Source organism: Phyllobacterium sp. UNC302MFCol5.2 (assembly GCF_000686005.1).
Lineage (GTDB): Bacteria > Pseudomonadota > Alphaproteobacteria > Rhizobiales > Rhizobiaceae > Phyllobacterium > Phyllobacterium pellucidum.
This window is the reverse complement of the sequence record NZ_JMLL01000010.1, coordinates 224,306-278,727: the sequence shown is the minus strand read 5'-3', so window position 1 is coordinate 278,727 and position 54,422 is coordinate 224,306. Positions and strand designations below refer to the sequence as shown.

The window sequence follows — 54,422 nt, the reverse complement described above, 5'->3', positions numbered from 1 at the left end:
GAAACGGTCGAAAGCCTGATCGTCAAGGCCGCGATCGGAGCGCTCGAGCATGCCGGGATCGGTCCCGAGGATGTCGACGAGATCGTGCTTGGGCACTTCAACGCGGGGTTCTCGCCGCAGGATTTCACGGCCAGCCTCGTCCTCCAGGCCAGCGATTCGCTGCGTTTCAAGCCCGCGACCCGCGTGGAAAATGCCTGCGCCACGGGTTCGGCGGCGGTTCATCAGGGGATCAAGACCATTCGGGCGGGCGCGGCCAAGGTTGTACTCGTCGTCGGCGTCGAGAAGATGACCTCTACACCCGGCCCGGAGATCGGCAAGAATCTGCTGAAAGCATCTTACCTTCCCGAGGAAGGCGATATCCCCGCGGGTTTTGCCGGCGTTTTCGGCCAGATCGCCGCCGCCTATTTCCAGAAATATGGCGATCAGTCCGATGCGCTGGCCATGATCGCCGCGAAGAATCACAAGAACGGCGTCGGCAATCCCTATGCGCAGATGCGTAAGGATCTCGGCTATGAATTCTGCCGGCAGGAGAGCGAAAAGAACCCATTCGTGGCCGGCCCGCTCAAGCGCACCGATTGTTCCCTCGTCTCCGACGGCGCTGCGGCGCTTATCCTAACCGATACAGAAACCGCGCTCAAAATGCAGCGCGCCGTCGCATTCCGTGCCGCCCAGCATGTTCAGGATTTCCTGCCCATCTCGAAGCGTGACATCCTCTCATTTGAAGGATGCGCATTAGGGTGGAAGCGCGCCTTGGCGCAGGCCGGGGTTACAATCGACGATCTCTCCTTCGTCGAGACTCATGACTGCTTCACGATTGCCGAACTAATTGAATATGAGGCAATGGGTCTGGCGAAACCGGGCGAGGGCGCCAAGGTCGCGCTTGAGGGCGAGACTGCCATGGATGGCCGCCTTCCGGTCAATCCGTCAGGGGGACTCAAGGCGAAGGGGCATCCGATTGGTGCAAGTGGCGTGTCGATGCACGTTCTGTCGGCGATGCAGCTTACCGGTGAAGCAGGAGGCATCCAGGTCCCCGGCGCAAAGCTTGGCGGCATCTTCAACATGGGCGGTGCAGCGGTCGCCAATTACGTTTCCGTTCTCGAACGGATCAAATAGGTTCGGCCACAGGTTGAATTGGCGCTTGAAGGCGCTGATTCAACCTTTCAGCTTCGCGCGCCAACCCCATGCAATGATTCCGCTTGGCCGAGCTTGGTATCGATGGCGGGACGGCCTATAAATCGGCAAGGCGCAAGATTTTCGACCCAATTTGAAAGATGATCTCCATGACTAATCCGGTTCTCGTTGAGGTTTTCCGCGGTGAAACGGTCGAAAGCCGTCATCGCGGCTCGGTAGTTGTCACCGATGGCGACGGCAAGATCGTCTATTCGCTCGGAGATATCGAGCGCCCGACATTTCCGCGCTCCGCGATCAAGGCGATCCAGGCGCTGCCGCTTATCGAAAGCGGCGCAGCCGATGCTTATGGTTTCGGTAATGAGGAGCTTGCCATGGCATGCGCATCGCATTCCGGCGAGCCCCAGCATGTGAGCCGGGCAGCCGACATGTTGGTACGGGCAGGCCTTGATGTTTCGGCGCTCGAATGCGGCGCCCATTGGCCGACACAGCAGCCGGTACTCATTGCGCTGGCCAAGAGCGGGCAGGAGCCGACGGCGCTCCACAACAATTGCTCGGGCAAGCATGCGGGGTTTCTTTGCACCTGCCGGCACCTTGGCGTCGAGACGCGCGGCTACTCGGCGCTGGGCTCGCCTGAACAGGATATGGTGCGCGAAGCGATGGAAAGCGTTACCGGCGCTCCCCACACGCTGGACTATTGCGGCACCGACGGCTGCTCCATACCGACCTATGCTATTCCCCTCAAGAACCTCGCGCATGGCTTTGCGCGCATGGCGACGGGGACCGACCTTGCGCCAGAGCGCGCGAAGGCGGCACGGCGCTTGATGGACGCGGCGATGGCCGCTCCCTTCTATGTCGCCGGCACACATCGCGCCTGCACCGAACTTATGGAAATGGCTCCGGGCCGCATATTCGTGAAGACGGGTGCGGAGGGTGTATTTGTCGGTGCCGTCCCCGAGCTTGGACTCGGCATCGCCGTCAAGTGCGACGATGGCGCGACGCGAGCTTCCGAGGCAATGATTGCGACGGTTCTGGCGCGTATTTTCCGCAATGAAGCGGAGCTTGAATCGAAGCTCGACAGGTTTGCCGATCGCGAAATGCGCAATTGGAACGGCATCACCTATGGGGTCATCAGCCCGACGGAAGAACTGACTGAGGCGGATATTAACTGACGATATTTCGCTCGACGACGAGGTTGGGATAGGCCGAGCCCTTCTGGGTAAGATCCTTTATCGCAACCTCTTCCCACTTGTGGCCGACAATCGCGCCTTTGGCTGCACCCTGAATGATATTGTCGGTGATGATGGCCGGTCCAACCCCATCGACGACCGTTACATAGATGCCTTCGCCGGAATTGCGGACGATGTTGCCGCTGGCAACGAGATTGCGCATGTAGGGTCCCCAGCCGAGCTGGAGGCCGTAGGTCGGCGCGCCCTCAACAAGATTTCCGGTAATGGTACTGTCCGCTTCCGCCGAAATCCCGATGCCGAATGTGCCTGCGTATGGGCCCCTCACCGACAGGTTACGTACGATATTGCCGGTGCAGGTACCGAGGCGCCCGCCATCGTCGAAGTTCACGATCGATATGCCATTGGCGGCGCCGTCGACGATATTGTTGGCGATGATGGCGCCCTCGAACGCAAACTCGGAGTAAATCGCCGTCTCGCCGCTGCCCGTGCAATTGTTGCCGGTGATCTGGATGTTTCCGGCGCTGTTGCCGCGCACGGCCGTGAAGGCGCAGTCGCTGACGACATTGTCTGCGACGATGACATTATCGGCCTTGTAGACATTGATGCCATTGCCGTTCTGGCCCGTTCCGCCAGAATCGGCCCGGATCTTTTGCACGCGATTGCCGCTGATGATGGTTCCGTCGCGGCCTTTGTCGTAACGATGAACAAGGATGCCGCCATTGCCGCAATCGCTGATCGTGTTGCGGGTGATCGCAAGGCCCGTAGAACTGGCGGCAAATATCGCGGCGTCGGCTACGCCCGAAATTCGGTTGCCGTCGATTGCGCCGCCCGATTGAAAGAGCGAAAGCCCGTTCTGCGCCGATCCAACGATTGTGCAATCGCGGATCAACAAGGTGCTGACATTGTTGGCCTCGATGAGCCCCTTCACCTTGTCGCCGAGGTCTTTTCCGTTGCCGTCAAAAACGAGTCCGGTGAACTGGATCAGCTTGGAGTCGCTTGCCTGGACAAAGCCGCTTGTGCCCGCATAGACGATGCGGCTTTGGCCGGTCACGCCGAGAATATTGACATAGGACGGGCATAGGATGGCGGAAACGATATAGGTCCCGGCGGGCAGGAAAACCTGATTGCCTTTGGCGCTTGCGCTCTCGAGAAGCGCGTTGAATTTCGCCGTTTGATCCTGTGTCGATCCCGGTTGAAGACCGTAATCGACGGCGTTGAGCGGCGCAGACGCGTTGGATGCTGCTTGCGCAACCTGCTGGAAGCCGTGGTTGAAGGCGACCCCGGTCAGACCGGCGAGGACAAGTCGTCTGCTGATCATGATTGTTCCTTGGAGTTGCAGGCAGAATAGAGCGAGGGTCTGGATACATCAAAGGATTGCACTTGCTGTTGGGGCGGGCAATCCCTACTTTGGAGTAATGAGCAGTGCTTTTACCAAACAGGACGACAGCAATGCCTCGATTGATTTTGGCGAACGTCCGATCAGTCCGCATCGCAATCTCGTAACCGAACGCGGCCTTGCCATGATCGATGCCGAGATCGCCGCGCTGCACGAGGAATTGGCCAAGGGCAACGCGGAGGCGGATCGCGAGTTGATCGCCCGGGCGTCGCGCGACCTGCGCTATTGGACGGCGCGTCGCGAAACGGCCGAAGTCTCGCATCCCGATCCGAAGAGTGATGTTGTGCGTTTCGGCATGAGCGTAACCATCGCCGATGATGCGGGAAAGACTCAGACCTGGCAGATTGTCGGTGAGGATGAGGTCGATGCCAGCCACGGCAAGATCTCGCACGTGGCGCCGATGGCGAAGGTGATGTTCGGAAAATCAGTCGGTGATACGTTCGAGTTGAACGGTCACGAATGGGAAATCACGAAAATAGCCGTCTCGCCTTGAAGTTGAATCACAACTGAAGACAACTAAGCCAGCCGACTCAAATCATTGAACTTTAGATCGCTTCTATGTGGTCGCGGAAAAACATCGCCGCGCCGGTTTCGTCGATTTCGCCGGCGGCGACACTTAAAACCAGTTGGATGATGTCCTGAGCCGGTGCTTCGATGCTGAACCCATTGAAAACAAGAAAAAGATCGGCTGCCGCGAATCCGGTGCGTTTGTTGCCGTCAATGAACGGATGATTTTTGACGATGCCATAGAGATAGGCCGCGGCAAGCTCGCAAAGATCGGGGTCGCCGTAAGCTTCCTTCTGCAGCGGCCGATTTAGAGCTGATTCAAGCATTCCGACGTCGCGCACACCCGGAGCGCCGCCATGCAGGCGCAGTTGCTCCGCGTGAAGCGACTCCACGAATTCGCGAGAATGGAACTCGATCATTTGGCGAGAGCGCGATAGGCGGTCTCGTACTTCTTCATACGCTCGCGTGCGATCTGCATTTTTTTCTCAAACGCTTCGGGATCATCGTGCAAAGCCCGAAGAGTAAGGCCATCGGCGTCTTCAGTCAGAACCAACTGATCGCCTGCCTTGAGGTTGTGGCGATCGAGAACGTCCTTTGGCAGGATCACGCCTTCGGAATTGCCGATCTTTCGTAACGTGACATTCATGGCTCAGCTCCAATGTTATAACAAAAATTATAACACAGCAAATCGCCAATCTTCAAGTAAAACCTTCGTAGGGTGCGCTACAGCCAGCCCTTCTTGCGGAATATCAGGAGCGGAACCACCGCCGAAGCAATCATAATACAAAGGGCCATTGGATAGCCCCAGCGATAGTCGAGTTCCGGCATCAGATGGAAATTCATGCCGTAAATCGAGGCGACAAGGGTGGGCGGCATGAAGGCAACGGCGGCCACCGAGAATATCTTGATGATGGCATTTTGCTCGATCGAGATCAGGCCGACCACGGTGTCGAGCAGGAACGTCACCTTGTTTGAAAGGAAGTCAACATAGGTGCTCAGCGATTGCGTGTCGCGCTCGAGGGACTTGATCCAGCCGCGCGTATCCTTCTTGTACGGCTCCTGGTTGGTGAAGGCGGTCATATAGACGAGGAGGCGGCTGACGCCGGTGATGCTTTCACGTACTTTCGACAGGAACGCCCCCGTTATGCCGATCTGGTTGAGGCTGTCCCTGAAATTCTTGGTGGTCATCGGCTTGTCGGTTTCCGAGCGCCGGAAGATTGCGTGCGAGTTCAGATCAATTCGGCCGGCAACGTCTTCGAGGATGTCGGCGAGACGATCGGTCACTGCTTCGATAAGACCGAGAAGGATGCTGACGCCCGTGCATTTTTCGTTGATCAAGCCGTTGCCGGGCTTTGTTGCGCGGCTGATGTAGAGGTTGAACGATTTTGGCTCGGTATAGCGAACCGTAACCAGGCGCTGACCCGTCAGGATGAAGGAAATCGGGCCGATGCCATGGCTGTTTTCGCCTGTGGAGTACAGGACTGGAGCAGTCAGATATTGCGCACCATTCTCGGCGTAGAAGCGGCTCGATTCCTCGATCTCATGCATGTCGTCACGGGTCGGGATCGACGCCTTCATCCAGCTTTCGACGTGATGATCTTCCTCGTGCGTCGGGTTGAGGAGGTCAACCCAAACGGCGTTTGCCGGCAGCTCAGCGCCCGCAAGTGCGGCGCTCGCCATCAGGTAATCGTCTTCGAGCGTATAAACAAAGATCATGTCACAATGAATCCAGCAATTTATCGATCAACTTTTCGGCGGCCTCGCCAATGACGGTGCCGGGCGGAAAGATCGCGGTCGCGCCGGCCTCGAGAACCGCGTTGAAATCCTGCGGCGGGATGACACCGCCGACGATGATCAGGATGTCATTGCGGCCGTGACGTTTCAAAGCTGCCTTGAGTTCCGGCACCAGGGTAAGGTGGCCTGCCGCAAGCGATGATACGCCGACGATGCGCACGTTGCTTTCAACGGCCAGATCGGCGACTTCCTCAGGTGTCTGGAACATGGCGCCAACGATGACCTCGAAGCCGAGATCGCCGAATGCGGTTGCGATAACCTTCTGGCCGCGGTCATGGCCGTCCTGTCCCATCTTGGCGACGAGGATGCGCGGCTTCTCTCCGGTGCGTTTCTCGAAGGCGGCTGCCTTCGCCTGCACCCGGTCGGCCGCATCGCTCTTGCCGATCTCCTTGCGATAGACGCCGGAGATCGTGTGAATTTCCGCCACGTGACGGCCGTAAGCCTTTTCGAGCGCGAGGGAAATCTCGCCAACTGTCGCGCGGGCGCGCGCCGCCTTGATGGCAAAATCAAGGAGATTGCCGGTTCCGGCCTTCGCGGCGCTTGTCAGCGCGGAAAGTGCGGCGTCGACCGCAGCAACATCGCGCGTGCCCTTGAGCTGCTGGAGCTTGGCAAGCTGGCGGGCACGGACCTCCGCATTATCGACCTTGAGGACGTCCACTTCGACGTCTTTTGTCGGGCGATAGGAATTGACACCGACGACGGGCTGCTGGCCGCTGTCGATCCGGGCCTGCGTGCGCGCCGCCGCAGCCTCGATCCGCATTTTGGGAATGCCTTTTTCGATTGCCTTCGCCATGCCGCCGAGCGCTTCGATTTCTTCGATATGCGCCAGGGCCCGCGCCGCAAGATCGTGCGTCAGGCGCTCGACATAGGCCGATCCACCCCAAGGATCGATGATCCGCGTGGTGCCGGATTCTTTTTGCAGGATCAGCTGCGTATTGCGCGCAATACGGGCCGAGTGATCGGTCGGCAGGGCCAGCGCTTCATCGAAGGAGTTGGTGTGCAACGACTGGGTGTGCCCCTGCGTAGACGCCATCGCCTCGATCATCGTGCGCATGATGTTATTGTGCGGATCCTGCGCGGTCAGCGACCACCCGGAGGTCTGGGAATGGGTGCGCAGCGACAGCGAGCGCTCGTCCCTCGGATTGAAGTTCTTCTTCATCAGCGCTGCCCAGAGCAGGCGTGCCGCGCGCAGCTTGGCGACTTCCATGAAGAAATTCATGCCGATCGCCCAGAAGAAGGAGAGGCGCGGTGCAAAACTGTCGATGTCCTGGCCGGCCGCGACACCGGCGCGGGCATATTCGATGCCATCGGCAATCGTATAGGCGAGTTCGAGATCGGCGGTCGCACCGGCCTCCTGCATATGATAGCCGGAGATCGAGATCGAGTTGAACTTCGGCATGTTCTCCGACGTATAGGAGAAGATGTCGGAGACGATCCGCATCGATGGTTGCGGCGGATAAATATAGGTGTTGCGAACCATGAACTCCTTCAGAATGTCGTTCTGAATGGTTCCCGCAAGCTGCTTCTGCGCGACCCCCTGCTCCTCGGCCGCAACGATATAGAGCGCAAGGATCGGCAAGACGGCGCCGTTCATGGTCATCGACACCGTCATCTCGCCGAGCGGGATGCCGTCGAACAATTGCTGCATGTCGAGAATGGAGTCGATGGCGACGCCGGCCATGCCGACATCCCCGGCAACACGCGGATGGTCGCTGTCATAGCCGCGATGCGTTGCAAGGTCGAACGCAACGGACAAGCCCTTCTGGCCAGCACCAAGATTGCGCCGGTAGAATGCATTGGATTCTTCGGCGGTCGAGAAGCCCGCATATTGGCGAATCGTCCAGGGCTGCTGCACATACATGGTCGGGTAGGGCCCGCGAATAAAGGGCGCGGCGCCGGGATAGCTGTCGAGATGCGGAAGATTTTTAACGGCTGCGTCGCCATAGCTGCGCTTGACCTTGATCCCTTCAGGCGTCTTCCAACTTGACCTGTCGAGCCTGGATGTCAGCGGTTTCGGCTCTTGCCAATCGATGGTGGTGAAATCCGGAATTCTCATTTTACTCGGCGGCCTGGAAGGTTTCGTCTATGCGCGGAAAGCTCAGCGGTTCGCAATGTACAACACCGTCGGTCGGCAGCGGCATGTGCGGTGCGTCGATTACCTGTACCGGCCTTTCCTTTTTCGGCGGAAAGATGGTGGTGCCGACGATGGCCCGTTTGCCCGTCGCATATTCGGCGGCGCGCCGGTTGCGGGCCTCAACGATGCGCGCCTGGAATTTGCCGTCGACGAGGCTTTGCAGAATACCGCCGTCGCGCTCAAGCGCCTGGAACTCCTTCCATGCCGCCTTGCACAGCGCTTCGGTGAGCCCCTCGACAGCCCCGGACCCGCAACCCGGATCGGCGACGAAGGCGAGATTGCTTTCGTCGGCGAGAATAAGCTGGGTGTTACGGGCGAGGCGGCGGGCAAACGGATCAGGCAGGCCATGGGTGATCGTATGCGGCAGGATTGCGATCGAGTCCGCGCCGCCGACAGCGCCGGCGAAAGCGGCAATCGTCGTGCGCAGGATGTTGGTTTCCGGGTCGCGCTTCGTCATCATGCGCATGGAAGTTTCGGCATGGATCACAGCGGGAGCAGGGCGAACGCTGCCGCAGACTTGCTGGAGCCGCGCCCACAGCCGGCGCAACGCCCTGATCTTGGCGATAGACAGAAACTGGTCCTGATCGAGCGAAAGCGCAAAGCCGAGATGCGGCGCCGCATAGACGATGGGCTGGCGTGCTTCTTCGAATAGCCGGAAATGCCCGGCGGCGATCGACAGCATGGCGCCGAGTTCCTGCGCCTCGGTAGCGCCGGCATTGTGATAGACGCGGCCATCGGCTTCGAGAACGATGCCGGGCAGGTCGGGCGAAAAGAAACCCGAGAGGGACTGCGGCAGCGATGCTTTCAAGGCTGCAAGCGTCATGCGAAGCCGGCCCGTACCGGCAAGCGTCGCCGCCGGATCGATGCCGAGCGAAAAGCTCAGCGTCTTGGGGTTGACGTCGCGCGGGCGCATATAGTCGACGAACCAGTCGGCACAGGCGCGGCTGCGCGGGTGCACATCCATGCGCAGGTGGATCATGTCGAGATGAACGCCGTAGAGCACTTCGTCGACAGCCTCGCGGGTCGAGGGAAGGCCGTAGCCGAAGGCGTTTGGCGCGCCTTCGAAGACGAGTGCGATGCCGGTAGCGCCGTTCTCAAGATCCTCAAGCAGCTGTTTGTTGGCGCGCGCCGGATCTGGATCGTCGATGCGCTGGACGATACGCCACGGCTGCGCAGGGTTCTTGCGCGGCGTGAGCTGCGCCTTGCGCTTGCGCTGGTAAAGCGGCTCGATCTTGATGTTATCGTCGGTCCTGGATGTCAGGGATTCATCGAAATCGGCGCCTTTCAAGGCCTTTTGCGCAAGCTTGACCCAAATATCCCGGTCAATTGCCGCAAACTCCGTTTCCTTAATCAGTGACGAATCCATGCTTACTCCCGGTCGGCGCATTTTTGTCGGCGACTTTAGGAGGACTCATGCTGCTTCGCAACAAAGCAAAGTGCCGTTTGGCCAACATATTGAGAAAGCGGGCTTTTTTGCCACGTTTGCTCAGTGTTGGACAACGCGCAGGTTTCGGGTGGCTGGCGCTGCGCGGTTGTGAAATTTCTGCATCAGGATCGAAACCTGAAAGGCAGCGAAAATGGACAGACTTAAAGGCAAGACGGCACTCATCGTCGGTGCAAGTTCCGGGATAGGCCGTGCAACGGCGCTGCTATTTGCGAACGAGGGTGCAAACGTGGTCGTGACGGCACGGCGTCGGGATAAACTCGAACAGCTTGTCGATGCCATCGAGAGCAACGGGGGCAGGGCGGCCGCACTTGTTGGGGATGTCCACGACGAAGAATTTGCTGCTGCGTCGGTTGCATTGGCGGAGAGCCGTTTCGGGGGGCTCGACATCGCCTTCAACAATGCCGGAATAAACGGTGAGATGGGACCCAGCGCCGCAATATCGCTCGAAGGCTGGCGCAACGCACTCGACGTCAATCTGACGGGCGCTTTTCTGGGCGCAAAACATCAAATACCGGCTTTGCAGCGTCGCGGTGGCGGTTCGCTGATATTCACGTCCACTTTCGTCGGCTACACGGCGGGAATGCCGGGCGCTGCTGCCTATGCAGCGAGCAAGGCGGGCATCATCGGCCTCATGAAAACGCTCGCGGCCGAGTTGGGGCCGAGCGGCATAAGAGTAAATGCGATCCTGCCGGGCGGTACTGCGACGCGCTTGGCGGATGCCTGGACCGATACTCCCGAGAAGCGCGCATTCGTCGAGGGAATGCACGCGCTGAAGCGGATTGCGACCCCGGACGAGATTGCCCAGTCGGTGCTTTACCTCGCCTCGGATGAAGCAAGCTTCACGACAGGATCGGCCATGCTCGTGGATGGTGGTGTTTCGATCAATCGCACCTGAAAAAGGTAAAGCGCGCGCCAGGCGGCGCGCGCTTTTATAAAAATGGCATAAAATCAGACGAACTGGCTGAGGCCGGGTATCGAATTGACCACTTCGTCAACCGGGCCGCTGCCGGCCTTTTCGCGGGCAAACGCGATGGTTTCCTTGGAAATGCCGCTGATTTCGCCCATTCCGAGCCCAAGCCCCATAAGCTTCGAGCCAAGGCCCATCACACCCGGCATCAAGCCGGAAAGCAGGCCGCCGCCTGACTGAGCCTCAGCAATGGCGGCTTCGGCACCGGGAAAGCCTGCAATGAGTTCGCCGACCTTGTCCGCCGGACCTTCCTTCTGCAGGAAAGCGAGGATCAGGCCGACGGCCTTGGTGGCGGTTGCCGGATCGGTGCCGACATTGGCGGAAATCCGCGCGATGAGTTCTTCCATGAGCCTAATCTCCCGTCTCGTCATGAATTACGTTTACGTAATATGCGCGAAATCCGCGCCACACAAGTCTATTTCAGCTTGGATGACAGCTCTAAAACGCACCTCGGCAAATTATCGTAGAAGGTTGGAAAATTTACCGCTGGACCTTGCGACGCAGGCAATAAAAATCACGCAAATCTGCGTGAACGGTCCCGTCACACATGCTCAAGCTGGCTTGCCCTCGCCATTATTCCCAAGCAACCATTGTCGCATCCAGATTGGCTGTCTATACCGTGTAGTGAGTGACTTCCTGCGAGGATCGAACGACATGGCCGCTGACAGCATTTTTCTTGGTGCAAGCCGCAAACCCGACGACAGCTACCAGCAGGCAGAATCGCTGCTGCTGAAATTCGGCAACCGGCACGGCCTTATCACCGGCGCGACCGGCACCGGCAAAACGGTGACACTGCAGGTGCTGGCAGAGGGTTTCTCCCAGGCGGGCGTCCCGGTGTTCTGCGCCGACATCAAGGGCGATCTTTCCGGCATCGCAGCCAAAGGCGAGGCGAAGGATTTTCTCATGAAGCGCGCCGCCGATGTGAAGCTCGATCCCTATGAGCTCAGCGCATCGCCGGTTATTTTCTGGGATATTTTCGGCGAGCAGGGGCATCCTATCCGTGCCACCATCTCGGAAATGGGCCCATTGCTGCTCGCACGCCTCATGAACCTGACCGACGCGCAAGAGGGGGTGCTGAATATCGCCTTCAAGATCGCCGACGAGGACGGATTGCTGCTCCTCGACATGAAGGATCTGCAGGCCTTGCTGGTCAACGTCGCCGAGCGGGCCGAAGAGCTTTCTACCAAATATGGCAACGTCACCAAGCCGTCCGTGGGGGCGATCCAGCGCTCGCTGCTCGTCCTCGAGCAGCAGGGCGGCACGAAATTCTTTGGCGAACCGGCCCTGAAAATCTCCGACATCATGCGCACCGGCACCAATGGTCGCGGCGTTGTCAGCGTTCTTGCCGCTGACAAGCTGATGAACAATCCGCGCCTCTATTCGACATTCCTGCTCTGGCTCCTGTCGGAGCTTTTCGAGGAATTGCCGGAAGTGGGCGATCCGGAAAAGCCGCGTCTGGTGTTCTTTTTCGATGAAGCGCATCTGCTTTTCAACGAAGCGCCGAAGGCGCTGCTCACCCGTGTCGAACAAGTCGTTCGCCTCATTCGTTCGAAGGGCGTCGGCGTCTACTTCATTTCGCAAAATCCGCTGGATGTGCCGGAAACCGTGCTTTCACAGCTTGGCAACAGGCTGCAGCATGCACTGCGCGCCTATACGCCGCGCGAGCAGAATGCGGTGAAAACGGCCGCCGATACGTTCCGGCCGAACCCCGACTTCAATACATTCGCGGCAATCACCAACCTCGCCACGGGCGAGGCGCTGGTTTCGACGCTCGCTGACAAGGGGGTGCCATCCATGGTTCAGCGCACGCTGATCCGGCCGCCATCCGGCCGCATCGGACCGCTGACCAGCGACGAACGCCAGCGCCTGATCAATGCCAGCCCCGTTGCCGGCCAATATGACGAGATGGTCGATCGCGAATCCGCCTACGAACTCCTGCAGAAGAAGGCCGAACAGGCCAAGACCGAAGCCGACGCAGCCAAACAGGTCGAGGAAGCGGACAGCACGAGTGGCTGGACGCTTCCGGATATCCTCGGCGGCAGCAGCAAGCCCGGCCCGCGCGGTGGCCAGCCACGCGGCCGGCAGACGGTAGCCGAGGCGGCGATGAAGTCCGTCGTCCGTTCGGTCGGAAGCTCGCTCGGGCGTGCTCTGGTGCGGGGCATCCTCGGAAGCCTGAGCCGGCGATAGGCACCGTTATTTTAGCATTGATCAGCATTGCGAAAGGCCGGCGGGTTGCTGCCGGCCCTTTTCGTCAGTTCGCTAGATCACCAGCACCGGCGTCTTGTTCGGAACGCGATCGTACAGATCGATCACATCCTGATTGATGAGTCGGACGCAGCCGGACGAGACCGCCTTGCCGATCGACCACCATTCCGGCGAGCCGTGTATTCGATAAAGCGTATCGACACCGTTCTGGAATAGGTAAAGCGCGCGTGCGCCGAGCGGGTTCTTGAGACCGGGCTCCATGCCGCCATTCCGGGCGCTGTACTTTACGAGGTCCGGCTGGCGGGCGATCATTTCGTCCGGTGGCGTCCAGGTCGGCCAATGGCGCTTCCACTGGACCACCGCGCGGCCGGACCATGAAAAGCCCTGCTTGCCGATGCCGACGCCGTAGCGAACAGCCTGGCCGTCTTCGCGTACGAGATAGAGGAACTTGTCGTTGGTGTCGACAACAAGCGTTCCGGGGCGCTCACCGGTCGGATCGGGGACGATCTGGCGCAGATAGCGCTTGTCCATCTTGGCGATCGGTATGGCCGGCAGAGAATGTCCGCCGTCTTCCCGGGCGGAGTACATTTCCGCGTAGGAGGCAAATGCCGGGTCCACATCCATTTGCGGTTGCATGAGCGGATTGCCGGCGTCGTCCACCTGGATGACAGGAAGATCGTCGCGGATTGTAGCGCAACCGGAGAGGCCGGCGGCGGCCGTCGCAGTCAACGCCGCAAGAAAGCCGCGACGTGATATTGTATTTTGCATGATTGAACCAAATTCGTGGAAGGATGGGTTTGAACAAACGCTTGTGGTTGCTCTAGACGCACAATGATTATGGCCGCGAGCCGATTACAATAGGGCGCAATGAAGGCGGCGGCGCCACTGTTGCTGCCAAGCAACAAAACGGCGCGGGAACGACTGAAAGTGCGTTCACCGGCGGATAAACACTTCGTGAAAGATCGTTTTGCTCGCTGCCAACGAGCCAAATTGTTCGATCGGATCGACATAAAAAAACAGACCCTGGCGGGTCTGTTAAGATACCCTCGCCAAAGGGGAGAAACGGCGAGGAGCAGGAACACTGTAATTTTATAATCCTGGAGTCCGCGCATTTTGGCAATTAGACCTTCGTCTAAGAACATGAAGAGCCAATAGGTACTTGGCGTTCGAAGCCGAAACTGCCATTGATTTTGAAGGCAATTGGCCGTTCGATAGGAAAAGCAGATCAGAGGGAATGGAAGCAGCATCATGGCCGTCAGTACGCAAGCCCAGACATTGACATGGACCTATGTCGATGGCGACTGGTATGAAGGAAATGTGCCACTCATCGGCCCCCGCAGCCATGTGATGTGGCTGGGATCATCGGTCTTCGATGGAGCGCGCTGGTTCGAGGGCGTTGCTCCCGATCTCGACCGTCATGCGGCGCGCGTGAATGCCTCAGCGGTTGCGCTCGGGCTCAATCCGACGATGAGCGTCGACGAAATCATCGGGCTGACCCATGATGGATTAAAGAAGTTCGACGGCAATACCGCCGTTTATATCCGGCCGATGTATTGGGCCGAGCATGGCGGCTATATGGGCGTACCCGCGGATCCGGAATCGACGCGGTTTTGCCTGTGCCTCTATGAGGCGCCGATGATTGCGCCGAGCGGTTTCTCGGTCACTGTCTCGCCATTCCGGCGCCCGACCTTCGAGACGATGCCGACCAACGCCAAGGCAGGCTGCCTTTATCCCAACAATGCACGGGCGATTACGGAAGCGAAATCGCGGGGCTTCGACAACGCGCTCGTCCTCGACATGCTCGGCAATGTCGCGGAAACCGGCACCTCCAATATCTTCCTCGTCAAAGACGGTCACATCTTCACGCCTGCGCCCAACGGGACGTTCCTTTCCGGAATCACGCGCGCCCGCACGATAGATGTGCTTGCCGACTACGGTTTCCGCACGACACAGGCGACGTTGAGCGTTCACGATTTCCTCAGGGCCGACGAGATTTTCTCGACGGGGAACCATTCGAAGGTCGTTCCCGTTACCCGCATCGAGGATCGCGACCTTCAACCGGGTCCCATCGCCAAGAAGGCACGGGAGCTTTATTGGGAGTTTGCGCATTCCACGCCGAAAATTTAACCCGCCGAAAGGCAACGGCCGGAAATATTGATCCGTTTTGCATTGCTCCTGAAGTAATTGGGACCTATGTAACGAAGGCAGGTTTTGTCAGGATTGGCGACCAACGCACCGGTACCCAACCGGGCGGCCAATCCAGTCACAGAATTAATCGAAGAGGAGACTTCCATGGCTTTCGAATTGCCCGCACTGCCGTATGATTACGACGCGCTTGCGCCCTTTATGTCGCGTGAAACGCTCGAATACCATCACGACAAGCACCACAAGGCTTACGTTGACAACGGCAACAAACTGGCTGCCGAAGCTGGTCTCGAAAATCTTTCGCTCGAAGAGATCGTCAAGCAGTCCTTCGGCAAGAATCCCGGCCTCTTCAACAATGCCGGCCAGCATTACAACCATTTGCATTTCTGGCACTGGCTCAAGAAGGGCGGCGGCGGCAAGAAACTGCCGGGCGCGCTCGAAAAGGCCGTGGAATCCGATCTTGGCGGCTACGACAAGTTCCGCACGGATTTCATCAACGCCGGCACCACGCAGTTCGGTTCAGGCTGGGCCTGGTTGTCTGTAAAGGACGGCAAGCTCGAAATCACGAAGACGCCGAATGGCGAGAATCCGCTCGTTCATGGCGGCACGCCGATCCTCGGTGTCGACGTGTGGGAGCACTCCTATTACATCGACTATCGTAACGCCCGTCCCAAGTACCTCGAAGCGTTCGTCGACAATCTCATCAACTGGGATTATGTGCTCGAGCTCTACGAAAAGGCCAAGTAGGGGCTGTTTCTCGAAGTAAAGCGGCCCCGTCCTTGCGGGGCCGTTTTTGTTTGCAGCTTAGCCCAAGCAATGCCCGCCACGCTGACATTTCGCGCCCTCGCATAATAGCAATGATCTCGTCCGGTGCTCAGATCGGGTAGAATATACGAACTTCCGTTCCGACGAACGGCGTCGATTGTATCTGAAGTTTCCCACCCATTGACTTAATTAATTCAACTGAATTGGTCAGCCCGAGCCCGACATGGACCCCAGCCTTGGTCGAGAAGAATGGTTCGCGCGCTTTGGCAAGCAGGCCGGCGCTCATACCCTTACCGTTGTCCTTGACAGCAAGGACAAGGCGAGCCGCTCCCATGAAGGTGCGATGGATGTCGGCCCCTATCGTGATCTGCGGCTGTTTGGATGCTGGTATCGCGTTGATAGCGTTGCGAACCAGCTCATCGATAAGCAGATGAAATTGCGCTGCAGGAACGCGGATGGCGAAGGCTTCTTCGCTGGCTCGAATTATCAGAGTCTGCTTGTTTTTGCCGGCGATCTCGGCAACGACATCGCCAAGCGGCATTGAGCGCGCGTCGGAACGCCTGTGGCCAATCAGCATGAGCCCTTCATTGATTGAATCGAGTTCGAGAATGGTGGCAAGAGCAGCCTCCGTCATTTCCGCGGATGGTTGAACTTTCCCATCGATATAGGTGAGGAACAGGCGCAGCGCTGCAATGCGCGTGCGGGTCATATGGGCGAAAAGCAGAGAAAACGACCTTATGTGCTGATCCTCGCGGCTCTTGTCCCTGTTGTGCTGGTAAATCGCTATGGCGCTCAAGATGATCACCGAAAGCGCCGCGAAAAACGTCAGGCGATTCCGGGCCGCGTCAATTCCAATGCGCGTTGTAGCGCTTATCGCCTGACTATGGTCCACCGTCGCGCCCAGAAGGCCGGCCAGGTAGAGGTCGATGAGGGCGACGTCATGCAGAACCTCGTTATAATTTGTCTGAGCCAATACGTTGGGTAGAACGACCGTATCGAGCATTCCTATCGAGCGGTCGAGGCCGTTGGGGTCGTTTGGTGGCATGAAATCTTTGGCATATTCGAGGGCTGCGAGTGATTTGAGGTTGAATCGCAGCATCCGGATCTCCGTGAGCAAACGCGGGTCACGCTGCCCTGTCTGGACTGCGATGTTCAGATAGCCAACAATCCGCGCCACCTTGTCGCGCGATTGCGATGCTCGCCACTGCACCTCCGAACTCTGCCCGAAAACGATTTCAGTCTCTCGCCTGTAGACATCTGTTCGCAGGAGCACCCAAATCGTCAAGCCTACCGACGTCAGGAGGCCGGCGTAAAGAAGAAACGAGCAAATTTGCGACAGATACCTTTTCATGAAAGAGCCTTGATCGATATGACGAACCAAACCCAAATAGCGTTGCGGCTGGGGAGATATCTTGGCGGTAAGTCGTGGAGCGGCCAGATGAGATAAAGTGGCCCGCCATCGTCAATTGACAAGAGCCGATACGTTTGGCCGGGGCTGCAAGCGCCGCTGTACTTGTCTTCGTCCGTGCATTTCTTTTCTGTCGCGAGAATGGGCGCGTAGCGCTCGATCTCCTCTGAACTGATCTTGGCTACGAAACTGTCGGCGCCGCTAATTTCAAATGAGCCGCCGAGGAGGTTGTTCTTCGCCAATATGTCTTTGAGGAAGGGCCCGCGAAAGCCGACAGGTACACCTAGGCTCCAGGGCGTATCGGTGGTTCGTTCCCGAGGCGTGAATTCTTCCCGGAATTGATCACGCGTGTAACTCCTGACAATCTGACCTGACGTATCTTTGAGAACTAATGCCGCGTCGTCCGACTGTTGGGCTACGGCACATCCTGCAACGAGACAAAGGCCGACGGAAACAACAAGCGACCAAGCCTTGAGCAACCTATACGCTGGCAAGAGCGAAAGCATCGTCAAATGCCCGTGGCGTCAGATCGCGGGTAAACAATGCGCATGCTCCGCTGGAGCCGCGCGGATCAAAAGCAAAACCGTTCGCCGCCATCGCCGCTATGATCTGCATAACACCATCCAGCCCGTAAAGATGGTCGTGCAACTCCAGGAAGACGCGCTCGACACCTGGTAATTGCGCGCCGCGGAGTAACTCGTATTCACCACCCTCGATGTCCATCACGAGGATCGTTATCCCTGCGGCGGCTATGATCTCGTCAATTTCCACTGACCGGATAGTGATGACGTGCTCATAGGGGCCCTGGTCTGCGAATGTCGAAGACATCCAGAAATCTTTGCGCAGATAGAATGGTACCTCGCGCGGTTTGCCGGCCATGAGAAGGCCGTGGCTGATGGTCACATTATCGAAGCCATTTGTATCGATCACCCTCCGCGCCAGCGCGACGACTTCAGGATTGGCGTCGAACGCCAGAATGCGAACGTCATCGGTTGCCGCCATTACCGACGCAATGATGCCGAGACCCGTGCCGAGCTCCAGAATTCGATCGCCGGGACGGACGGCGCGCTTCACCCAAAAAGCTTCCTTGGCCTCATAGGTACCGTTCTGCAGTGCGGACCAGATTTTCTCCGATACGTCGCCGGGAAGAATTGGCACGATTATTTCGTGCGCATCGAAAGTAATTCTCATAATATCCATCGAACAACATTGTCCGCGGGCGGCAAAAGAATAACGGTGAAGGCCCAGCGATTTGCCAGAGGTCGTGACCGCTTAGAATTCCCTGACCGGTGCGGAAAAAGCTAAAATAAACAGAATCAAACAACGAACAGACATTAGCACATATCAAAACAGATTCGACAACACACCGATCTTCAAAAGCTTTGCCTTCGCCCGCTTGTAATAGCGCTCGGCCGAAGCCGCGTCGATGTTGAGATGCGATCCCAGTTGATCGTAAATTTCCTTTCTGCTGACGCCGGACGGCCTTTGCCGCATCCAGACAAGTACCTCCTGCTCGCGCGGGGACAGGGCCGAATGATAGACCTCCGGCTCGGTGCTTTCATCGTGGTCAAGGCCGACCGATTTTCCCGCTTCGGCGATTTCCTGCACGATATCCGCCATGGCGCCGGGCCTGAGATTGTTCTTCGCGATGTACCCGGCAACGCCGAGCCGTTGGCACGCCTCCCATTCTTCCAGGCTGTCCGAGCCGGTGATGACGACATGGATGGCCGCCGGTGTCTGCTCCACGATCGACCTGATGACGTGCAGGCGGTCGCGCGCTGAATGGGGATCGTAGCCGGGAAGGCCCGGGTCGATGAGTACAAGCGCGAAAGGGATCAATTCGGCCAGTTCAATTACCGTACTTATGCTCCCCGCTGCATGAACTACCGAGGCAGGAAATGCGGTTTGGAGTTCGTGGACCAAGGCGAGTCGCATCAAGTGTTGATCTTCGACGACCAGGAGATCAGCCCCGAAACTGGATGGCGGCATGCAAATATCTTTCAAAAATTACTCAATCCGACCAATGGGATAATTATAAACAAACTCGATAGGGGCAAATAGGGACAACGTTGTCACTTTTCCCAAAAAGTTCCAACGCTATAACGAACACATTCAAGAAAATGCCTTTGAGATTTTAGTCACTTAATACGGAAGCAGTTAATGAAACGATATATTGCCACCCTTCTGCGGTCGAAAGCTAAAAAAATCTGCTGAGCGAACATGCATATCGAACTGTACCGATGCAGGGCGTTGCTGCCCTTAACGGACGGTCTCAAGGGCTCAAAGTCTTCAACACATCAGCTGCCAAGGCCGTGCTTCTTTTACCGTGCCTTATGTTCCTACCGACTAGCGAAGCGGGTGAGCGCTCCTCAAACCATCGTCAATAAAAAACTTTCAACAAGCGATGATTCTCACAACTATCCAGGCAGCAAGATCGCTAGTCACACAAACGGCCCCGTTCTCACGGGGCCGTCTTGTTTGTCATGGCCGCTTCAATCAGTGCAAAATCACCAGCGCTGATCTGAAGCAGGCCGAAGCGCAGTTGGGCGCCCCAGTTTGGCCTGCCCGCAGTGAATTCAAGCTTGTCGAGCAGAGGACGTATCGACGCTGTGTGTGCTTCGTCCCAATCGACGTCACGCCGGGACGGGACGAAGCCATTTCCCATATCGAAATTGTAGGGATCGCCGGTTTTTACAGTACCAATGGCCGTGAATGATTGCAGCCCGTCCTTGCTGCCGAGTATTTCAGTTGGCGAATAATAGGCGACATGATCCCCGGCCTCGATACGATTCAATGGTGCAATCTTGCCGTGGCAAACCTGCATGAAGCCGCCCTTGAGCCCCCTGCGGACGTGGTCGGCCGATGCGACGGCGATCCAGTGCCGGGTCATTGGGTAGCGTCCTCCGCCGGCGCATAGACGCGCAGACGGTGTCCGTCCGGATCAAGCGCGACGAAACTATATCCAAAATCCAGCCGTGTCGGTTGTTGAGCAATGGCGAGATCGCGGTCTATCCATTCACTATACAGCGCTTCCAGCGCCGCATCGCTATCGACGCCGAAAACCAGTTCGCTCCCGCCAGCCTGTTCGGTGGGTGCCGGCAGGACCTTTTCGCGCGACCACATTGCGAATTTGAGGCCCGAATCGAGGACAAACATCGCAAAGTAGGAAGACTCCTCTACAGGGTCTCGATCGAACAATTCGGCATAGAAATGCCGGCTGCGTTTTGCATCCTTCACATAAATCAGCATGAAATTGGGATTTAACACTCTTGCCTCCTGTTTGACGGGAGCACTCTAGCCTCAACTACTGTCAGTTTTTGGCAGTAGCAGACGCTCAATCCAGCGGTTGTATGCCTTCGGCCTCCCGCCACTGTTTGATGAGCGCATGGCGGCGTTTGGGATAGCGTGTATCCGTGGTCTGAAGGGCCAAAATCCGGTCGGCGCGGAAATGGCGATTGTCCTGACGCAATTCGCACCAGGCGACAACGACACGGACGCGATCAAAGAAACCGAGAGCGAAAGGCCAGATCAAACGGCGCGACTGTGTTCCATTGCCATCGCTGTAGGTGATTTCAAGTTTGCGTTCTGAACGCATCGCTTTCCTGACCGCGGCGAGGTCGATCGTATCCGGCGAAGAACCCGGTGGGCCGACGAGTAGGGCCGAGGAATTGACATCGCTGCGCAAGTCATCCGGAAGAACAGCGACGATCTTCGATAGTGCGTCTCGCGCGGCAAGCGCCAGTCGTTTGTCTGGCTGCTTTTCGACCCAGCGGGAGCCGAGGACCAGCGCTTCAAGTTCGTCTTCGGAAAACATAAGCGGCGGCAACATGAAGCCCGGACGCAACATATAACCGAGACCCGGCTCGCCTTCGATATGCGCGCCCTGCGCCTGAAGCGTAGCGATGTCGCGATAGAGCGTACGAATACTCACGCCGGTCTCATCGGCGAGCACCTTACCACTTACCGGACGGCGGTGGCGGCGCATGATCTGGATAAGGTCGAGCAGGCGTTTTGATCGGGACATTGCAAAATCTCTCTGAAATATCATGCCATATTTTGTCAGTATCCGCACCAGATGGCGTTTGACGCGCGCCGACACGCTTAAAACTCTATTAACCCTAACATTCCGGCGCACAATGGCTGAGCGAGTTATCACTCTGAAAACATTAGGATATTCGCGAATTGGACGAGAAATTGTAACAGTCTCAAAATAACGACTAGCAACTAATTGGGAAAGCAAGCCACAAACCGCTCTGATCTAGTAAAAATAATAAAAATAATCGGCGTAAACGGAGGTTAACCATGAAAAAGTGTGCATATATTGTTATTGTGGGGTTGTTGAATTGCGTTGCATTTTATTCAAATTCTTTTGCTGCTACGCAAGCTCTGTCGGTTTCGCTTGAAATATTACCGTCAAAGAAAATAATCAAAAGAACGTCTGAAGGTTCGCTTCGAAACCGTCCGAACGTCGTCACTTACTATTCGCCCAATTGGAAGCGTGGCCGCCCAGGGATAGCAGGGTTGAGCGCGCGGCATGGCCGAGACAATGTCACATATGTGAGCAAATTGACTCGATAAGTGATCGCGGCGGATCGATCCAATCTCTGACACATTCGTTATTCATCCAGCGTTCAGGAGCTATGCCTAAAGTCTTAGGCTCCACATATTGAACACGTTGAAGCCAACTGAAGCGGCTTTCACTGGAGGAATGATGCGAAAATTGATTTCGGCCATATGTGCCACGCTTATTTCGTTTGGAACGGTCGGTGGGACCGGAATCGCAAGCGCTGCGCCAGTCGCTATTGAACGGCCGGTCGATGCCACTCGTGCCGGTGTTCCAAACCCGAATGTACAACCGGTCCATGATCGCTGGGACCGCCGAAACTATCGTTGGGAAAGGCGTCATCATCGTTGGGATCGCCGGTGGGATAGACGCTGGGATCGCCGTTGGGACCGTCGGCACTATGGCCGTTGGGATCGTCCATACCATCGCCGCTGGGATCGCCCGCACTATCGCGGGTGGGATGATCGGCGATACAATCGCGGGCGTTACTATCGTACCGGCGTCTACTTTTCACTCTGAGACGCACAAACCCCGGCCAAGTGCCGGGGTCTTTTCAACAAACGAAAAGTTGATCGAGCGGTACGGGTGATTTTCGCTGCCGTTGATCTAGAGTGCCAACCGGAAACCCTTGAAGCCAAACCATATTTAGCCACAAGAGTTGGGAGACACCCATGAATAGACTGATCGCTTTGACTGCGACGCCGCTGTTTGCCGTCGCTGTTTTTTCGATGTCAGCGCATGCAGATCCGATCGCCGACCGACAGGCACTGATGAAGGATCAGGGCAAGACCGTGGGTAGCATCACACCGATCATCAAGGGCGAAAAGCCTTTTGACGCCCAATTGGTCATGACCGCGCTGAAGCATCTGAACGAGGATGCGCAGAAAATCGATATCGCGACACTATTCCCGAAAGGCTCCGAGACGGGCGGCAAGACAACAGCCTCGCCGAAAATCTGGGAAGACAGCGCTGGTTTTGAAGCGGCCATGACCAAGTACAAGGCCGACGCCGCCAAGGCAGCAGCCGCCGAGCCAAAGGATCTCGACAGCTTCAAGGTCGTCTTTAATCAGGTGACCGAGAATTGCGGTACGTGCCACAAGGCATTTCGAATCAAGAAAGACTGAGACCGTATCGATGATGCGCAGGGCCGCGCTCATCGTCATCTTGCTCGCGGTCATCGCTGGAGCGGGTTTCTGGTATCTTACGGCGCCCGTCCGGCTTGATCCGTCACAACTTGCCGAGGTGACACCCGGCGATGTTCAGCGCGGTGTAAAAGTGTTTTGGCAGGGCGGCTGTGCTTCTTGCCATGCAGCACCGGGCTCAAAGGGTGATGGACGGCTGGTCCTGGCCGGCGGCGTCAACCTGGTCACCCCGTTCGGGACCTTCGTGACGCCGAATATATCCCCCTCAAAACAGGGTATCGGCGATTGGTCGTTCGAGGACCTCGCCAATGCAATGATGGCTGGCGTTGCGCCCGATGGCCGGCATTTCTACCCAGCGTTCCCCTATACGTCCTACGCGCGCATGCAGCCACAGGACGTTGCCGATCTTTACGCCTACCTCAAGACTTTGCCGCCTTCGGACAATGTTTCCGGTCCGCACAAACTCGGCTTCCCCTTTAATGTCCGGCGTGGTCTGGGGCTCTGGAAGCGGCTTTATCTTTCGCCGAAACCCGTCCTTGCCATTGCCGAGGCGACGGATGCGGTGAAGCGCGGCCAGTATCTTGTTGAGGGTCCCGGACATTGTGGCGAGTGTCACACACCGCGCAACGCCATAGGCGGGCTCGACAAGGGCAGATGGCTTGCGGGGGCCAAGGCGGCAGAAGGCAAGGGCGTCGTCCCCAACATTACGGACGGGGAGGGCGGCATCAGCGATTGGTCGGAGAAGGACATCGCTTACGCCCTCGAGAGCGGTTTCACGCCGGAATTCGATTCGCTTGGAAGTTCCATGGCCGACGTCATCCAGAACATGGCCCAGATCGATGCGTCCGATCGTGAGGCAATCGCCGCCTACTTGAAGGCAGTGCCGCCGCACCCGAATGGCTATCCGGCTCCGGCGCCACAGTGAATACCAGCGATCAGCGCCGTTCGCAGCGGATCAGAACAGATGGGCCATCATTATATTTGCTGCGCATCGTATAGAGCCAGCCCTGGCATTCCTGTAACGAAGTGAAACAACGGACCGCAAAGACGGGCGCTTCATCGCCGCCAAACGAGATGATCGGATTGTCGGTCGTGCCTGAATAATAGCCGATGATGATGCCGGAGCCGCGCGGCGGCGTATTGCATCGCCGCCCGGCATATTCGCTTACATTCTTGAGTACGGCCGCCGCACGATCAATGTGGGCAACGGCGAGAAAAGGTTGGGCGGCGAGCCCCATAGCAGCCAATAGCATGAGCCTGCTTTGTAACATTGCAAGAAACCTCCGTGGCCAACACAGCAATTATACTCAATCTGCCGCAACATTGCGCGGTCGTTTCATTGAGCAACGGCACGGGGCACTCGGAAGTTTCTGCGATGGTGTTCACATTTGTGTTTTTCCGGCGAGCTTCAGCGCGTAGGCGTACACATAGGCCACCTCTTCCAGACGTGAGAAACGCCCCGAAGCCCCCGCATGCCCGGCTTCCATATTGATGCGGAAGAGTACTGGGTTGTCGTCGGTCTTGAGCTCACGAAGTTTGGCCACCCACTTCGCTGGTTCCCAATAGGTAACGCGCGGATCAGTCAGGCCCGCGACGGCCAGAATTGGCGGGTAGGCCTTGGCTTCAACGTTGTCGTAGGGCGAATAGGAGGCCATATATTCATAGTCGGTGGCCGAAGTGATCGGATTGCCCCATTCCGTCCACTCGGGCGGAGTCAGTGGCAGCGTATCGTCGAGCATGGTGTTGATTACGTCGACGAATGGCACCTCGGCGATGATGCCGCCGAATGTATCCGGCGCCATGTTAGCGATAGCGCCCATCAGCATGCCGCCGGCCGAACCGCCTTGCGCGACGATGCGGTCGTGGCTCGTGTACCCTCCGGCTACGAGGTGCTGTGCAGCGGCAATGAAATCGGTAAACGTGTTTTTCTTGTTGAGCCGCTTGCCGTTCTCATACCAGTCATAGCCCTTGTCCTTGCCGCCGCGAACATGCGCAACCGCGTAGATAAATCCTCGGTCGGCAAGCGAGAGGCAATTGGTATTGAAACTCGCGGGTATGCTGATCCCATAGGAGCCATAGCCATAGAGCAGGCACGGTGCTGTGCCATCGATCCTGGTGTCGCGATGATAGACGATCGAGACAGGTACAAGTTCGCCGTCGGGGGCAGGGGCCAGCAAGCGACGCGTCACATAATCCTCAGGATTGTGCCCGGAGGGTACTTCCTGCGTCTTCAGCAAGGTGCGCTCGCGAGTACGCATGTTGTAGTCATAGACCTGCGTTGGCGTGGTCATTGACGAATAGGAGAAGCGGATGACGTCGGTGTCGTACTCGGCGCTTCCCTCGAGACCAAGCGCATAAGCTTCCTCGTCAAAGGCGATGGCGTGCTCTTCGCCGCTCTTGCGATCGCGAATGAGAATACGCGGCAGACCGTTCTCGCGTTCAAGCCAAACGAGATGGCTGGAATAGGCGGAATGACCAAGGAGAAGACGTCCGGATTTGTGCGCGACCACTTCGGTCCAATTCGACTTTTCGGGCGCGTCCACCGGAGCGCTCATGATCTTGAAATCCTTGGCGCCCTCATCATTGGTGAGGATGTAAAACACGTCGCCGCCTTCGGTGAGACTATATTCGACGCCCGGCTCGCGCCCTGCAACGAGTTTTGGCTTGGCGGTCGCGTCGTTGGCGGGGATCAGCCATATTTCTGACGTCTGGTGATCGTGAATATCGACGAAGATGAAGTCGTTCAGCGAGCTGCCGCCGACGCCGAGGAAGAAGCCTGGATCCTTTTCCTCATAAATGAGGCGGTCCTCGCTCTCCGGTTGGCCGAGTTCATGATAGTAGAGACGCGATGGCCGGTGATTGGCATCGACCCGCGTATAGTAAAAGCCATTGGATTGCGCATTCCATACACCGCCGCCGGTCGTGTCGCTCACGCTGTCGGTCTGGTCCTGAAGCTTTGCCAGGTCGCGTACCTTCAGCGTGAAGAACTCGGAGCCCTTGTCGTCGTATCCCCAGATCATCTTGTTGTGATCGGGCGAGTGATCGGCCGACGCGAGACGGAAATAAGGCTTGCCTTCGCCTTCGAGATCGCCGTCGAGCAGCATGGTCTCATCGCCGCCATCGCGCGGCGTGCGGAAAAACCGCGGCTGTTGGCCACCAACCTTATAGGACGTGCCATATGCATAGGGACCATCTCTCGAAGGTACTGACGAATCGTCCTCCTTGATCCGGCCTTTCATCTCGTCGAAGAGCCGCTGCTGAAGCGGTTTGGTATCTTCCATCAGCGCTGTCTGATAGGCGTTTTCCGCTTCGAGATGCTGGCGAATTGCCGGATCAAGCGTAGCGGGATCGCGAAAAACGTCCTGCCAGTTCTCGGCCCGCATCCAACCATAGTCATCGACGCGGGTAATCCCGTGGCGTGTGTCGGAGACGGGCCTTTTTTCGGATTGAGGTGCAGCAAGAGCGGGGAAGCGCGAAGCGTTGGTCATCTAAAAACTTTCATGGTTACCGGCGGGAGCGTCCCGCGGGCGGAAATACCCGTTCACAAACTATGTGCAAGAAACGCCGGAGCCGCGTCAATCCTCATCGAAGACGAGCGCATTGCCGTTCATGCAATAGCGCACGCCCGTAGGCGGTGGCCCATCGGGAAAAGCGTGGCCGAGATGGGCGTCGCAGTCCGAGCACTTTATCTCGGTGCGCAGCATGCCGTAGGAGCGGTCCTCGACAGCAAAAACGGCCTCAGGCTCGATGGGCGCGTAGAAGCTCGGCCAACCTGTGCCCGAGTCATACTTTGTCTCGGAGCGGTAGAGCGGCCGGTCACAACAGACGCACTTGTAGGTCCCCTTCAACTTGCTGTCGAAGTTCGGACTGGAAAAAGCACGTTCCGTCCCGTGATTTCGCGTGATCTGGTATTGTTCGGATGTCAACTGTTCACGCCATTGTGCGTCCGACTTGACGACCTTGAATGTTCTTGTGGTCATTGAGGGTTCCTTTTTACGCCAGATGTAGGCATGAACACTAGAATCGGCAATATCTGTTATTATAGAATGCTTGGGACGCGGATCGTTGTTCCTCATTTTTGCCATTTTTTGTCTTAGTGGTATGCCGCAAATCGCTGTCAGCATTCCCTAAGTGTTGTCGCACCTGTGGCCGGGCCCTGGCTTTCTTGCGTCCATCGTCGTTTGCGTCCTGTTAATCTCTATTCACGGGATTATTTGAAATATTTCTTTTTTGAACGAAGTATTGATTTGACAAATAAAATGCGTTCCGCAATAGAGTGTCATCAAAGGCGTTGGAGACCTCGCGTGTTCTCGACTTTATATTGGTGATTTTAATCTACCTACCGAGATAAAAAAATAGACGAAGGAATTGGACTTAGATGACCACGTTCGACAATTCAAACACAACTGCCGGCGACGTCCTGCTTGAACTCACTGCCGAACTGGTTGCTGCCTATGTCAGCAACAATTCGGTGCCAGCCGGTGACTTGCCTACTCTCATCGCCGACGTTCATGCTGCGCTCGGCCGAGTTGGGGGCAGCGTCGAAACAGTCGTTGCTGTTCAGGAAAAGCCGAAGCCGGCCATCAACCCGAAGAAGTCCGTTGCGGACGACTACATCGTCTGCCTCGAAGACGGCAAGAAGTTCAAGTCGTTGAAGCGTCACCTGATGACCCACTACAGCCTTACGCCGGAACAGTATCGCGAAAAGTGGGATCTGGACCCGTCCTATCCGATGGTCGCTCCGAACTATGCAGCAGCGCGTTCGCGCCTGGCCAAGAACATGGGCCTCGGTCGCAAGCGCAAGAAGGCTGCCTGATCGACCAAGGGCATATGCCACGCAGACGGGACGGCGCCGCATGGCGCCGTTTTGCATTCAAGCGGTGCGGATCTGTTTCTCGGGCTCGCTGCTGGAAAGCGATACTTTTAGCGTTTCAAGCGCCTGCTTCAGGCCAATATGGCGGTTGAGATCATAGCTCCAATGGCCTGCGGCGCCCTTGAGGCGTTCGCGTTCGATCAGCCGCTTCAGTCGCTTGCACAGATGTTCCTTCTTCGCCGCGTCAAGCAAGAGAACCATACTCAGATCCTCGCCACAAAGAATTTGCAGCGCAAGTCGCTGGCGAGCATCGCTTGTCTCTTGCTCCTGCGATTTTAGAAATGCGATTTTCTGTCTGTTCCAATCGATCGCCGACACGCTTTGTCCCCTATGTTGTGGATCAAACGAGTATGCGCGATGACGCTGGGTGTAGGATTTGTGTCCTCGCTTTTGGAGATTGAAGGCAAAAATACGATGTAAGTACAGATCCTTAAGATAGGCTGTCAGGAAAACTTATCCACGCACTTGAAGGGTCCAATATAAGAAGATATTCCTATTAGAAATTGGAGCCAGGATGTCTTCGAGTTTGCTCAATCTGATCCGTTCCGCCCCTGAGGCCAAGGCGATGATCCACTCGCTTCGGCCAAGGCGCGGTAAACCGAAGGTACCGGAGCTTGTGTCCATCGACGAGGAAGCGCCTCTCGACGAGCGGCTGCTCCAGGTTTGCGATGGCCTCATCGATATTCTTTCGACGCTTTTCAATGTGAGCGGCCGCGAACTGCGCTCACATTCACGCTGCGAGCGCCCGGTGGCAAGGGTTCGGCAGATCGGCATGTATGTTGCGCATGTGACGCTTGCTCTGACCATGAGTGAGGTAGGGCGCGCCTTCGGCCGCGACCGGAGCACGGTGAATCACGCGTGCCATCTTATCGAGGACATGCGCGAGGAGCTGGAGTTTGACCATATTGTCCAGACGATCGAGAACATCGTGAAGGTCGCGTTCATGCGCGACGGGACGGTGCGCTGATGAGAGCAGCGAACGACAAGAGCCGCGAGTTGCGACTGTTGCGCTTCCTGGCAAAAGGCCCGGGTTTAGTTGTCGATCAAGCCGGAAATGGGCGGGTGATGTTGGAAAGCTGCGAGCACGGCGCGATTTCGGTCGAGCATGCCGCAGTCAAATCGGCACTAAGCAACGGCAGCGCGACACTGCGCGGAACGGAACTTTCCCTCAGCGAAGCCGGCAAAGCACATTTACGCCGGGTCGTCTTATCGGACGATCCTTTCGCCGGCCAGCATCGCGAAGAGACGACGGTGGTCCTCGCTGACCGACATGGCACATCCCAGGTACGCAGCAACCAGAGTGAATCGCCCCTTGCCACGCTCCGCAAGCGCAAAGATGCCGGCGGAACGCCCTTTATCAATGACGAAGCGTTCAAGGCGGGCGAACGGCTTCGCGCGGACTATACGATTGGCAACCTGATGCCCTCGATCGGGGCAAATTGGGACGTGACGGGCAGCGCCTCGCGTTCAAACGGCGTCCTCGAAATCACCGATGCGGCGCTTGCTGCCCGTCAGCGTGTTGAGCGCGCACTGGAAGCGGTGGGGCCGGAGCTTTCCGGCGTCCTGGTCGACGTTTGTTGCTTCTTGAAGGGGCTGGAGCTTGTCGAACGGGAACGGCAGTGGCCCGTCCGTTCGGCAAAGCTGATTTTAAGAACGGCGCTTGCTGCGCTTGACCGTCACTATCATCCGGCAATGCCGTCACGGCACAGCCAGCGCATCATTCACTGGGGAACAGAAGATTATCGGCCGGCACTTTGAAGTTTACGCTGTGGCGAGGGCAGCCTGCGCTTCGCTGCGGATCCGGCCGATCATGGCGCGCAGGCCATTCGACCGCTGCGGCGTGAGATGCTCGTCGAGCCCAAGCTTTTTCAGGATGGCGTCGGGATCGATCGCCATGATCTCCGATGCGCGCTTGCCCGAATAGAGCACCATCATGATGGCGACGAGGCCGCGAACGATATGCGCATCTGAATCGCCGAGAAAATCAATGACAGGATCCACGTCGCCATTCAGGGAGCTTTTCAGCCAAACCTGGCTGACGCATCCTCTCACCTTGTGGGCAGCATCGCGGGCGGAGTCGGGATAGGGCTTCAAGTCACGCCCGAGATCGATGACATAGCGATAGCGATCTTCCCAATCATCGAGAAAATCGAAATCAGCAATAATGTCGTCGATTGTCTGTGCCATGCCTTGGATCCTTTCAAGGCACATATAGGCAACCTGGCGGCAAACGTCACGGGATTAGAGCACGTCTTGCCTAGATAAAAACAGTTCTGCTTCTCGGATGGCGAGACAATCCACGCGGAAGGTTGTTGTGCGCCAGCCGGATTCTTGGGAGGGCAGGGTGAATTTGCCCTAAAATCCATCGGGCTCCGGTATCGTCCGATGGATGAAACGTTAGCCTCGCCACGCCGGCTAGTTACGGATGACTGTACCGGTCTGCGCCTTCTTGTCGACACTGGGCGACGCTTCGCTCTGGCGGTCAGCGGCTTCGATCAATTCGCGCAACGCGAGTTCGCGCAATTTCGCCTTGATGGCATCGGCGCCTGCAACGGGCTTTGCGTCGCCATGAGAAGCGGCGACCGCTGCATCCGGCCGGGGCACGTCCTTGCCGAGTTGTGTGTCGAGATAGTCGTAACCTGCCTTGGCAACGTCGCCGGCGCGTTCGCCGGCATTGGCGAAGGCGGCTTTACCTGTCTCGCAGGCCTGCGGCTTGCGGTTGCAGAAATCACCAAGGTCGACAATGGCTTCCCGTGCAGCCGTGAAAGCTTCGAGCGGACCAGGCTGGTTTCCGCCGTGCTCGTCCTTCGCCGGCGGAATGAACAGCGATACCAGCATCATCCAGAAGCAGAACTTGATCGCAAATCTGATCAGGAAACCCATTCCTTTTCCTTTGCCCGATCCCTAGTGGTGGCGTTTTATGGGATAAGCCTGCCACACAACCGGCAAGAACTCGTTGCGGCAAACCTCCGAATTTGAGCGATCATAGAAACGAAGGATTAAGAATTCTTCGAAGCGGAACTGCATACTTACGATTCGAAAGGAAGCGCGGCGGCCAAGGGCAACCCTTCATTTACCATGCCCGCCACAATCGCTCAAAACGGGACACAACCGGCCGGGGTATGGTCCGCTTTATCCTTTCCTTAAAGCCTCGTCTGCAAAAGTTAACGCCGACAAGAATGTTGCAAGCGACATTCGGAAAATGACCGCATTTCATCCGGCTTAGGCCGGAACGTGCGGAAAGCAGGAAAAAGCTGGTGCCGATTCATTCCGTCATTCGATCCAGTATTGTCGAGACCTATGAACGTCTCTGCAAGCGCTGGGTAAATGCATCCGTCGTGGACGCGGCGGAACGAGCACGCGACGCACGCATCGCCGGCAGCATGTTTGCGATGCCGATACTGCTGGCGGTAGCCATGCTGACAACTCACCCTTTGACGAATGATATCGCAGTCATCGTGAGCCTCGTCGTTGGGGTTCTGGCATTGCCGATGATCTTCTGCGGCGCGCTTTCGATTTCGCGAAAGAGCGCGACTGTCGGCACAGCTGCGCTAATTGCTTATGGCGCGGCGATTACCGCCATCAGCGTCAGCGCAGGATCGGCCAGCCTGCTTTTGTGGCTGATGACGGCCGCGATCCCGCTCGAGACATGGTTCGTCCATAAATCCAGGACTGCGCTGGGAGTGGCCGGCTGCACTGCGGCAGCAGCCCTTGCTGTCCTTTCGATTGTGGCATTCCAGAATGGCGGTTTGGTGGCCCTTTCTGCGCCTGTCCTTCTCGCATCGCTTGGCTATATGGGCATCCTGGTGGCCCGGACCGGCAATGCGCTTACCCGCCACGCACGGTCGGCACGCCGCGACGATCGCATCGCCGATCTCGAAAGCGTCATCGAAGGTGTAGTGATCAAGCTTGCGATCGATGGAACGATCGAGTGCCTTTCGCCGCGGGCGCAAGAACAGTTCGGCATTGCGCGCAACCTGCTCATCGGCACAGCTTTGATGGAGAGAGTGCACGTTTCGGACCGTGTGCAGTACGCAAATTTCCTCGCGGATCTGAAGGGAGGGGCGCCCGTCGCCACCGCCGATGTGAAGCTGCGCAGCGTCGCAGCCGGCGAAACGTCGAAGCATGAGCACACTATCCGCTTTGCCACGCACCATCTGCGGGCGGTTCCGCACAGCGAAGGCATGGGTTTCCTCGTGATTGCCACGGATATCGCCCAGGCCGTTGCCGACAGGAACGCACTTGCCCATGCGCGCCGCGAGGTTGAAACCGCTGAAATCGCCAAGAGCCGGTTTCTTTCCTCGGTCAGCCACGAATTGCGCACGCCGCTGAATTCGATCATCGGCTTCTCGGACCTGCTGCTTCAGGAAATCTGCGGCAAGCTGCCGGATTCGCGCCAGCGCGAATATGTGGAACTGGTGCACCGTTCGGGAACACATCTCCTTTCCGTTGTGAATGCCATCCTCGACGTTTCGAAGATCGAAGCGGGGACCTATCCCATTGTCACCGAGCGTTTCGCCTTCAAGGATGCCGTGACGATGGTCCATGACATGATGGCGCACCAGGCCGCGCAGAAGGGCGTTACTCTGTGCGACCGTGTCAGCCCGCGGGTCGGGACCGTAGTTGCCGACCGCCGCGCCATCAATCAGGTGCTGATCAATCTCGTATCGAATGCTGTCAAGTTCACGGAGAGCGGCGGCGTGGTTACGATCGATGCGCTCATCGAAGATGAAATGCTGGCCTTCTCCATCAGCGATACGGGGATCGGCATTCTGGAAGCTGACCTGAAGACGCTGGGCCAGCCCTTCCGGCAGGTTCAGAACGATTACACGCGCAAACACGAAGGCACCGGTCTTGGTCTTGCGACCGTCAAGGGCCTCGTCGGCCTGCATGGCGGCAGCCTCAACATAAAGAGCACTCCCGGCGAGGGCACTGTCGTCGACGTGCGCATCCCGCTCGAAGGTCCGCAAATGGAAGATCACATCGAGGATGAGGCGGCAAACGTGGTCGAATTCAGGATTGATAGCGATATGAGGGGAGGTTCCCATGCCGAAACCCGTAAATCGGCCTAAGAAGCGGCGCGCGCCGAAGCGCGGACGGGTAACGATGGTTCTGCTGGCCGCCGGCGGGTTGGTGGCGAGCAATCCGGCCATCGCCGGCGGCACGACCGCCTTCCTGGTGACGCTCGGCTTCATCTCTGCCAATGCACTCTGGTATCAGCCGCATGTGCATGATGGCGTGTTCTTCCGCACAAGGCCGGAGCTCGTTTTCAAGCCGATCAAGCAGCAAGCGAACCCGCTCGGCAAGGCATCCGATAACTCAGACCATCAGCCAGCGGATGCGCCGATCCGCAAGGTGACGTCGGTTCCCGTTCCCCAGAGCCAGGATCCGATTGCCGCCGCCATCAACGGCGATCCGGTGCTGGCGCCCGGCGGCGATCCCGAGGTTGCCAAGCTGCAGCAAAAGCTGCTGGCGCTTGGGCTCTACACCGGCACGGTTGATGGCATTTCCGGCAAGGGTACCCGGGCGGCTATCGAAGCCTATCGCAAGGCAGCCGCCGAAATCGGCATCGATACCGAGGCAACTGTCGATAAGCCCAGCGAAACGACGGCGAGCATTGCGGTTCCGGCTAAGAAGCCGGCCCAGACCGAAGAAGCGACCGTTCAGAAAATATCGACAAATCCCGCGCAGGATGTCGCCGCGAGCAGCACAGCAGGCGGCCTTTCCCCCGCCGAGATAGTGCGCGTGCAGGCGGGCCTGCGTGCATTCGGCAATGATATGGTGGAGATCGATGGCAAGGTTGGCGCATCGACCAAGGCTGCCGTAAGCGAATTTCAGAAACTGTTCCGACTTCCGGTGACGGGAGAGCCTGATACGAAACTCCTTGCCAAGATGCAGGAAATCGGCCTGATCAACTGATTGGAGCCTAAAAAATGCGTCTTACATCAGAGTTCTGGGTTTCGGCGCTTTTGCGCCGCGTCAACAATAGCGGCGCGTTCGCGGCGCTCTCCAACAAGGGCGCTGCCGAGGCGGGTGCGATCTTCATCAAGTTCCGCAATGCCGACGGAACCTATGACCTCTTCGGTCCGGCGCCGCAAATGGCCTATGACGAAACGAAGCCGCAGGAGCGGTTGTTTTCTGCCCTCAGGCAAGGTGTGGAAGAGACCACAGCCGATGCCGACCTCGAAAAGCAGAAGCGCTGGGACCGTGATCTTTGGGTCGTCGAGATTGAGGACTACCGCGATGATCGCGCCGGACTCTTCCCGATTGCTCCCGAGTAATTTGGCGGTAGAGCGCTTCTTGGATAGGAACCGCTCTAAGACACCCGGCGTCCGCCGTCTTCGTAATCCTCGGCCATCTCGCGCAGCTTTTGCCGCAGCTTTTCCGAGTTTTCAGCGGTTTTCCAGCGATCGACGGTCGTCTGCGCCTTGTCGCGGTCGATCTGGCGATAAGACTGGATAAACAGGCGCAGGGATCGCAGATCCTTGTGCACCAGGCCGAAGAGCCCGGTAAGGACCAGATGTGCCGCTTCCGCTGAAAGGCCAAGCGACGCCAGAGCGATGGTCAATTCGGCATTCAATCCGTGGCCGGTGATTTTTCGTGCCGTCTCGACATCAAGGTTAAGCGCGATGGCCAACTCCCGTTCGAACGACATCGTCTCGTCAAGCAGTGCAGCATCGACAAGGTGGTTGGCGAGCGTGCCTTCATCGGACAAGGCAGCATCGCGCATCAGAGCCTTCAGCGCTTCGCGGGTTTCGCGCAGCCGGGGCGATTCTGGCGCGACCGCTGCATCAGCAATCGGCGCATCGTCGTCGAGGTCGAAATGAGATTTGATCTCGAGCGCATTGTCTATGGCCGTATCCTTGAAGCTGCGCAGGACACCCAGAAGTTGCGGATCATCCGATCGCCGGCGGGCTATGACCCGGGCGTGCGAGATCCCCTTGTGGGTTATGATGTCGATGAGGTCCTTTGGCGTGAGCAGCGGCGAGCGCAGCAATAGCGTTGCCGAGATATCGATGTCGTCCTCGGCAAGGGCCAGGATCAGGCGCTTCGGTGCGTGCGGAATTTCCGACAAGGCAGCAGCCGCATGGCGACGGACGCGCGGCGAGGCGAGGGCGAGCAGGGGAACGGCAAGGTCTTCGAGTTGCTGTGCGTCGCTCCGTGCTGGCCTTGCGATGCAGCAGAAAGCGGTAATCGATGCGGTGAGGAGATCGTCAGCCTTGCTGCCGCCGTTGCGGTCTTCAAGCGCCCGAAACTCAGGATACTTCACGAACACACTCCACTCGGAACACAACGCGGTTAAACAATGGCTAAAATTAGCCGCCAAGCGTTAGCAAGCCGTTAACCATCGGTATGTCTAATGAAATTATGGCGCAGTTCTTGCGCGCGTAGGCATCGGAGTATCCAGGGAGACCAACCAGAGACCGATACGGATGAAGTCATGGGATTTGTCATAGCATTTCCAGGCAGCACCACCAGCAAGCGCCGGCCTAGCGCAGAGATAAATCGGCACCACCAGGCCGAAATCACGATCTTTCCGGGCGTGCGCTACGAACGCTATGCGCCTGAGCCGCCAAAGCGCGCCAAACCAAAACCAAATCGCAGGTTCCTTGATCCGGCGCCCCAGCCGGTGTAGTCGGCACAGCGTGATACGATAGTTTAGGATCTGCACTGAGCTCGCTATTCGGCTGATTTGCAGATTGCCTCAAGATGATATCCGTTGGGGTCGATCAGATAGGAGGCAAAGTAATTCTCTCCGTAGTGAGGGCGCAAACCGGGCGCTCCGTTGTCACGGCCACCTGCAACTATTCCCGCTTGGTGAAACAGCACAACAGCCTGTCTGTTGGGAGCTGCGAATGCAAGGTGAAAACCTGCCCAGGGCACAGTCAAACGCTCCGCTGTAAGCTTGATGCAGAATTTGTCACCACCGCCGGGTAAGCCGTACCCGATGGCTTGATGGGGATCGTTCGGAGTTAAATCCTCCCAGACACGCACGTAGCCAAGCGCTGTTAGAGCAGCGTCGTAGAATGTGGAAGCGCGCTCCATATCAGGAACACCGAATGAAATATGATGTAACATTTCCAAAGTCCCAAACGAGTACTAGAACGATTATGCAGAATGCCACAATGCCGGCCCCCCCAAGCAACTTTCTCGTAGGGTTGGTGCGATCGCAGGACAGGCAGCAGACAGAGCCACCAGAATTACGTGAACTTGAGGAGAATTACAGTGCCAAGGTACATCAGTCTATACGAGAAAACTGGAAATAATCTCGTTAACCGGATGAACCTTATGCGCGACGATCACGAGTTTTTCCAAGCGTTATTTGGTAATCCCATCGATGATCCTCTGGTGTACGATAGCTATCGAATAGATGAGGAGATCAACCTTAAAATTTTCCATAAGATGAGCGTCATGGTCGATATTGTTACCTATGATTGCTACGTGGAGTTTGCAGCGTAGAGTGACAAATCGTTGGAACTCTTGTTTAGGCTGCAAGAGGCAGAAAAACTCGTCCAGCTCAGGACAATCGACGTTTTCTGCTGCATGTCCTGCGTGTTCGCAACATCCGCAGCGTTTCCAGCATTGGCAGCGGCAAAACTACGCCTCCATACTTTGCCAACAGGCCCTGGTTAAAGCAGCGGCGTGCAGGCCGCGCTGTCAAGAAACGCCGTTACCTGGCTCTGCCACGAGGCGTCCGGTATGAAACTGCGCACGACCACAAAACCCTCATCCATGTCCGCTTCGATAAGGACCGAATTCTCGGCGGACTCGGGCTTGGTCTTGTTGAGCTCGATCATTTGCAGGGGCGTTGCCACGACAAGGTCGAGCTGGTCGGCGATCGCCGTGCGGTCGTTGATCGAATAAAGGTTTTCGCCTTGCCGATTGTAGACTGAAATAGACCAGTAGGGTGTCGTTCCAAGGCCGGTAATGTGCGCGGGCAGATCCGTGATGTCGAAGCGGCAGACGGATGCCTGGAACAGCGGATCGAAGGCGAGGGAAACCATCCCCGGCGCTCCGTCGCGGGTGACGCGATGGAACTGCCAATCGTCACCGTAAGCGGCGACCCGGGACCAGCTGTTGCGGTCGGAGTAATAGGGCACCAGCAGCACCACCACGAGGTGGATGAGGGCGGCACCGACAAGGCCAAACAGGATTGCACGAAGAAACCTAGCCATCGCACCCGATCCTCGTAACCGTCGGGAATGCCATATTGACCAGACCGGAATTGCCGGCGATCGGAGTGTCATAGAGCGTCATGACGAGCACCATGCGTCCGCCGCCGCTAGTGGCCAGCCAGTTGCCCGGTTGCGCCGTCGGCGAAACGCTGATGCTGAAACCGCCATCATCATTGCGAAATATCTGCCGCGAGTGCAGCGCTGGGAGTTTGTCCTTGCCTGGCTCGAGCGAGGTCAGAGCGCGGTCTGCGGCATAAAGCGTCCAGAAACGGGTGTTGGGCGTATTTCCTTCCACCTTGTACGTGCAGCGCCGATCCAGCGTTTTGCCCTCGTTGTCGCTATAGGCGTAGAAGACGAGGCCCTCGGTGCCGCCGAGCGGAAAGGCGCCTTCGCGCGCCGCCCGCGCTTTCGCATAGGGATCGGAGAGCGGCGTGCCCGCGTCGGGATGCGCCGTCCATTGTCCGATGGCGAGCGAACCGAAGCCGTCGAATCGGCTCACCGCATACCATGCGCTCAGCGTTCCGCCGCCGACGGCAATCACAAGCGCAAGGAGGGCAAGGAGAACATTGCGAAGCATGAAGACGATGACTACACGGGCGTGCTCGGGGACGCAATCAAAGCACCGAGACCTTTTCGGGCGGGACCGGCAGTTTCAATTGCGGGGCGGCTTTCAGGGCCTGTCCGATCTCGCGCACGGCCGTAGCGGTCGCCCCTGAAAGGACCCGCGGCCGTTCGATGGCGGTCAGGGCATCGGCGTCATCGTCGGCGGCCTTTTGCTTGGCCTCGGCGACCTTCTCCTGTTTCGGCATGGTCGGGTCAATCCCTGGTATGGCCTTGAGTTCGATGTTCTGATGCGCGTAGTTCATAAAGCGCTGCCAGGTCATTGCAGGAAGGATGCCGCCCGTGAGTTCCTTGGTCGGGGTGAAATTATCGTTCCCGAACCATACGGCTGCCGTGTAGTTGCCGGTGAATCCGACGAACCAGGCGTCACGATAGCTCTGCGTCGTGCCAGTCTTGCCGGCAACGCGCGTCATGGATAGCGCCGCACGCCGACCGGTGCCCCATTCCGGCACCTGAGCCAACATGATGTTCATATTGTTGTTGGCCGTCTCGGAAAGAACGCGGTGCGGTTTCTCGCCATCCTTCTTCCAGTCCCAAAGCACGTCGCCATTCTGACTGAGGATTTGCGTAAAGGGATGCCGCATCCCGGCAATGCCCCCGGTGGCAAAGACGTTATAGCCGGTCGCCTGATCGAGCACCGTCATGCCGGATGTGCCGAGGACCATGGTCTTGTGCGAACTGATCGGCGATTCGACCCCCATTGCCTTGGCGAGCGCAACGATGGGCGCGGTCGTCAGGTAGTCCTTGGCAAGCCGGACGGGAACCGTATTGATGGATTTGACCAGCGCCGTCGTCAGGTCGATCTTGCCGAGATATTGCCGCGAATAATTCTGCGGCGACCAGTTGCCCCAGGAGACGGCGCCGCCGGACACCAGCGTCTTCGGTGTCATGCCCTTTTCCATCGCGGCGGCATAGACATATGGCTTGAACGACGATCCCGCCTGACGCTGCGCCGCAGTCGCGCGGTTGAACTGGCTTTCGCCGTAGTCGCGTCCGCCGACGATTGCCCGCACAGCGCCATTGTTTTCAAGTACGACGATGGCCGCTTGCGTGACGTTATATTCCTTGCCGTACTGGCGAAGGTGATACTCCGCTGACTCTTCGGCCGCTTTCTGGATGCCCATATCGATCGTCGTCCGCACGACGAGCGTATGTGTCGGCAACTTCTGGGCGACCTTGCGGACTTCATCGAAAGTCCAGTCGAGGAAATAGTCCGGACTTTCGGACCGGCCGCGATCGACGACGGTCGCCGGGTTGCGGCGGGCGCCGACCACCTGGCCTTCGGTCATCAACCCACCCTGGACAAGGTTCGTCAGCACGACATTGGCGCGGGCGCGGGCCGCTGGCAGGTTTACGTGCGGTGCATATTTGGCGGGCGCCTTGAAGAGGCCGGCCAGCATCGCGGCTTCCGCAAGATTGACGTCCTTGATGCTTTTGCCGAAGTAGAACTGCGACGCGGCCGCGATGCCGAAGGTGCCACCGCCCATATAGGCCCGGTCCAGATAGGTCTGGAGGATTTCCTTCTTGGTGAGGTTCGATTCGAGCCAAAGGGCAAGGAAGGCTTCCTTGATCTTGCGGTCGAGGCTGCGTTCGTTGGTAAGGAAAAGGTTCTTGGCAAGCTGCTGGGTGATCGTCGAGCCGCCCTGCACCACGGAATTGGCGCGCAGGTTTTCTGTCATGGCGCGCGACAGGCCGAGGAAATCAATGCCGAAATGATCGAAAAAACGCCGGTCCTCGGTGGCTAGGACCGCTTTGATGACGTGATCCGGCAATTCATCGATAGGAACGGCGCTGCGATGGAGAATACCGCGCTGGCCGATCTCATTGCCATAGCGGTCGAGAAACGTCACCGCAAAGTCGTCGCGCGTGCGCCAGTTCTTCTCGGTTTCGTGAAAGGCGGGAATGGCAAGCGTCAGCATGACGACCGACCCCGCGGTGCCCCAGGTAAAGCCTTCGCCCAGCAATTCTATGACGACGCGACGCCAGCCGGTGACATGGAACCGGCGAAAGAAAATCGTCGTATCTTCCCAGAACTCGACGAGGCGAAAACGCAATTCGTAAAGGGTTGAATCGATCCAGGCATCAAGGCCCAGCAGCGGCGAGACCTTGAATCGCTTCCGTTCTTTGCCTGGCCTGGGCTCTTCCATGAGTTCTTGCCTGCCCTACGCTTGGCACGTCCACCCTGATTGGACATGGTGTAGCGGATTACATTTAACAGCTTCTTAGGACGGCTGTTTTGCAGAGATTATATGGTGGCTTCTTAGACTAAAGAATACCGCTTTTATGACTAAGGCCACAAGACGCGGCGAGCCGCGCAAGATGATTTGATCGAGGAGTGTTGCCGAAGCGCAAGCCTGCAAATTGCGCTTGCAATTGGTAGCAACCGGTGGATTGATGCCATTTTTCACTCGAGGATGGTACGCATGTCGATTGAACATTGGCTCGCATTCGTTGCGGCATCTGCAATTCTCCTTGCCATTCCCGGCCCCACCATCCTTCTTGTCATCTCTTACGCACTCGGCCATGGCCGCCGCTTTGCCGTGGCAACGGTTGCCGGTGTCGCGCTTGGCGATTTTACCGCAATGACAGCTTCAATGCTCGGCCTTGGCGCCCTGCTTGCCGCCTCCGCAACGATCTTTACCGTCCTCAAATGGGTGGGCGCAGCCTATCTGATTTATCTCGGCATCAAGCTCTGGCGAGCGCCGGTTGCCAATCCTGATGGCGGCGATGCGGCGGTCAAGGAGGAGAAGGCGCTGCCGGTCTTTCTTCATGCCTATGTCGTCACCGCCCTTAACCCGAAGAGCATCATCTTCTTCGTTGCGTTCCTGCCGCAGTTCCTCGACCTGTCGCGTCCCGTGCTGGGCCAGATGGTCATCTTCGAGATGACATTCCTGGTTTTGGCAACGCTTAACGCCGGCACATATGCGCTGATGGCATCCATGGCCCGCCACACGATCCGCAAACCCAAGGTGCAGCGCATCGTCAATCGCTCCGGCGGATCGCTGATGATTGGCGCTGGTATGCTGGCTCTGGGTTGGCACAAAGCGGCCTAGAGAGAAAAAATTCATATATAGGAAAATAGTCCTTGACTGCGTAACGGTCGTGCAGTAGGTTTTGGTCATCGTCGGAAATGTGACTTCAGTGCTCCGCAGGGCAGCATCGCCCTGCGAGCGTTGACGGTTCGCAAAGCGATCTCTCAGGACATTCATGGCCTCTTCCTCGTCCGTCATGCGGCGGCGGAGCGCAGTTGCGCTCTGCCGTGACTATGGCATTTCATCAGCCGAGATCGCACCGTTGTTCGGGGAAGACGAAGCGCAGTTCCTGCGCGCCTTGAAGCGCAACGGGCTGTCCGGCGGAGGGTTCGAACAAAAGAGCCGGCAATTGCGGCTCGCCGAGAAGATCATGAACCTCTTGCAAAAAGAGGTGGAAGCGCTGACTGCGCTTGAGGAAGACAGCCTCAGCAAGACCAAACTCGACACGCTGGCGTTGCTCACCCGCACCATCGAAAAGGTGGGCGATCTCCAGGAACGATTTGCCGCCGTAAGACTCGAAGCCGTTGGCGGCCTCAGCACCGACGAATTGCGCAACGTCCTGATGCGCATTGACGAGAGGATCGATGAACTTGCGGAAATGCGGGCAAGAGAATTGGTCCAGATCCAATCTGAACGAACGGGAGTCGAGAGCCGCGGTCCGGGAATGGATGATCCGGGGGCGCGATGCACAACAGCCGCCACGCGGTGAATGGCACGCATGGCTGATATTCGGCGGGCGCGGCTCCGGCAAGACACGGATGGGTGCAGAATGGGTCAACGGCATGGTTCACGCACTTCCGCCCTTTTCCACGGTCAAATCCGGCAATATCGCACTTGTCGGCGAAACGCTTGCCGACGTGCGCGAAATCATGATCGACGGACCTTCGGGGATCATGGCGGTGTCCCGCACCGAACGTCCGCGCTTCGAAGCAAGCCGCCGCCGGCTTCTCTGGGCCAATGGCGCGACTGCCTCGATGTTCTCCTCGGAGGATCCGGACAGCCTGCGCGGCCCGCAATTCGGCGCCGCCTGGTGTGACGAACTGGCGAAATGGCGCAATCTGCAGGAGAGCTGGGACATGCTGCAATTCGGATTGCGGCTCGGCACCAAGCCGCGTCAGGTTATTACGACGACGCCGCGTCCCTTGCCGCTCCTGAAAGCCATGATCGCCGATCCGGCAATTCCGGTCTGGCGCATGCGAACCGAAGAGAATGCGGCGAACCTCGCCCCGGGCTTTATCGATCATGTCAGCGAACTCTATGGCGGAACGCGTCTCGGCCGACAGGAACTTGATGGTGAACTGATCGAGGACAACCCCGACGCCCTGTGGTCGCGCCCATTGCTGGAGAAGATCCACTGTCCTGATGTGCCGGATCTGAAGCGCATCGTTGTGGCTATCGATCCGCCGGCAAGCGCGAACAAGAAGTCGGACGCATGCGGGATCGTCGCCGCAGGGCTCGATGGCGCGGGTATCGCCTGGGTACTGGCCGATGCGAGCCTTGCCCCGGCCAAGCCTCATCATCGCCGAGGTCAACCAGGGTGGCGATATGGTCGCGGCGGTTATCGCAGCCGAGGATGCTGCGGTGCCGGTCCGTTCCGTACGGGCCAATCGCGGCAAGGCTTTGCGCGCCGAACCGATCGCCGCGCTCTACCAACAGGGCAGGGTGCGTCACGCCGGGCGGTTCCGGCAATTGGAGGACGAGATGTGCGATTTCACCGCCTCCGGTCTATCCAGCGGCCGTTCGCCCGATCGTGTGGACGCCCTCGTCTGGGCGCTGGGCGATCTGTTTCGTCGCCGCGACGGCAGTCCGCGCGTGCGCGTCGTGGCCTAACGGCGACTGCCTCAATTCAATCCGTCAGACGGAGAGCAATAGTCAAATGGCAATTCAATGGCCGTGGCGCCGCGGCGCCGCGAACGAGAACCCGCATCTCCAGCGTAAATCCGCGCCGGGCCTGGTGGCACTGCAGCTCGAGCGCGAAGCGCGTTGGTCGCAGAGCGGCTATTGCGGGCTGTCGCGGCAAGGCTTCATGCGCAACGCTGTCGTCTATCGCTGCGTACGCCATCTCGCCGAAGCTGCAAGTTCGATCCCCTGGCTGCTCTATGAAGGCGATGCTGAAGACAGCCGCCATCCCGCCCTCCAGCTTCTCGCCGATCCGCATCGCGGGATGGATGGGTCGAGCCTTTTCGAAGAGCTCTATGGTCACCTCCTTCTGTCGGGCAATGCCTATGTGGAGCGGGTGGAGAGCGGCAGCGGCGCGAGCGAACTCTATCTTCTCAGACCCGACCGCGTGCGTATCGTCGCGGACGATCGCGGCTGGCCGACGGCGCTCACCTATGGTGCCGGCGTGCAGAAGCGGACGGTGCCGCTCGGCGAAGGCCGCAGCCTGCATTTAAAGTTGTTCCACCCGCTCGATGATCATTACGGCTTTGCGCCGCTCGAAGCGGCGTCGATGGCGCTCGACATCCATAATGCTTCAGCGACCTGGAACAAGGCGTTGCTTGACAACTCGGCGTGCCCGTCAGGCGCTCTCGTCTATGCGCCGGGCGAAACGAGCCATCTTAGCGAAGAGCAGTTCGACCGTCTGAAGGCCGAGCTTGAAGAAGGTTATACGGGCGCCGCCAAGGCGGGGCGCCCGCTCCTGCTTGAGGGCGGACTCGACTGGAAGTCGATGGGTCTGTCGCCACGCGACATGGACTTTGTCGCCGCCAAGAATACGGCAAGCCGCGACATAGCGCTCGCCTTCGGCATCCCGCCGATGTTGCTGGGCATTCCGGGCGACAACACCTACGCCAATTATTCGGAAGCCAACCGTGCATTCTATCGCCTCAGCGTTATCCCGCTGGTGGTGCGAACGGCGAAGGCTTTCAGCAATTGGCTCGGCCCCGCCTATGGCGGAAAATTCAGGCTCGAACCTGATCTCGACCGCGTCGACGGATTGGCGCAGGAGCGCGACGCCCTCTGGCAGCGCATCGCGGCGGCGCCGTTCCTCAGCGACGAGGAAAAGCGCGAGGCTGTCGGCTACACGCAGAAAACTTCGGGAGATTGACTATGACACATTGGTCGGACGCCGCTTGGATACTCGCGGCAAAAGCGGTCGGCGCGGTAGCAGGATCGGCTGTTTCGCTTGCCTACATGTTGCCGAAGGACAAGAGCGAAGCTGCGATCCGCTTTATCGTCGGTATTGTCTGCGGGCTCGCTTTCGGCGGTGCCGCAGGCGTCAAGATCGCGGTGGAGCTCGATATTCGCGGTCAGCTCGGTGACGGCGAACTGATGCTGATGGGCGCAACGGCCGCAAGTCTCGCGGCCTGGACGGCGCTCGGCCTGTTTGCGCGGCTTGCCGCCCGCACGGGTGAATCGAAAACTCCGCATTGTAACGCAAGCAATGGAAACAAAAAGGATATCGCGGATGCGCGCTAAAGCGATATCTCCAGTGATCGAGAAGAAATTTGCCGGGCTTTCCATCGAAAAGGTTACGCCCGATGGCAGCTTCTCCGGTTACGCCAGCCTCTTTGGCGAGGTCGATCTAGGCAAGGACGCCATAGAACCCGGCGCCTTTGCCAAATCCGTACGCGAACGCGGCGCGCTCGGCATCCGCATGCTCTGGCAGCATGATCCCAACCAGCCGATAGGGGTATGGACCGAGATAAGGGAAGACAGCCGCGGTCTTTATGTAGAGGGCCGGCTGACCAAGGGAGTCGCCCGTGCCGGGGAAATCCTCGAACTGATGCGAACGGGGGCGATCGATGGCCTTTCGATCGGGTTTCGAACGGTGCGCGCCAGATCCGGCAGGGCCGGCATCCGCCATATCCAGGAAGCCGATCTCTGGGAGATCTCGGTGGTGACATTCCCGATGCTGCCCTCGGCTCGCGTTGGCCAAGTGAAGAGCCTCGCCCGGCAGGCACATACCGAAGCGGAGCGCCTCTCAGCCAAGCTTCGTGCCGCTGCCAGATACATCAGAGCCGCAACGCCATTTCAATGACCAAAGGAAAAACGATGACGCAACAGACATCAATGCCTGATCTTGAGACGAAAAACGCGAGCAGCGTGGACGATTCCTTCGATGCGTTCATGCGTTCGTTCGACGAGTATAAAAGCACCAACGAGTACCGGCTTGCGGAAATCGAGCGCCGGGGCGGAACGGACGTGCTGACGAATGAAAAGCTCGACCGCATCAATGACACGCTTGACGAGCAAAAGCGGGTCATCGACCACATGCTGCTGAAGCGGGAACGTCCCCACCTCGATGGCGGTTTTGACCCTTTGGTCTCGCTCGAGCACAAGACGGCTTTTGACAACTATGTCCGGCGCGGCGACGAAAGCGGTCTGCGCCCGATCGAAGCCAAGGCGCTGTCGATAGGCACCGCCGCCGATGGTGGCTACCTCGTGCCCCCGGAGATGGAACGCGAGATCGGCACACGGCTGGCCGCAATCTCGCCAATCCGCAACCTTGCCTCGGTGCGGCAAGTTTCGAGCTCGCTGCTGAAGAAGCCTTTCTCGATCAAGGGGCCGGCAGTAGGCTGGGTTGGCGAAACCGATGCGAGGCCGCAGACCGATGCCTCCAAGCTGGCAGAGCTACAGTTCCCGACCATGGAACTCTACGCCATGCCGGCGGCGACTGCATCGCTGCTCGACGATGGCGCGGTCGACGTCGAACAGTGGATCTCGGCGGAGGTGGAAACCGCCTTTGCCGAGCAGGAGGGCAAGGCATTCGTCTCCGGCGACGGCGTCAACAAGCCGCGCGGGTTTCTGAACTACGACACGGTGGCGGAAAATGCCTGGGCCTGGGGCAAGATCGGCTTCCTCGCGACTGGCGTCGCCGCGAAGTTTCCGGCAACTGCCGCCTCCGACATTCTTCTCGATACGATCTATTCGATAAAGGCCGGCTATCGCCAGAATGCGAATTGGGTGATGAACCGCAAGACGCAGGCGGAAGTGCGCAAGCTCAAGGATAATGACGGCAACTATCTCTGGGTACCGCCTGCCGCACCGGGCCAGCAGGCGTCTCTGCTCGGCTTTGGTTTGACTGAGGCCGAGGACATGCCGGATATCTCCAGCAGCGGCTTTGCCATCGCCTTTGGCGATTTCGCGCGCGGTTATCTGGTCGTGGATCGCATGGGCGTGCGTGTGCTCCGCGATCCTTACTCAGCCAAGCCCTACGTGCTTTTCTATACGACCAAGCGCGTCGGCGGCGGGGTCCAGGATTTTGCAGCGATCAAGCTGCTGAAGTTCGCGGTCTCATAAGGAACCCGGCACGGCGGCACTCTGTCCCGCGCGGAAGAGTGCCGTGTGGCACCAAAAACCCATTCCAATCAGGACACTTCCATGACTCTTGCAATTTTGACGGCGCCGGCGCTCGAGCCGGTGACGCTGGCGGAACTGCGCCAGTTTTTGCGTCTCGACAATGGCAGCGAGGACGCGCTCCTGATTGGTCTGATCAAGGCGGCGCGCGAAACGCTGGAGCAACAGACCGGTCTTGCGCTCGTCACCCAGACCTGGCGACTTTATGCCGATCGCTGGCCGAGGCATGGCTTGATCAAGATTGCCAAATATCCCCTGCGCTCCATTGTTTCGGTCACAGCATACCAGGACGACGGGACGCCGGTCGCTCTTGCACAAGACTCTATTCACTTGAACGGTTCGACCCGTCCAGCGCGGCTTTACCTTGCTGCACCGAGCCATGCGGCGCTCTCCGGCCTCGAGATCGATTTCGAGGCCGGTTTCGGGGAGGCAGGCACGGACGTCCCCGATGCCTTGCGCCACGCTATCATGACCCTTGTCGCGCACTGGTATGAGTTTCGCGGCGTCTTCGATGTCTCGCAGCAGCCAGTCTCCTATCCGCCAGCCTTCGAGCGGACGGTCGGCCTTTGGCGCAGGATATCCCTTTGATGCCGACGCTGTTCATCGATCCTGGAAGATTGTCGCAGGAACTGTCGCTGGAGGAGCCCCGGTACGACATGGACGATGCCGGCAGCCTTGTCGTCGCCTGGACCGAAATCGGCACGCTTTGGGCGCAGGTCGAGCCCATAGACGCAGGGGTGCGCTGGCTGGGCGAACAGGCGCTTCCCGAGGCGACGCATCGCATAACCCTGCGCATGCGCCGCGATATCACGAGCGCCATGCGCCTGCGCAAAGGCAACCGCATTTTCCAGATTTTGACACTGCACGATCCGGATGAGAGCGGCCGCTATCTTGTCTGCCGCGTGCGCGAGGAGGTTCAATGAAAATCACCATGGAGCTGACGGTCGCCGATCTCATAAGGACCCTGCGCTGGCAAGCTATCGCTTTATCCGAGAAGGAAATCGCAGCACCGAAGCCTGAGACACCGGTGCGCGTCTCAAGCCAGCCCATGCCGGAGCCGAAGCGATGACAAGCGCCGGACTGGAACTCCAGAAGGCGGTTCTAACACTCTTGAAGGCGGATCCGTCGCTGAAAAGCTTGATCAATACCCGTGTCTACGACCGCGTGCCGGCGCAGGCGGAATTTCCCTATGTGACGCTTGGCGCCTCGACGACTTACGACTGGAGCACGGCGAGCGAGCGTGGCAGCGAACATATCTTCACGCTGAATGTCTGGGATCGGGCGAGCGGCCGCAAATCCGTGATGCAGATCATGCATGCAATCGATCGGCTTTTGACCGGGACGCAACTGACGCTCACCGGCCACCGGCTGATCAACCTGATTCCGCAATCGTTGTTGGCGCGGCCCGAAGACAATCGAGACGGCTACCTCGGTGTGCTCCGCTACCGCGCCGTCACCGAAGAACAGCCATAAGAAAGGACACGAGATGGGTGCCCAAAGAGGTAAAGACATTCTGTTGAAGATCGCCAACGCCGCCGGCAGCTATATGACCGTTGCCGGCATGCGCTCCAAGCGCATCGCCTTCAACGCCGAAGCCGTCGACGTGACGGATGCCGACGCCATCGGCCGCTGGCGCGAACTGCTCGGCGGAAGCGGTGTGCAGCGCGCCTCGATCGGCGGCTCCGGGCTGTTCAAGGATGCACAATCCGACGCGCTTATCCGCCAGGCCTTCTTCGACGGCACCATCGCCAATTGGCAGGTCGTCCTGCCGGATTTCGGCATCCTGCGCGGACTGTTCCAGATCATGGCGCTGGAATATGGCGGGGCGCATGACGGCGAGGTGACCTTCGAGATCGCGCTGGAATCCGCGGGTCCGGTAGAATTCACGGAGGCGGCCCATGCCTAACCGCCGCCGTGGTGAGATCAGCGCCAATCTCGACGGACGCGACTTCACGCTTTGCCTGACGCTTGGTGCCCTTGCCGAACTCGAGGACGCCTACGGGGCGCAGGATCTTGGCGCATTGCTGAGACGGTTTGCCGGCGGCGCGCTTTCTGCCGGCGATCTCATAAAGATCATCGCTGCTGGACTTAGAGGCGGCGGGAACGACGTAGGGCCAGAGGCAGTGGCTCTGATGCGCACGGAGGGCGCAGCCGCCGGCTTTGCAACCATCGTGAGCGAACTGCTGAGCGCGACCTTCGGTGATTCAAAATCGGAGCAAGCGCCGCCAAACCCTTGAAAGCCGCAGCAGATCAGCCGGTCGACGCCTTTCCATGGGACGCCATCATGAAGGCGGGATTGGGCCTGCTGCGGCTCACGCCATCGGCGTTCTGGGCCATGACCTTGCGCGAGCTCAACGCCGCCTTCGCGCGGCCGCGCGCGCTCCTGGCACCCACACGATCCGAAATTGAACAAATTGTGCGCATGTTTCCCGATGATGTGGAGCAATGAATGGCCACCGAAGAATTTGCCGTGCCGCTGAAAATTACGGCCGATGGAAAGTCCGTCGAAAGTGTTCTCACCAACCTTGAAGCGAGGTCGAAGCAATTCGGTCGCACCATAAGCGACGCGCTGAAGGGTGCGGCCGTCAGCGGCAGGAGTTTTGAGGATGTCTTGCGCAACCTCGGAATGAGCCTTGCCAACATGGCCCTCGGCGCCGGTCTTGCACCCTTGCAGAAAATGGCGTCCGGCTGGTTTGAAGGGCTGTTCAACGGTCTCCAGGGGGCAAAGCCGCATGCGAAGGGCGGCGTCGTCAACAGTCCTACTTACTTCAACGATGGCGGTGCATTGGGATTGATGGGCGAAGCCGGCGCCGAGGCGATCATGCCGCTGGCGCGCGGTGCCGACGGCAAGCTTGGTGTCGTATCCCAGGGTGGCGGCGCACCCCTCCATGTCACCTTCAACGTGACGACGCCGGATGCCGCCTCCTTCCGCAAATCGGAAGCGCAGATGACCGGCATGCTGGCGCGTGCGGTTCAACGCGGGGCGCGAACCCTTTAAAGGCGGTCAACCATGACTGGTTTCCATGACGTGCGTTTTCCAACCGGCGTGTCGTTCGGCGCGACCGGCGGCCCCGAATGGCGCAATGAGATCGTTCCGCTGACCTCCGGTCTCGAACAGCGCAATGCTCGCTGGGCCCAATCGCGGCGTCACTATGATGCGGGCACCGGCATTCGGTCGCTCGCCGATCTCGAGAGCGTAATGACATTCTTCGAGGCGCGCCGCGGCTCGCTCTACGCTTTCCGGTTCCGCGATCCTTTCGATCATTTGTCATGCAAGTCTGGACAGTCGGTTTCTCCTGCCGATCAGTGGCTTGGGCATGGCGATGGCGTTAACGCCATATTCCAGTTGACCAAGCGATACGGTGAATATGCGAGGCCCATCACCAAGCCAGAGCCCGGCAGCGTACGCGTGGCGGTCAATGGGGTAGAGCGAAGTAGCGGCGATTTCGCCGTCGATACTATGAGCGGACGCGTCAGTTTCCAGCAGGGAAAGGTCCCGCCTGCGGGAGCAAGCATCACCGCCGGTTTCGGCTTCGACGTGCCGGCTCGCTTCGATACGGATCGGCTGGCGATCAGCCTTAGATCATTCAAGGCGGGCGAAATTCCGTCCATACCGATCATTGAGGTGAAGGCATGACGCAACTTTCGCCATTGCTGGAATCACATCTTGCAGGTGAGGTTACAACCCATTGTTTCTGCTGGATTATCCGCCGACGTGACGCAGCAGTCTTCGGCTTTACAGATCACGACCGGACACTCTCCGTCGCGGGCGTTGCCTGCGAGCCCCAGACGGGCCTCAGCGGCAGCGAGGCAACGACCTCATTGGGGCTCAGCGTCGACAGCGCGGAAGTGGAGGGCGCGCTTTCGTCTCTGAGCATCGCTGTTGCGGACATCGAACGCGGGGCATTCGATCTGGCGGTGGTAGAAACCTGGCTCGTCAACTGGAATGCTCCCGACCAGTGCACCCTTCTGCGAAGTTCGCGTATTGGCGCGATTACCCGCTCAGGCGGGCGTTTCGTGGCGGAACTGAAAAGCAGTGCCGCCGACCTCGATAAGATCAGCGGCAGGCGCGTCACTCGTCGATGCGACGCCCAACTCGGAGACCGTCGTTGCGGCTACGGTGCGGCTAAACAGGCCGGCGTGGTGATCCAGATTTTATCCGATCGCGAAATCGTGGTCTCGGGTTTGCAGCCGCCGACTGGCCAGTGGTTTGACAATGGAGCGCTCACTTGGATGAACGGCACGTCAAATGTTGCTCTAAGCAGCGGGCAATATGGCGGCGGAATACGGCTCGGCCTGCGCGACGCGCAGTTTCCGGATCCGAAGGTCGGCGATCGGTTCGAACTTTTGCCGGGATGCGACAAGAGTTTTGCCCAATGTAAGGCGAAGTTTGGCAACAGCGTCAACTTTCGCGGCTTCCCGCATCTGCCGGGCAACGATGCCGCCTACAATTACGCCGACGGCAAGGGCAATTTTGATGGCGGGCCGTTGGTACCATGACGGCTGCTGACCTTGCTGTTGCCGAAGCGCGCCGCTGGATCGGCACACCCTACCGCCATGCGGGATCACGTTGCCAGGTCGGATGCGACTGCCTGGGCCTCGTACGCGGCATCTGGCGTGCGCTATATGGCAGCGAGCCGCAACAGGTCTCACCCTATTCGGCGGATTGGGCAGAGGCGGGCGGTGGCGATCCGCTGCTTGAAGCCGCGCAGCGGCACATGATCGAAAAGCCGCCTTGCGAAGCAGGCACCGGCGATCTGCTCGTCTTTCGCTGGCGAGACAATGTCGCTGCGAAGCATCTCGGTATCCTGGCCGGTCCTGAGCGCTTCATTCACGCCTATGAAGGACATGCGGTACTGGAATCGGCCCTTGTGCCGCAATGGCGCCGCCGGGTTGCCGGAGCCTTCGCATTTCCTGAACCGGCAGCAGATTGCTGAAAGATCCAATTAGATGGCAACAATTGTTCTGACAACTGCGGCGGGATGGCTGCTGGGCCAGGGTACGGTGGCAGCCGCAATCGGGACCGCGGCCGCCTCGCTCGGTGGCTATCTCATCGATCAGGCCCTGTTTGGCGAGCGCGTCGAAACGGGCCGGATGTCGTCGATGCGGCCGACCCTTGCAGAAGAAGGTGCCGGGCTGCCGCGTCTCTACGGAACCGCGCGTTTGCCTGGCACATTGGTCTGGGCGACGCGTTTCGAAGAGGTCAAGAGCGATCGGCGCGGCTCCAAGGGCGGGCCGAAAGTCACCGAATATTCGTATTTTGCCAATTTTGCCATCGCTGTGGCCAATGGCGAGATCAGTCTGATCCGCCGCATGTGGGCCGACGGCAAGGAATTCGACCAGACGAAATGCACGATGCGGGTGTACAAGGGCAGCGAGACCCAGCCGTCCGATCCCTTGATCGAAGCCAAGCAGGGAGCCGGCAATGCCCCCGCCTATCGCGGCACGGCCTATGTGGTCTTCGAGCGCATGCCTGTCGATGAGTTTGGCGGGCGTATTCCGCAATTCCAGTTTGAGGTGGTTCGCGCTGTCGGTGCTGCCGCTCGTGATCTGCCGGCAGTCGCTTTGATACCTGGCGCGACCGAGTTCGGATTATCGCCGCAACCTGTGACAGACGAGCCGAGCAAGGGCGAGACGCGATCGCTCAATCGCAATTGCCTGCGCGCACAGAGCGACTGGCAGGCCTCGATGGACGAGCTACAGGCGCTTTGCCCCTCGCTGAAGCATGTCGCGATCGTGGTCCCGTGGTTCGGGACGGACCTACGCGCCGGTGAGTGCCGGATCAAGCCGGGCGTGATGGAGCGCAAGGCGCGTGGCGAAAGCAAACCCTGGTACGCCGGCGGCATCGCTCGATCCGATGCTCATTTGATCTCGCGGACTGCTGAGGGCGCGGCCTACGGCGGCACGCCGTCCGATGCGAGCGTGATCGCCGCGATTATGGATGCGAAGGCGAGGGGGCTCGGGGTGACGCTTTACCCCTTCATCATGCTTGATATTCTGGACAGTAACCAACTGCCCGATCCCTACGGGGGTAGCGGTCAAGCGACCTTTCCGTGGCGGGGCCGCATAACCTGCCACCCGGCGCCGTTGCGGCCCGCCACCGCCAATCGGACGGCCAACGCGGCGGCTCAGATCGCGGCATTTCTCGGCAAGGCAAAAGACTTCAGCGTCAAGAAGGGGCAGGTTGAGTTCAAGGGAGATGCAGACGACTGGGGTTATCGCCGCATGATATTGCACATGGCGCATCTCGCTCAACTGGCGGGCGGTGTCGACGCCTTCCTCATCGGCTCGGAATTGTGCGGACTGACCATCGTCAGGGACCAGTCGAACGGCTTTCCCTTTGTCGACGGGCTGCGCCTACTTGCTTCCGATGTCCGTCAGGTGGTCGGCGCCGGCTGCAAACTGACCTATGCCGCCGACTGGACCGAGTATTTCGGCCACCATCCGCAGGACGGGTCCGGCGATGTCTATTTCCATCTCGACCCTCTTTGGGCGCATCCCGACATCAATGCCGTTGGCATAGATAATTATATGCCGCTCAGCGATTGGCGCGACGAGGACTATAGCGTGCCAGGGCCGGACGGTTTCGCGGCACCTTACGACGTCGCCGCCTTGCGATCGCAGATTGCTCCGGTGAAGGGTTTGATTGGTACTATGCATCCAGCGCCGACCGGACGACGCGAAAGCGGACGCCGATCACCGATGGGCGAGGCAAGCCATGGATCTACCGCTACAAGGACATTCCGAGCTGGTGCCAGAACCTGCATTTCAACCGCATCGGCGGGGTTGAAAGCGCCACGCCGACCGCCTGGCGGCCGATGATGAAGCCGGTCTGGCTTACGGAGCTTGGATGTCCGGCGGCCGACAAGGGGCCGAACCAGCCGAATGTCTTTCCGGACATGAAATCTTCTGAAGGCGCATTTCCCTATTTCTCGGACCACGGGCGCAATGATCTTGCCCAGAACCGCTATTTGCGCGCGCACTTCAGTCATTGGATTGCGGGCGGCGGTGGCCAGATGCTGGACAAGGAGCGCCTCTATGTCTGGGCCTGGGACACGCGACCGTTTCCGGAGTTCCCGCTCAATCGCAAGCTATGGGCAGACGGAGGCAACTGGACCACCGGTCACTGGCTGAACGGACGGCTCTCCGGCGTGGCGCTGGACGAGCTCCTCTCGGCGATCCTCCGCGATTTTGGGGCGACAAATTTCGACACAAGCGCCGTCGACGGCTTCGTCAGCGGCTACGTCATCGATGAGCCCACAAGCGTGCGGGCGGCGATCGAGCCGTTGTTGACGCTTTTCGGGATCGACGCCTTCGAGGATGGCGGGCGGCTGATCTTCAGAAGCAGTTCGCGGCTCAGCGGCGAGGCGGCTCTCATCGACGAGTTAGTGGAACAGGAGGATTCCGGCCCGGTCAAATGGCGGTTGGACGAGTTGATGGATCAGCCGTCGCGCGTCGAAATTGCCTATCGCGACCCCTTGCTCGACTTTCAGGGGGCAGTGGCCTTCGCCGAACGGCCCGATGGCAAAGGAACGGAAAACCTCACCCTTGCAGGAATGATCGATGAGGGACAGGCCGTTTCGCTGGCCGAGGAGCGGCTGCAAGCGCGCCGAGCCGCACGCCGTTCGCTCGTGTGCGAACTCCCTTGGAAGCACGCGGCGCTGAAACCCGGCGACAAGATCAGGCTCCCCGGCGAGAATGCCGCATCGGTTTTCGTGGTCACCTCCATCGAGGATGGCGGAACACGCCGCGTTGCCGCGAGGGCGATGTCGCGCCACGTCCACTACCCCGCCAAGGCAGACCTTCCTGCGGCCACCGTTGCCGGTAGCGTCATGATTGTCGGGAAGCCGCATTTCGAACTCATCGATCTGCCGATGTGGCCTGGGATTGAAAAGCCTGCGGATCAATTCCGGATTGCGGCTCTCGCCAAGCCCTGGCGTGGGGTCAGCGCCTACGCGTCACCGGAAATGTCGGGCTTCGAAGCCCGGACGAAGCTGGCAGACCAGGCCACAATGGGCGAACTGACTGTTCCTCTCGCCGGCCGTGACACAAGCGGGCGGCTCATCTACGGGCAATTCCTCGAAGTTCATCTCCACTCCAGCGAATTGCGGTCAATTACCCTTTCGCAAATGCTCAACGGCGGCAACACTGCTTTGCTGGCGACCGCAGACGGCCATTGGGAAATGCTGCAGTGTCAGAACGCGGAAGAGGTTGAGAGCGATCGCTGGCGGCTGTCCGGGCTGTTGCGTGGGCAATGCGGAACAGAGCGGGAAGCGCGTGAAGCAAGGCCGGCGGGTACGACATTGATCCTTCTCGACCGTGCCGTCGCGCCGATCGGACTGAAACCGCAGGAGGCGGGGCTTACCCTGAATTGGCGCATCGGAGCGTCCGGCGAGGAATTTACCGACCAATTCTATTCGACCGTCGCGGCGACGGCTGGCCTGCGCGCTCTGCAACCGCTTGAGCCGGTGCACCTGCAAACAAGCCTTGAGGCCAATGGCGATTTGCGCTTCCGCTGGATCAGGCGCGGCCGAATCGATGCGGATAGTTGGCTTGCCGCCGACATACCACTCGGCGAGGAACGAGAGGCCTACCGCATCGAGATTCGCCTTGGCGAGCGCGTGGTGCGT

Annotated in this window: 62 protein-coding genes and 2 pseudogenes (2 of these 64 running past the window's edge); 37 read left to right on the top strand and 27 right to left on the bottom strand. The window is 58.7% G+C overall.

What is annotated here, in order from left to right:
- Together BR48_RS0103310 and BR48_RS0103305 are read left to right on the top strand one after the other, a co-directional pair.
- On the top strand, window positions 1–1,113 hold the 3' portion of the coding sequence (locus BR48_RS0103310) for an acetyl-CoA acetyltransferase (RefSeq protein ID WP_027230004.1). It extends 54 nt beyond the left edge of the window; the window shows 1,113 of its 1,167 coding nt (coding positions 55–1,167); the start codon falls outside the window, past its left edge; the stop codon is at window positions 1,111–1,113.
- Window positions 1,114–1,280: 167 nt separating this feature from the next.
- Window positions 1,281–2,300, top strand: a complete 1,020-nt coding sequence (locus BR48_RS0103305; RefSeq protein WP_036813790.1) for an asparaginase — start codon at window positions 1,281–1,283, stop codon at window positions 2,298–2,300.
- Here BR48_RS0103305 and BR48_RS0103300 read toward each other — a convergent pair.
- A complete protein-coding gene (locus tag BR48_RS0103300) occupies window positions 2,293–3,636 on the bottom strand; it encodes a TIGR03808 family TAT-translocated repetitive protein (RefSeq protein ID WP_027230002.1) in 1,344 nt (447 codons plus the stop codon). The two genes, BR48_RS0103305 and BR48_RS0103300, sit on opposite strands and share 8 nt — an antisense overlap.
- A 97-nt stretch (window positions 3,637–3,733) precedes the next feature.
- Between BR48_RS0103300 and BR48_RS0103295 the strand changes: the two genes are divergently transcribed.
- Entirely contained in the window at window positions 3,734–4,207 is a 474-nt protein-coding gene (locus tag BR48_RS0103295; protein ID WP_027230001.1) for a GreA/GreB family elongation factor, read from the top strand.
- Between the two features lie 52 nt (window positions 4,208–4,259).
- On the opposite strand, the gene BR48_RS0103290 is transcribed toward BR48_RS0103295, so the two are convergent.
- The 5 genes from BR48_RS0103290 to BR48_RS0103270 form a co-directional block, all read right to left on the bottom strand.
- Window positions 4,260–4,640 carry a type II toxin-antitoxin system death-on-curing family toxin gene (locus BR48_RS0103290; RefSeq protein ID WP_027230000.1) on the bottom strand — a complete coding sequence of 127 codons (381 nt, stop codon included), beginning with the start codon at window positions 4,638–4,640 and terminating at the stop codon, window positions 4,260–4,262.
- Window positions 4,637–4,867, bottom strand: a complete 231-nt coding sequence (locus BR48_RS0103285; protein WP_027229999.1) for an AbrB/MazE/SpoVT family DNA-binding domain-containing protein — start codon at window positions 4,865–4,867, stop codon at window positions 4,637–4,639. Before BR48_RS0103285 ends, BR48_RS0103290 begins: the two co-directional genes overlap by 4 nt.
- A 77-nt stretch (window positions 4,868–4,944) precedes the next feature.
- Window positions 4,945–5,937 carry a magnesium transporter CorA family protein gene (locus BR48_RS0103280; protein ID WP_027229998.1) on the bottom strand — a complete coding sequence of 331 codons (993 nt, stop codon included), beginning with the start codon at window positions 5,935–5,937 and terminating at the stop codon, window positions 4,945–4,947.
- Between the two features lies 1 nt (window position 5,938).
- The gene (scpA, locus tag BR48_RS0103275; RefSeq protein ID WP_027229997.1) at window positions 5,939–8,071 is read right to left on the bottom strand and encodes a methylmalonyl-CoA mutase; all 2,133 of its coding nucleotides are present in this window, start codon (window positions 8,069–8,071) and stop codon (window positions 5,939–5,941) included.
- 1 nt (window position 8,072) lies between these two features.
- Window positions 8,073–9,515, bottom strand: coding sequence for a methylmalonyl-CoA mutase subunit beta (locus tag BR48_RS0103270; protein WP_027229996.1), 1,443 nt, complete (start codon window positions 9,513–9,515; stop codon window positions 8,073–8,075).
- A gap of 211 nt (window positions 9,516–9,726) precedes the next feature.
- On the opposite strand from BR48_RS0103270, the gene BR48_RS0103265 reads away from it, so the two are divergent.
- Window positions 9,727–10,491, top strand: a complete 765-nt coding sequence (locus BR48_RS0103265) for an SDR family oxidoreductase (protein WP_027229995.1) — start codon at window positions 9,727–9,729, stop codon at window positions 10,489–10,491.
- A gap of 53 nt (window positions 10,492–10,544) precedes the next feature.
- Here the strand turns inward: BR48_RS0103265 and BR48_RS0103260 are convergent, their stop codons facing one another.
- Entirely contained in the window at window positions 10,545–10,910 is a 366-nt protein-coding gene (locus BR48_RS0103260) for a hypothetical protein (protein WP_027229994.1), read from the bottom strand.
- Window positions 10,911–11,217: 307 nt separating this feature from the next.
- Here BR48_RS0103260 and BR48_RS0103255 point away from each other — a divergent pair, with 307 nt between their 5' ends.
- On the top strand, window positions 11,218–12,750 hold the full coding sequence (locus BR48_RS0103255) for a helicase HerA-like C-terminal domain-containing protein (RefSeq protein ID WP_027229993.1): 1,533 nt from the start codon (window positions 11,218–11,220) through the stop codon (window positions 12,748–12,750).
- A gap of 72 nt (window positions 12,751–12,822) precedes the next feature.
- Here BR48_RS0103255 and BR48_RS0103250 read toward each other — a convergent pair whose 3' ends face one another.
- Window positions 12,823–13,536: a L,D-transpeptidase gene (locus BR48_RS0103250; RefSeq protein ID WP_027229992.1), complete on the bottom strand. Its 714-nt coding sequence runs from the start codon at window positions 13,534–13,536 to the stop codon at window positions 12,823–12,825.
- 480 nt (window positions 13,537–14,016) lie between these two features.
- Between BR48_RS0103250 and BR48_RS0103245 the strand changes: the two genes are divergently transcribed.
- Both BR48_RS0103245 and BR48_RS0103240 read left to right on the top strand, forming a co-directional pair.
- Complete coding sequence (locus BR48_RS0103245) at window positions 14,017–14,895, top strand: branched-chain amino acid aminotransferase (protein ID WP_027229991.1); 879 nt, start codon at window positions 14,017–14,019, stop codon at window positions 14,893–14,895.
- 165 nt (window positions 14,896–15,060) lie between these two features.
- Complete coding sequence (locus BR48_RS0103240) at window positions 15,061–15,660, top strand: superoxide dismutase (RefSeq protein ID WP_027229990.1); 600 nt, start codon at window positions 15,061–15,063, stop codon at window positions 15,658–15,660.
- 127 nt (window positions 15,661–15,787) lie between these two features.
- Here BR48_RS0103240 and BR48_RS25395 read toward each other — a convergent pair whose 3' ends face one another.
- The 8 genes from BR48_RS25395 to BR48_RS26105 form a co-directional block, all read right to left on the bottom strand.
- On the bottom strand, window positions 15,788–17,029 hold the full coding sequence (locus BR48_RS25395; RefSeq protein ID WP_027229989.1) for a sensor histidine kinase: 1,242 nt from the start codon (window positions 17,027–17,029) through the stop codon (window positions 15,788–15,790).
- Entirely contained in the window at window positions 17,026–17,592 is a 567-nt protein-coding gene (locus tag BR48_RS0103230) for a hypothetical protein (protein WP_027229988.1), read from the bottom strand. Before BR48_RS0103230 ends, BR48_RS25395 begins: the two co-directional genes overlap by 4 nt.
- Window positions 17,567–18,286: an FkbM family methyltransferase gene (locus BR48_RS0103225; RefSeq protein ID WP_027229987.1), complete on the bottom strand. Its 720-nt coding sequence runs from the start codon at window positions 18,284–18,286 to the stop codon at window positions 17,567–17,569. Before BR48_RS0103225 ends, BR48_RS0103230 begins: the two co-directional genes overlap by 26 nt.
- A 144-nt stretch (window positions 18,287–18,430) precedes the next feature.
- Window positions 18,431–19,075, bottom strand: coding sequence for a response regulator transcription factor (locus BR48_RS0103220; RefSeq protein ID WP_027229986.1), 645 nt, complete (start codon window positions 19,073–19,075; stop codon window positions 18,431–18,433).
- 472 nt (window positions 19,076–19,547) lie between these two features.
- Window positions 19,548–19,976 (bottom strand): EVE domain-containing protein, encoded by a 429-nt coding sequence (locus BR48_RS0103215; protein ID WP_027229985.1) that lies wholly within the window; start codon window positions 19,974–19,976, stop codon window positions 19,548–19,550.
- Window positions 19,973–20,353, bottom strand: a complete 381-nt coding sequence (locus BR48_RS0103210) for a VOC family protein (RefSeq protein ID WP_027229984.1) — start codon at window positions 20,351–20,353, stop codon at window positions 19,973–19,975. Before BR48_RS0103210 ends, BR48_RS0103215 begins: the two co-directional genes overlap by 4 nt.
- A gap of 67 nt (window positions 20,354–20,420) precedes the next feature.
- Complete coding sequence (locus BR48_RS0103205; protein ID WP_027229983.1) at window positions 20,421–21,110, bottom strand: YafY family protein; 690 nt, start codon at window positions 21,108–21,110, stop codon at window positions 20,421–20,423.
- Window positions 21,111–21,885: 775 nt separating this feature from the next.
- Window positions 21,886–22,164: a hypothetical protein gene (locus BR48_RS26105; protein WP_155810801.1), complete on the bottom strand. Its 279-nt coding sequence runs from the start codon at window positions 22,162–22,164 to the stop codon at window positions 21,886–21,888.
- A 157-nt stretch (window positions 22,165–22,321) separates the two neighbouring features.
- Between BR48_RS26105 and BR48_RS0103195 the strand changes: the two genes are divergently transcribed.
- Window positions 22,322–22,774, top strand: a complete 453-nt coding sequence (locus BR48_RS0103195) for a cytochrome c (protein ID WP_027229981.1) — start codon at window positions 22,322–22,324, stop codon at window positions 22,772–22,774.
- Window positions 22,775–22,784: 10 nt separating this feature from the next.
- Complete coding sequence (locus BR48_RS0103190) at window positions 22,785–23,717, top strand: cytochrome c (protein ID WP_027229980.1); 933 nt, start codon at window positions 22,785–22,787, stop codon at window positions 23,715–23,717.
- Between the two features lie 10 nt (window positions 23,718–23,727).
- Here the strand turns inward: BR48_RS0103190 and BR48_RS0103185 are convergent, their stop codons facing one another.
- The 3 genes from BR48_RS0103185 to msrB all read right to left on the bottom strand — a co-directional run bounded on the left by BR48_RS0103185 (window position 23,728) and on the right by msrB (window position 26,772).
- Window positions 23,728–24,063 (bottom strand): hypothetical protein, encoded by a 336-nt coding sequence (locus BR48_RS0103185; protein ID WP_027229979.1) that lies wholly within the window; start codon window positions 24,061–24,063, stop codon window positions 23,728–23,730.
- 111 nt (window positions 24,064–24,174) lie between these two features.
- Window positions 24,175–26,280, bottom strand: a complete 2,106-nt coding sequence (locus BR48_RS0103180) for a S9 family peptidase (protein WP_027229978.1) — start codon at window positions 26,278–26,280, stop codon at window positions 24,175–24,177.
- An 87-nt stretch (window positions 26,281–26,367) separates the two neighbouring features.
- Window positions 26,368–26,772: a peptide-methionine (R)-S-oxide reductase MsrB gene (gene msrB, locus BR48_RS0103175; RefSeq protein ID WP_027229977.1), complete on the bottom strand. Its 405-nt coding sequence runs from the start codon at window positions 26,770–26,772 to the stop codon at window positions 26,368–26,370.
- Between the two features lie 398 nt (window positions 26,773–27,170).
- Here msrB and BR48_RS0103170 point away from each other — a divergent pair, with 398 nt between their 5' ends.
- Window positions 27,171–27,608 (top strand): MucR family transcriptional regulator, encoded by a 438-nt coding sequence (locus tag BR48_RS0103170; RefSeq protein WP_027229976.1) that lies wholly within the window; start codon window positions 27,171–27,173, stop codon window positions 27,606–27,608.
- Between the two features lie 57 nt (window positions 27,609–27,665).
- On the opposite strand, the gene BR48_RS0103165 is transcribed toward BR48_RS0103170, so the two are convergent.
- Entirely contained in the window at window positions 27,666–27,974 is a 309-nt protein-coding gene (locus BR48_RS0103165) for a cytoplasmic protein (protein WP_245273374.1), read from the bottom strand.
- A gap of 205 nt (window positions 27,975–28,179) precedes the next feature.
- Between BR48_RS0103165 and BR48_RS0103160 the strand changes: the two genes are divergently transcribed.
- Entirely contained in the window at window positions 28,180–28,632 is a 453-nt protein-coding gene (locus tag BR48_RS0103160) for a helix-turn-helix domain-containing protein (RefSeq protein WP_027229974.1), read from the top strand.
- Window positions 28,632–29,423 (top strand): DUF6456 domain-containing protein, encoded by a 792-nt coding sequence (locus BR48_RS0103155; RefSeq protein WP_027229973.1) that lies wholly within the window; start codon window positions 28,632–28,634, stop codon window positions 29,421–29,423. Before BR48_RS0103160 ends, BR48_RS0103155 begins: the two co-directional genes overlap by 1 nt.
- 3 nt (window positions 29,424–29,426) lie before the next feature.
- Here the strand turns inward: BR48_RS0103155 and BR48_RS0103150 are convergent, their stop codons facing one another.
- Both BR48_RS0103150 and BR48_RS25390 read right to left on the bottom strand, forming a co-directional pair.
- Window positions 29,427–29,852 (bottom strand): SufE family protein, encoded by a 426-nt coding sequence (locus BR48_RS0103150; protein WP_027229972.1) that lies wholly within the window; start codon window positions 29,850–29,852, stop codon window positions 29,427–29,429.
- A 228-nt stretch (window positions 29,853–30,080) separates the two neighbouring features.
- Complete coding sequence (locus tag BR48_RS25390; protein WP_051614509.1) at window positions 30,081–30,548, bottom strand: DUF5330 domain-containing protein; 468 nt, start codon at window positions 30,546–30,548, stop codon at window positions 30,081–30,083.
- Window positions 30,549–30,922: 374 nt separating this feature from the next.
- On the opposite strand from BR48_RS25390, the gene BR48_RS0103140 reads away from it, so the two are divergent.
- The 3 genes from BR48_RS0103140 to BR48_RS0103130 are packed head-to-tail and all read left to right on the top strand — an operon-like array spanning window position 30,923 to window position 33,946.
- Entirely contained in the window at window positions 30,923–32,737 is a 1,815-nt protein-coding gene (locus BR48_RS0103140) for an ATP-binding protein (RefSeq protein ID WP_051614508.1), read from the top strand.
- On the top strand, window positions 32,712–33,584 hold the full coding sequence (locus BR48_RS0103135) for a peptidoglycan-binding protein (protein ID WP_051614507.1): 873 nt from the start codon (window positions 32,712–32,714) through the stop codon (window positions 33,582–33,584). The genes BR48_RS0103140 and BR48_RS0103135 overlap by 26 nt, the downstream gene beginning before the upstream one ends.
- A gap of 14 nt (window positions 33,585–33,598) precedes the next feature.
- Window positions 33,599–33,946: a DUF1491 family protein gene (locus BR48_RS0103130; protein ID WP_027229969.1), complete on the top strand. Its 348-nt coding sequence runs from the start codon at window positions 33,599–33,601 to the stop codon at window positions 33,944–33,946.
- Window positions 33,947–33,981: 35 nt separating this feature from the next.
- Here the strand turns inward: BR48_RS0103130 and BR48_RS23665 are convergent, their stop codons facing one another.
- Window positions 33,982–34,935, bottom strand: a complete 954-nt coding sequence (locus BR48_RS23665; protein ID WP_036813241.1) for a hypothetical protein — start codon at window positions 34,933–34,935, stop codon at window positions 33,982–33,984.
- A 171-nt stretch (window positions 34,936–35,106) separates the two neighbouring features.
- Between BR48_RS23665 and BR48_RS0103120 the strand changes: the two genes are divergently transcribed.
- Window positions 35,107–35,301, top strand: a complete 195-nt coding sequence (locus BR48_RS0103120) for a hypothetical protein (protein ID WP_027229968.1) — start codon at window positions 35,107–35,109, stop codon at window positions 35,299–35,301.
- Between the two features lie 44 nt (window positions 35,302–35,345).
- Here BR48_RS0103120 and BR48_RS0103115 read toward each other — a convergent pair whose 3' ends face one another.
- On the bottom strand, window positions 35,346–35,744 hold the full coding sequence (locus BR48_RS0103115) for a VOC family protein (RefSeq protein ID WP_027229967.1): 399 nt from the start codon (window positions 35,742–35,744) through the stop codon (window positions 35,346–35,348).
- A 210-nt stretch (window positions 35,745–35,954) separates the two neighbouring features.
- On the opposite strand from BR48_RS0103115, the gene BR48_RS0103110 reads away from it, so the two are divergent.
- Entirely contained in the window at window positions 35,955–36,125 is a 171-nt protein-coding gene (locus tag BR48_RS0103110; RefSeq protein WP_155810800.1) for a hypothetical protein, read from the top strand.
- A gap of 170 nt (window positions 36,126–36,295) precedes the next feature.
- On the opposite strand, the gene BR48_RS0103105 is transcribed toward BR48_RS0103110, so the two are convergent.
- Genes BR48_RS0103105 through BR48_RS0103095 form a run of 3 tightly spaced genes read right to left on the bottom strand, consistent with a single transcriptional unit; the run spans window position 36,296 to window position 39,609 of the window.
- Complete coding sequence (locus BR48_RS0103105) at window positions 36,296–36,841, bottom strand: hypothetical protein (protein ID WP_027229965.1); 546 nt, start codon at window positions 36,839–36,841, stop codon at window positions 36,296–36,298.
- On the bottom strand, window positions 36,834–37,418 hold the full coding sequence (locus tag BR48_RS0103100) for a DUF1214 domain-containing protein (protein ID WP_027229964.1): 585 nt from the start codon (window positions 37,416–37,418) through the stop codon (window positions 36,834–36,836). Before BR48_RS0103100 ends, BR48_RS0103105 begins: the two co-directional genes overlap by 8 nt.
- A gap of 37 nt (window positions 37,419–37,455) precedes the next feature.
- On the bottom strand, window positions 37,456–39,609 hold the full coding sequence (locus BR48_RS0103095; RefSeq protein ID WP_027229963.1) for a penicillin-binding protein 1A: 2,154 nt from the start codon (window positions 39,607–39,609) through the stop codon (window positions 37,456–37,458).
- A 276-nt stretch (window positions 39,610–39,885) separates the two neighbouring features.
- Here BR48_RS0103095 and BR48_RS0103090 point away from each other — a divergent pair, with 276 nt between their 5' ends.
- The 20 genes and pseudogenes from BR48_RS0103090 to BR48_RS26565 all read left to right on the top strand — a co-directional run.
- On the top strand, window positions 39,886–40,515 hold the full coding sequence (locus tag BR48_RS0103090; protein WP_027229962.1) for a LysE family translocator: 630 nt from the start codon (window positions 39,886–39,888) through the stop codon (window positions 40,513–40,515).
- Between the two features lie 154 nt (window positions 40,516–40,669).
- The gene (locus BR48_RS25715; RefSeq protein ID WP_027229961.1) at window positions 40,670–41,203 is read left to right on the top strand and encodes a hypothetical protein; all 534 of its coding nucleotides are present in this window, start codon (window positions 40,670–40,672) and stop codon (window positions 41,201–41,203) included.
- Window positions 41,163–42,324 (top strand): annotated as a pseudogene (locus BR48_RS23660) (terminase family protein). Before BR48_RS25715 ends, BR48_RS23660 begins: the two are co-directional and overlap by 41 nt.
- Before the next feature lie 46 nt (window positions 42,325–42,370).
- Window positions 42,371–43,540: a phage portal protein gene (locus BR48_RS0103065; RefSeq protein WP_027229958.1), complete on the top strand. Its 1,170-nt coding sequence runs from the start codon at window positions 42,371–42,373 to the stop codon at window positions 43,538–43,540.
- A 2-nt stretch (window positions 43,541–43,542) separates the two neighbouring features.
- Window positions 43,543–43,911 (top strand): DUF6107 family protein, encoded by a 369-nt coding sequence (locus tag BR48_RS0103060; RefSeq protein ID WP_027229957.1) that lies wholly within the window; start codon window positions 43,543–43,545, stop codon window positions 43,909–43,911.
- Window positions 43,901–44,473: an HK97 family phage prohead protease gene (locus BR48_RS23655; protein ID WP_036813238.1), complete on the top strand. Its 573-nt coding sequence runs from the start codon at window positions 43,901–43,903 to the stop codon at window positions 44,471–44,473. The genes BR48_RS0103060 and BR48_RS23655 overlap by 11 nt, the downstream gene beginning before the upstream one ends.
- Window positions 44,474–44,487: 14 nt before the next feature.
- Window positions 44,488–45,735 carry a phage major capsid protein gene (locus tag BR48_RS0103050; protein ID WP_036813235.1) on the top strand — a complete coding sequence of 416 codons (1,248 nt, stop codon included), beginning with the start codon at window positions 44,488–44,490 and terminating at the stop codon, window positions 45,733–45,735.
- Window positions 45,736–45,816: 81 nt separating this feature from the next.
- Window positions 45,817–46,380: a phage head-tail connector protein gene (locus BR48_RS0103045; RefSeq protein WP_027229955.1), complete on the top strand. Its 564-nt coding sequence runs from the start codon at window positions 45,817–45,819 to the stop codon at window positions 46,378–46,380.
- Window positions 46,380–46,715: a phage head closure protein gene (locus tag BR48_RS0103040; protein WP_027229954.1), complete on the top strand. Its 336-nt coding sequence runs from the start codon at window positions 46,380–46,382 to the stop codon at window positions 46,713–46,715. The genes BR48_RS0103045 and BR48_RS0103040 overlap by 1 nt, the downstream gene beginning before the upstream one ends.
- Window positions 46,712–46,861 carry a hypothetical protein gene (locus BR48_RS26100; RefSeq protein ID WP_155810799.1) on the top strand — a complete coding sequence of 50 codons (150 nt, stop codon included), beginning with the start codon at window positions 46,712–46,714 and terminating at the stop codon, window positions 46,859–46,861. The genes BR48_RS0103040 and BR48_RS26100 overlap by 4 nt, the downstream gene beginning before the upstream one ends.
- Window positions 46,858–47,265: a DUF3168 domain-containing protein gene (locus tag BR48_RS0103030; RefSeq protein WP_027229953.1), complete on the top strand. Its 408-nt coding sequence runs from the start codon at window positions 46,858–46,860 to the stop codon at window positions 47,263–47,265. The genes BR48_RS26100 and BR48_RS0103030 overlap by 4 nt, the downstream gene beginning before the upstream one ends.
- 13 nt (window positions 47,266–47,278) lie before the next feature.
- Window positions 47,279–47,698: a phage major tail protein, TP901-1 family gene (locus tag BR48_RS0103025; protein WP_027229952.1), complete on the top strand. Its 420-nt coding sequence runs from the start codon at window positions 47,279–47,281 to the stop codon at window positions 47,696–47,698.
- Window positions 47,691–48,029, top strand: coding sequence for a gene transfer agent family protein (locus BR48_RS0103020; RefSeq protein ID WP_027229951.1), 339 nt, complete (start codon window positions 47,691–47,693; stop codon window positions 48,027–48,029). The genes BR48_RS0103025 and BR48_RS0103020 overlap by 8 nt, the downstream gene beginning before the upstream one ends.
- A complete protein-coding gene (locus BR48_RS26095) occupies window positions 48,026–48,241 on the top strand; it encodes a rcc01693 family protein (protein ID WP_027229950.1) in 216 nt (71 codons plus the stop codon). The genes BR48_RS0103020 and BR48_RS26095 overlap by 4 nt, the downstream gene beginning before the upstream one ends.
- Entirely contained in the window at window positions 48,242–48,790 is a 549-nt protein-coding gene (locus BR48_RS0103010) for a phage tail tape measure protein (RefSeq protein ID WP_027229949.1), read from the top strand. It begins immediately after the preceding gene.
- 12 nt (window positions 48,791–48,802) lie between these two features.
- Window positions 48,803–49,429, top strand: a complete 627-nt coding sequence (locus tag BR48_RS0103005) for a DUF2460 domain-containing protein (protein ID WP_027229948.1) — start codon at window positions 48,803–48,805, stop codon at window positions 49,427–49,429.
- A complete protein-coding gene (locus BR48_RS0103000) occupies window positions 49,426–50,292 on the top strand; it encodes a DUF2163 domain-containing protein (RefSeq protein WP_027229947.1) in 867 nt (288 codons plus the stop codon). The genes BR48_RS0103005 and BR48_RS0103000 overlap by 4 nt, the downstream gene beginning before the upstream one ends.
- On the top strand, window positions 50,289–50,729 hold the full coding sequence (locus tag BR48_RS0102995; protein ID WP_027229946.1) for an NlpC/P60 family protein: 441 nt from the start codon (window positions 50,289–50,291) through the stop codon (window positions 50,727–50,729). The genes BR48_RS0103000 and BR48_RS0102995 overlap by 4 nt, the downstream gene beginning before the upstream one ends.
- Window positions 50,730–50,742: 13 nt before the next feature.
- Window positions 50,743–52,365 (top strand): annotated as a pseudogene (locus BR48_RS26820) (glycoside hydrolase TIM-barrel-like domain-containing protein); the annotation flags it as partial.
- 44 nt (window positions 52,366–52,409) lie between these two features.
- Window positions 52,410–54,422 carry the 5' portion of a glycoside hydrolase TIM-barrel-like domain-containing protein gene (locus tag BR48_RS26565; RefSeq protein WP_245273373.1) on the top strand. It continues 165 nt past the right edge of the window, so 2,013 of the gene's 2,178 nt are visible here — the first part of the coding sequence; it begins with the start codon at window positions 52,410–52,412; its stop codon lies off the right edge, out of view.

Coding starts and splice junctions, on each gene's coding strand:
- BR48_RS0103305 (WP_036813790.1), top strand. CDS start 1,281: ATGACTAATCCGGTTCTCGTTGAGGTTTTCCGCGGTGAAACGGTCGAA.
- BR48_RS0103300 (WP_027230002.1), bottom strand. CDS start 3,636: ATGATCAGCAGACGACTTGTCCTCGCCGGTCTGACCGGGGTCGCCTTC.
- BR48_RS0103295 (WP_027230001.1), top strand. CDS start 3,734: ATGAGCAGTGCTTTTACCAAACAGGACGACAGCAATGCCTCGATTGAT.
- BR48_RS0103290 (WP_027230000.1), bottom strand. CDS start 4,640: ATGATCGAGTTCCATTCTCGCGAATTCGTGGAGTCGCTTCACGCGGAG.
- BR48_RS0103285 (WP_027229999.1), bottom strand. CDS start 4,867: ATGAATGTCACGTTACGAAAGATCGGCAATTCCGAAGGCGTGATCCTG.
- BR48_RS0103280 (WP_027229998.1), bottom strand. CDS start 5,937: ATGATCTTTGTTTATACGCTCGAAGACGATTACCTGATGGCGAGCGCC.
- scpA (WP_027229997.1), bottom strand. CDS start 8,071: ATGAGAATTCCGGATTTCACCACCATCGATTGGCAAGAGCCGAAACCG.
- BR48_RS0103270 (WP_027229996.1), bottom strand. CDS start 9,515: ATGGATTCGTCACTGATTAAGGAAACGGAGTTTGCGGCAATTGACCGG.
- BR48_RS0103265 (WP_027229995.1), top strand. CDS start 9,727: ATGGACAGACTTAAAGGCAAGACGGCACTCATCGTCGGTGCAAGTTCC.
- BR48_RS0103260 (WP_027229994.1), bottom strand. CDS start 10,910: ATGGAAGAACTCATCGCGCGGATTTCCGCCAATGTCGGCACCGATCCG.
- BR48_RS0103255 (WP_027229993.1), top strand. CDS start 11,218: ATGGCCGCTGACAGCATTTTTCTTGGTGCAAGCCGCAAACCCGACGAC.
- BR48_RS0103250 (WP_027229992.1), bottom strand. CDS start 13,536: ATGCAAAATACAATATCACGTCGCGGCTTTCTTGCGGCGTTGACTGCG.
- BR48_RS0103245 (WP_027229991.1), top strand. CDS start 14,017: ATGGCCGTCAGTACGCAAGCCCAGACATTGACATGGACCTATGTCGAT.
- BR48_RS0103240 (WP_027229990.1), top strand. CDS start 15,061: ATGGCTTTCGAATTGCCCGCACTGCCGTATGATTACGACGCGCTTGCG.
- BR48_RS25395 (WP_027229989.1), bottom strand. CDS start 17,029: ATGAAAAGGTATCTGTCGCAAATTTGCTCGTTTCTTCTTTACGCCGGC.
- BR48_RS0103230 (WP_027229988.1), bottom strand. CDS start 17,592: ATGCTTTCGCTCTTGCCAGCGTATAGGTTGCTCAAGGCTTGGTCGCTT.
- BR48_RS0103225 (WP_027229987.1), bottom strand. CDS start 18,286: ATGGATATTATGAGAATTACTTTCGATGCGCACGAAATAATCGTGCCA.
- BR48_RS0103220 (WP_027229986.1), bottom strand. CDS start 19,075: ATGCCGCCATCCAGTTTCGGGGCTGATCTCCTGGTCGTCGAAGATCAA.
- BR48_RS0103215 (WP_027229985.1), bottom strand. CDS start 19,976: ATGACCCGGCACTGGATCGCCGTCGCATCGGCCGACCACGTCCGCAGG.
- BR48_RS0103205 (WP_027229983.1), bottom strand. CDS start 21,110: ATGTCCCGATCAAAACGCCTGCTCGACCTTATCCAGATCATGCGCCGC.
- BR48_RS0103195 (WP_027229981.1), top strand. CDS start 22,322: ATGAATAGACTGATCGCTTTGACTGCGACGCCGCTGTTTGCCGTCGCT.
- BR48_RS0103190 (WP_027229980.1), top strand. CDS start 22,785: ATGATGCGCAGGGCCGCGCTCATCGTCATCTTGCTCGCGGTCATCGCT.
- BR48_RS0103185 (WP_027229979.1), bottom strand. CDS start 24,063: ATGTTACAAAGCAGGCTCATGCTATTGGCTGCTATGGGGCTCGCCGCC.
- BR48_RS0103180 (WP_027229978.1), bottom strand. CDS start 26,280: ATGACCAACGCTTCGCGCTTCCCCGCTCTTGCTGCACCTCAATCCGAA.
- msrB (WP_027229977.1), bottom strand. CDS start 26,772: ATGACCACAAGAACATTCAAGGTCGTCAAGTCGGACGCACAATGGCGT.
- BR48_RS0103170 (WP_027229976.1), top strand. CDS start 27,171: ATGACCACGTTCGACAATTCAAACACAACTGCCGGCGACGTCCTGCTT.
- BR48_RS0103160 (WP_027229974.1), top strand. CDS start 28,180: ATGTCTTCGAGTTTGCTCAATCTGATCCGTTCCGCCCCTGAGGCCAAG.
- BR48_RS0103155 (WP_027229973.1), top strand. CDS start 28,632: ATGAGAGCAGCGAACGACAAGAGCCGCGAGTTGCGACTGTTGCGCTTC.
- BR48_RS0103150 (WP_027229972.1), bottom strand. CDS start 29,852: ATGGCACAGACAATCGACGACATTATTGCTGATTTCGATTTTCTCGAT.
- BR48_RS25390 (WP_051614509.1), bottom strand. CDS start 30,548: ATGGGTTTCCTGATCAGATTTGCGATCAAGTTCTGCTTCTGGATGATG.
- BR48_RS0103135 (WP_051614507.1), top strand. CDS start 32,712: ATGCCGAAACCCGTAAATCGGCCTAAGAAGCGGCGCGCGCCGAAGCGC.
- BR48_RS0103130 (WP_027229969.1), top strand. CDS start 33,599: ATGCGTCTTACATCAGAGTTCTGGGTTTCGGCGCTTTTGCGCCGCGTC.
- BR48_RS0103120 (WP_027229968.1), top strand. CDS start 35,107: ATGGGATTTGTCATAGCATTTCCAGGCAGCACCACCAGCAAGCGCCGG.
- BR48_RS0103115 (WP_027229967.1), bottom strand. CDS start 35,744: ATGTTACATCATATTTCATTCGGTGTTCCTGATATGGAGCGCGCTTCC.
- BR48_RS0103110 (WP_155810800.1), top strand. CDS start 35,955: ATGCGCGACGATCACGAGTTTTTCCAAGCGTTATTTGGTAATCCCATC.
- BR48_RS0103105 (WP_027229965.1), bottom strand. CDS start 36,841: ATGGCTAGGTTTCTTCGTGCAATCCTGTTTGGCCTTGTCGGTGCCGCC.
- BR48_RS0103100 (WP_027229964.1), bottom strand. CDS start 37,418: ATGCTTCGCAATGTTCTCCTTGCCCTCCTTGCGCTTGTGATTGCCGTC.
- BR48_RS0103095 (WP_027229963.1), bottom strand. CDS start 39,609: ATGGAAGAGCCCAGGCCAGGCAAAGAACGGAAGCGATTCAAGGTCTCG.
- BR48_RS0103090 (WP_027229962.1), top strand. CDS start 39,886: ATGTCGATTGAACATTGGCTCGCATTCGTTGCGGCATCTGCAATTCTC.
- BR48_RS25715 (WP_027229961.1), top strand. CDS start 40,670: ATGGCCTCTTCCTCGTCCGTCATGCGGCGGCGGAGCGCAGTTGCGCTC.
- BR48_RS0103065 (WP_027229958.1), top strand. CDS start 42,371: ATGGCAATTCAATGGCCGTGGCGCCGCGGCGCCGCGAACGAGAACCCG.
- BR48_RS0103060 (WP_027229957.1), top strand. CDS start 43,543: ATGACACATTGGTCGGACGCCGCTTGGATACTCGCGGCAAAAGCGGTC.
- BR48_RS23655 (WP_036813238.1), top strand. CDS start 43,901: ATGCGCGCTAAAGCGATATCTCCAGTGATCGAGAAGAAATTTGCCGGG.
- BR48_RS0103050 (WP_036813235.1), top strand. CDS start 44,488: ATGACGCAACAGACATCAATGCCTGATCTTGAGACGAAAAACGCGAGC.
- BR48_RS0103045 (WP_027229955.1), top strand. CDS start 45,817: ATGACTCTTGCAATTTTGACGGCGCCGGCGCTCGAGCCGGTGACGCTG.
- BR48_RS0103040 (WP_027229954.1), top strand. CDS start 46,380: ATGCCGACGCTGTTCATCGATCCTGGAAGATTGTCGCAGGAACTGTCG.
- BR48_RS26100 (WP_155810799.1), top strand. CDS start 46,712: ATGAAAATCACCATGGAGCTGACGGTCGCCGATCTCATAAGGACCCTG.
- BR48_RS0103030 (WP_027229953.1), top strand. CDS start 46,858: ATGACAAGCGCCGGACTGGAACTCCAGAAGGCGGTTCTAACACTCTTG.
- BR48_RS0103025 (WP_027229952.1), top strand. CDS start 47,279: ATGGGTGCCCAAAGAGGTAAAGACATTCTGTTGAAGATCGCCAACGCC.
- BR48_RS0103020 (WP_027229951.1), top strand. CDS start 47,691: ATGCCTAACCGCCGCCGTGGTGAGATCAGCGCCAATCTCGACGGACGC.
- BR48_RS0103010 (WP_027229949.1), top strand. CDS start 48,242: ATGGCCACCGAAGAATTTGCCGTGCCGCTGAAAATTACGGCCGATGGA.
- BR48_RS0103005 (WP_027229948.1), top strand. CDS start 48,803: ATGACTGGTTTCCATGACGTGCGTTTTCCAACCGGCGTGTCGTTCGGC.
- BR48_RS0103000 (WP_027229947.1), top strand. CDS start 49,426: ATGACGCAACTTTCGCCATTGCTGGAATCACATCTTGCAGGTGAGGTT.
- BR48_RS0102995 (WP_027229946.1), top strand. CDS start 50,289: ATGACGGCTGCTGACCTTGCTGTTGCCGAAGCGCGCCGCTGGATCGGC.